Source organism: Thalassospira sp. ABL2_045 (assembly GCF_056161285.1).
The window spans coordinates 1-57,671 of record NZ_JBSWYV010000018.1; the positions used below are offsets into that span (position 1 = coordinate 1).

Consider the following 57,671-nt stretch of genomic DNA (forward strand, 5'->3'; position numbering starts at 1 on the left):
GCACCGTGAACGGGTGGTGGCCACCACCCGTTCAAACAAAAGAGGCAGAAGGATCATAACAAATCCTTCTGCCTCTCAATGTATAAGCCCGTCTAATTGACGGGCTCTGGATCAGTGCTGTTGCGTTGATGCCGGAATTCTGCGGGGACGATATTGTATTTCGTCAGCTTGTCGTAAAACGTTTTGCGCGGGACGCCGAGTGCCGAAACGGTGGCGGTGACATTGCCGCCATGTTCACGAAGGGCTTCGGTGATCAGGCTTCGCTCAAACGCCTCAACCTGTTGAGGCAGGGGGGCGCCATAGTTTTCGTCGCCGTCCTCGGTGCTTGCCAGTGGATCAAGCCCCAGGACACGCCGTTCGGCAGCATTGCGCAATTCACGAACATTGCCCGGCCAGTCATACGCATTAAAGCGTGCCATTTCGGCGGGCGTAATCGGCGCAACGGTGCGATCAAATCGCTTGGCGGCATCGCGGGTGAAGTATTCAAACAACAGCGCAATATCATCCTTGCGATCGCGCAGCGGTGGGATGTGCAGCTGCACGACGTTGAGGCGATAATAAAGGTCTTCGCGGAATTCGCCGCGGGCAGATGCAGCGCGCAGATCAATCTTGGTCGCGGCAACCACGCGCAGATCAATCGGCAGAACCCGGTTTGAGCCGAGGCGCTCAAGGGCGCGTTCCTGCAAGACGCGCAACAGCTTGATCTGCAGGGCAAGCGGCATGCTTTCGATTTCATCAAGGAAAAGTGTGCCCTTGTCGGCGAACTCGAACTTGCCGATGCGTTTGTGATCGGCCCCGGTAAAGGCGCCGGCTTCGTGACCAAACAGTTCGGATTCAATCAGGTGTTCGGGCATGCCGCCGCAATTCACTGCAACAAACGGCCCCGGACGGCCCGACATTTCATGCAGGTTGCGGGCAATGACTTCCTTGCCAGAACCTGTTTCGCCATTGATCAGGACATGGGCATTGGTGCTGGCGACATTGCCAATAAGCGTGCGGAGCTTTTCCATCGCCGGGTTGCGACCGATGAAGTCGGATGCGTTCTTCGAATGGCGGGCCAGTTCGATCTTGAGCGTGCGGTTTTCAAGAACGAGTGCGCGGTGGCTCATCGCGCGCCTTGTGATGTCGATGAACAGATCGGGGGCATAGGGCTTTTCGATGAAATCAAACGCGCCGTCATGCATTGCCTGCACGGCGGTGGCGACATCACCATGGCCGGTGACCAGAATGACCGGCATTTCGGTATCGATTTTTTTGACCTCGGACAGAAGCTGAAGGCCATCCATCTTTGGCATGCGGATGTCTGAAATCACCACACCCGGCCAGCCTTTTTTCAGGCGTTCAATCGCAGACGGCGCATCGGCGAACACTTCGACCGGGATATCGGCAAGCTCAAGCGTTTGCTGTGCGGCTTCACGCACATCTTCGTCATCGTCAACAAACAGAACGCATTCGGCACTGGTCGGCACTGGCTTATCCTTTGACCCGATGGATGGATCAGAGGACAGTTTTGCTGTCAGCCCTGATCGTGATGATCTGTAAGGTATGTGCGGGTTTCTGCCGGTGTTTTAGCAGTCGCGACGTCCGGCGTCGAGATGCTGTTTTGCGCAGCCATTTCACCCGGTCCTTCATAGCGGAGCTCGATAATGAAGGAGGCCCCACCTTGCGGGCGGTTTTCCGCACGGATGGTGCCGCCAAAGCTTCGGACAATGCCATAACAGATCGAAAGTCCCAGCCCCAGGCCATCGCCAAACGGCTTGGTGGTGAAAAACGGGTCAAAAAGTTTGGGCAGGTTGTCTGGCAGAATGCCATGCCCGTTGTCATTGACCTTCACAATCACGCGGTCATCGCCGCCGGTGATCGAGATTTCGATTTCAGGGTGTTCAACATTCTGGCAGGCGTCAGCGGCGTTATTGACCAGATTGGTAAAGACCTGGGTCAGTTGATTGGCCTCGGCAATGACGGGTTTGATATCGCCATGCTGTTGCAGGGTGATGTTTTCCGCGCCGGCCCGCCCGGTCTCAAGCGCAAGGTCGATGGCCATCTGCATCTGGGTCGGGACGTCGACCGGATGGTTGTCCTGCTCCGGACGGCGGGAAAACGCCTTGAGATTGCCGGTAATCCGGCCCATGCGATCGGTCAGTTCCGAAATGCGTTGCAGGTTGCGGTTCGCGGTTTCATCGTTGCCGCGCGCGATGAATTTCAAGGCGTTTTCCGCATAGTTTCGAATGGCGGTCAGCGGTTGATTGATTTCGTGTGCGATGCCTGCGGACATCTGGCCAAGGGCGGCCAACTTGCTGGTTTGAACCAGTTCGGCCTGAGCGGTGCGCAGCGCATCTTCGGTGCGCGACCGCTCAGTGATTTCTTCTGCCAGGCGCTGGTTGGTGTTCATCAGGTCGGTCGTGCGTAGGCGGACCTGACGTTCCAGTTCGCGCTGTGACCAGTCGCGAATTTCAAGCTGCTCCAGCATCGCACGCCGGCGCTGCAGAATGATGAAAATCAGACCGGTCAAAATGATATGCGCCGCACCGCCCATGACGCCAGCACTGATGACAGACCGGTCCAGAAGCGACTTGTCGGTCAGAAGAAACATCCGCCACCCCTGTTTGGGAAGCGTGCTTGCCGTGACCAGATAGGTGGTTTTGTCCGGCGGTGCCGGGCGGGTTTGCAGCGTGCCGGTTGTTTGTTCGCGGGCTTCTTTTGCGTTGCTGTCTTTCGCAGCCGGACCAAGGCTGAGCGTTGCCGGATTGTCATCCACGGGCCATTCGCCGTCGAGCAACGGCATGGGCTCAAGCGGATAGTTGCCGTATTTGCGCGATGCGATCAGACGCGGGCGGTCCTTGCGGTCCAGCCCGGCAAGATCGCGGAACCGCCAATCGAGATTGGATGAAATGATGACGATGCCGTTCTGATCGGTGACTAGAACGCTTTCGCTGCCGCGTGCCCAACGCTGCACAAGGGCCTCGAGATGGGTTTTGACCACCATGGCCCCGGCAAAGTTGGTTCCATCCGGTCGCACCGGGTGGGAGATATAATAACCCGGCACGTTGGACGTAATCCCGAAGGCAAAGTAATGCCCGGTCAGGCCGCTTTTGGCCTGCTGGAAATAGGGGCGGAAGGAAAAGTTCCGCCCGATAAAGGTTGCATCGCTGTTCCAGTTGCTCGCCGCCAGCGTCTCGCCATTGCGGTCCATGAAGTAAATGTCTGACGCACCGCTGTCTGCGGCCAGCTTTTCAAGATAGACATTCACCGCCGCCGCATTTTTCGGATCGGCCTGAAGGGCAAGATCAATGATGCGCTTGTCGGATGCCAGCGTGATCGGCAGGTATTCATGTTCCTTGATCGCGCCCTGCAGGTTGGAGCGATACAGCTCAAGCTTGTTGCGCCCGTCCTCTGTAATGTCGATCAGCTTTGCTTCCTGCCAGAATGTGGTCACCAGCCACACAGTGACTGGCAGCAGCACCAGCAGGGCGCACAGGACAATGCGGGATGTTGTTTTGACTGAAACCGAGGTGCTGAGCATTCTGTCTAAGTTGACCTTGTGCGTTAGGCTTTTGCTGTCCTACCCCTTGGGGTAGGTTTTGATCCCTTACAGGTGGGGCGCCGGGATTAGATTACAAAAAGATTTCAAAGCCCAGCGCAATTTTCTTCGGACTTCTGATGCTTGATAATCCGCTGATCAGGCTGTACCTATCAGAAAAGCATTCGCGGGATTTTCGCGTCACGATTTGCGTGATCGAAACACGCCCGAACCAACCTGTCAGGAAAGTTCCCTGCATGAGCGATCAAGACACACACCTGATCTGGGTTCTGACCGATGATCGTGCCGGGAATGTCAATCAGGCCGTCGGTGTGGCCGAGGCCTTGGCGCAGCCTTTCAAGCGGATTGATATCGGCTACACCAGTCTTGTCAAACTGCCGAATTTTATCCGTAACGCCAGTTTGATCGGCGTGGATGAAGCATCGCGTGCACGCCTGACGACGCCGTGGCCGGATCTTGTTATTGCTGCCGGGCGACGGACGGCCCCGGTTGCGCGCTGGATCAAAAAGCAAAGCCGTGGTCATACGCGCATTTGTCAGATCATGCGCCCCGATGGTGGGGACAGCAGCTTTGATCTGATTGCCGTGCCGGCCCATGACCGAATGGCTGTGCGCGAAAACATTGTCCAAATCCCCGGCGCACCGCACCGCGTGACCGAGACGAGGCTTCTGGTCGAAGCCGACAATTGGCGCACCTATTTCAAAGGGCTTCCATCGCCACGCTTCGCCGTGATCGTTGGTGGCAGCACCAAGAAAACAACCTTCACGCCTGCCATGGCAGAAGAACTGATTACGCTTGCCATTGATGCAGCCCGGTCGGTGGACGGGTCATTGCTTGTTACCACCAGCCGACGTACGGGACAGGAATGCGAAGATTTGATCGCAAAGCGGTTGGCCGATTCTGGCGTGAGCTATCACTTGCATGACTGGAAATCCAAGGACGAAAATCCCTATTTCGGGTATCTTGCCCTGGCGGATGTTCTGATTGTGACGAGTGATTCGGTTTCGATGTGCTGTGAGGCGGCTGCAGCCCCGGGCGGGGTATATATTTACGCCCCGGATGGTTTGGCAAATGAGCGTCATCAAAGGTTGCATCAAACCTTGTTTGACGGGGGCTATGCCCGCCCGCTTTTGCCCGATACCGAACTGGTACCGTTCAAGCACCCGTCCTTGCAGCCGGCACGCATGGTTGCGCAGCGTTGTCTGGAGCTGCTTGGTGCGCTTGCCCATCAGGATAGGTGATAACACCTTGTTTTATTGGGGGCTGTAAGGTCTATTCGTGGGCTGCCACCACCAAGGAAAATCGCCCCGATGTCCTCGCCCGTCTCAAACCCCGCTAGCACGCGTTCATCAGGCGCGCCGCAATTATTTCCGCACCATGTCGCGGTGATGATTTTGGCGGTTGTTGCCTGCTGCTTTGCGGGCAACCATGTGGCGGCACGTCTGGCGTTTGAAAATGGCACGGGGTTGCTGCTGGCGGTTTTGTGCCGCTCAGGCGTGGCACTATCGATCCTGATGGCGATCGTCTTTTTAAAGCGCCATTCAATCCGTTTGCCGCGCGGCCTTGGGCGGTGGCAACTGGTTCTGGGGCTGTTGATCGCGATCCAGAGCCTGTGTCTTTATTCCGCCGTCGCCCGCATGCCGGTGGCATTGGCCTTGCTGACGGGTAATACATTCCCGATCATTCTGGCCCTTTTGACCTGGGGGCTTGGCGGGCCACGGCCCACGCTGCGTGCGGCCGGTTTGATGTTGTTCATTCTGTCCGGGCTTGTGCTGGCGCTTGATTTGCCGGCCATTCTTGGGGGCGCGGCCGAAGTAACGTCAAGCTGGTGGCTTGGGATCGGCTTTGCCTTGATGGCGGCAACAGCCCTATCGATGGCGTTCTGGATCACCGATCACAAGTTGGCCGAGATCAACGGGCCGGTGCGGTCCATGTTCACCATGGTGGTTGTTTTCATTGCCATGATCATCGCCAATTGCGACGCCCGGGTGGATGGGGCTTGCAGCCCTGATGGTGCTGTATGGTGTCGCATTTTCGGTCCTGTTCATCACCGTCCCGCGCCTTGATATGGCGCGGAATGCATCGGTGATGAATATGGAGCCGATCGCAACATTGCTGTTTGGCTGGGTTGTGCTGGGGCAAATGATCAGCCCGATCCAGATGCTGGGCGGGTTGGTCGTGGTCAGCGGCATTGTCATTCTGACGCTGCGCAAAGGGGCCTGATCAAACAAAAAAAGGGAGCCGGATGGCTCCCTTTGTGCATTTGGATTACTGGGTCAAACCGCCTGTGAGTGACGCCCGTGTGCATGGTCAAGATACGTGTCAAACGCTGCACAAACCGCACGGACCAGAGGGCGGCCCATTTCGCTGAGCGCAATGTAAGTGCCGTTAACTTCGACAATGCCATCCTGGGTCATCGCCTTGATGCGTTCGATCTCGGGCGCGAAGCGGTCTGCGGAAATGCCATGGCTTGCGCAGACTTCATCAAGATCAACGGCAAGATTGCACATCAGTTCATTGATGATGTCGCGGCGCAATTTGTCGTCATCGGTCAGGGCAACGCCCTTTTCAATCGCGCATTTGCCATCTTCAACGGCGCGCTGCCAGCGGGCCAGTGCCGGATCGTTCTGGGCATAGCCCTGCGGCAGAGATGAAATGGCAGACGGGCCAAAGCCGATCAGGGCTTCGGCACGGTCCGTAGTGTAGCCCTGGAAGTTCCGGTGTAGTAGGCCATCCGATAGAGCACGCGCCATGCTGTCGGCCTGGTGGGCAAAGTGATCAAGCCCGATGGCAACAAAGCCGTGCTTGGCAAGGCGGTTCTGGATTTCCTCATACTGCGCCCAGCGTTCCTCGGTATTTGGCAGGGCCTCGGTCGGGATAAGCTGCTGGTGCTTCTTCATCCATGGGACATGGGCATAGCCAAAGACCGACAGACGATCCGGGCAAAGCTCGACGGTCTGATCGACCGTTTCACGCAGCGACTCAACCGTCTGGAAGGGCAGGCCATACATCAGATCGACATTGATGCCGGCAATCCCGTGCGAGCGCAGTTTTGCAATCACCTCGCGGACCAGCTGCATGCTTTGAACACGGTTGACCGCCGTCTGGACCTGCGGATTGAAGTCCTGAATGCCGATGCTGGCGCGGTTAAAGCCGCATTCGACCATGGCTTCCATGAAATCATCGGTCGCCGTGCGCGGATCCATTTCAATCGCGATTACGGCATCATCAAGGATCTGCAGGCGCCCGCGGATTGCCGCCATGATGGCGCGCAGATCTTCGGCCTTGAGGATTGTCGGGCTGCCGCCGCCAAAGTGAATGTGTGAAACTGTGAAGGTCTCGTCTGCGGGCAGTTTGCCAAGCGTGCCTTCGATCTCGGTCAGAAGGGCTGCGACATAACCATTTACCGGCTTGTAGTTCTTGGTGATCTTGGTGTTGCAGCCGCAAAACCAGCACATCTCCTCGCAATAGGGGACATGCAGATAAAGCGACAGCGGTTGGGCGGGATCAAGCTCGCCAAGCCAGCCTTCAAATACCTCGCCATTGACGCCGGCATGGAAATGCGGCGCGGTCGGATAGCTGGTGTAGCGCGGCAGGCGCAGGTCGTATTTTTCGTAAAGGGCTAGCTGCATGACGGACATCCCGAAAATTCGTTCTGTCCGTCTTTTGCATTATTCCAATCTGCTCTGCCTTGATATGCCTCAAGCAGTTTGTTTCAAGCGCTTAAAGATGCTTGAAGGCCGATACCAGATCAGCACGCAGGGCCGCCAGACGATCGCGGCCTTCTTCCTCTTCATAGGGTTCGGCGGTGCCCACACCCCAGACCGGGCCCGGCCATGCTGCGTCATCCTTGAAGCGGCCAATCACGTGACAATGAAGCTGCGGCACCATATTGCCCAGCATCGCGACATTGGTCTTGAATGCCTCAAAACGACGCTTGATGACACCGGAGACGGCAGCCACTTCATCGCCCAGAATTTTGCGGTCTTCTGCACTCAGGTCGTCATAGTCGACAAGGTCAGGGCGCTTCGGGACCAGAATAAGCCAAGGATAACGCGCATCATTCATCAGCAGAACATGTGAAAGCGGTCCGTCGGTCACCAGAGTGGTATCGGCGGCAAGCTGCGGATGAAGGGTGAATGCATTGTTCATCGATATCCTCGTTCCTTGAAAAGTCACGGGGACGTTATAGCGACAACGCCTTTGAATGTCTCGATATCCTTATGCGCTTTGGGCGTGTGATATTGCGTCGATTGCAGCACTGCTGGGTTCGTCGATGCAACCGAGTGCTGCCAAGCTGGTGCGCACGGCCATCATCAGATCTGTATGGGGTTCTTCACCAAGGACGGAGGTCAGTGCGTTATTCTCCATCTTGTAACCATGCTGCCAAAGATATCTGATCTCTGATGCTTCGCGGCAGAATGAAGATACCGGGCGCAACAGGTTTATAAGTGTCCAGGGAAGGCGACGTATTGGAACTTCTTGCCCGACACAGTTCTGAATGGCACGCATCATTTGCAGACCGTCATGATCCCAATGGCCTTCCATGTGAAAGCGCGCATATGGTTCGATTTCGGCTTCATGGTCAAGCAGTCTAACCATTGTTTCAGCGACGTCAGGCAAATATGCCCATTGGTGACCAATGCCTTTCTTGCCGGGATACATGATTGTGGAGACCTTTTTCCCGGGATTGACAAGGCATTGCGAAAACCAGTTGTTGCCCGCGTTTGCGCCGAAATAATCCCCGGCACGGACAATCAATACCTTTGCACCGTTTCTTGTGGCCATCTCAAGGCGTCTTTCCATTTCGGCCCGGATGGCGCCTTTGCGGGTTCTTGAACTCTGTGGGCTGTCTTCGGTGACGTTTTGCAATGTTTCCGGGGCAAAATTATAAACCGTGCCGGGAAGAACAATCCGTGCCTTGTTCACGGTGGCCGCCCGGATAGTGTTATCTAGCATTGGTAAAACCAGTTTTTGCCAGTTTCGATATCCCGGCGGATTTACGGCGTGAATAATGGCGTCAGCCCCGCGTGCGGCATTCAAAACGACCTTGGACTCCATCGCATCACCGATGTGCCACTCAATCTGGTTATGGCCAAGGTGAGCTGCGGGGGAGGGTGCGTTACGGACAAGTGCGCGTACTTTCCATCCACGGCGCAGCAGTGCAGCACCAGCTTCGCTTCCAATCCCACCATTGGCACCTATGACCAACGCGGTTCTGGTTTCATGTTTCGACATCGTGCATTCCTCCTGCATGTGTGTGGCAGAGGATAAAAGTCGATCTAGCAAAACAACATTCTATAAATATGTTTTCATGCTATACAAAAATGTATGGATAAGAATGAACCGGATTGGAACTTGTATCGAACCTTTATCGCGGTGATGGAGTGCGGCTCCTTGTCGGCGGCGGCGCGCGTGCTTGGTGTGACGCAGCCAACTGTCGGGCGGCATGTGGACGAGTTGCAGGAACACTTGGGTGTTGTGCTGTTTACCAGATCACAGTCCGGTCTGGTGCCGACTGATACGGCGATATCGTTATTGCCGCATGCAACCGCGGTTCAGTCAGCCGCGCGAGGACTACGACGCGCTGCCAGTGGGGATATCGGCTTTGTTCAGGGAACAGTTCGTGTGACTGCAGCCGAAATTGTTGGTGTTGAAATCTTGCCGCCAATCGTCACCAGGCTGCGTCGAGATCATCCAGACCTTGAGGTCGAACTTGTCCTGTCAAATCGGTTGGAAAACCTGTTGCGACGGGATGCCGATATCGCAGTGCGTATGGTTGCACCGGATCAGGATGCGCTGGTTGCCCAGCATATTGGCAATATCGATCTCGGTTTTCATGCAATGGCAGATTATCTCGCCCATGCAGGGTGGCAGGGAAAAGCAGAAGAAATCGGTTGGGATGAGCTGGGGCAACTCGATCTGATCGGCTTTGATACGGCCAGTGCCGATGTCAGGGCCATGGTCGAGCGCATGCCCGAAATTTCCAATGCTCGTTTTGCTTTGCGTGTTGATAGCAATGTTGCCCAGCTTGCCATGCTGCGTGCAGGTTTTGGGGTTGCGCTCTGTCAGTTGGGCTTGGCGCGTCGGACGTCAGGATGTGTGCGTCTCTTGCCTGATTTTACCTTGGGGCTGGATACTTGGGTTACCATGCATGAAGGACTTCGGGATCATTTGCGCTGCCGCGTGGTGTTTGACGCGCTCGTTGCGGGTATGCGGGCTTATCGGCTGGAGGGCCTGAATGTATGAATGCCGGGGGCTTCAAAGTGGGCGGGACGGTTTGATGCATCCCACCTCACATTTCACACGACATTGATGGCTTCATGCTTGGCGATCAGTTGAGCGACAAGCTCAACAACTTTTTCTTCGGCCTCTTTGATCGATGCCTGCGTTCGTTCGTCGGCAAACTCGTCATATTCAATCGCCGCACCAAACTGATCGGTGATGCCGATATATTGCAGCGGGGTGAACAACCCGCCCTCGACAAAGTTCATATGCGCGATACGCCCATCCCGCCCATAGCCATAGTCACCCCGCGCTGACAGGGCGACAATCGATTTATTGCCGCTCACCATTGGCCAGTAGGGAACATCGCCGCGCGTTCGATCAAACCCGAACGTCCGGCCAACTCGCACAATGTTATCAACCCATGCCTTCATCTGGGCAGGCATGCCAAAATTATACATCGGCACCCCGGCGACAATGATGTCGGCAGACAGTAGCTCGTCCACCAGCTGGTCGCTTTCGCACAGTGCCGCGTGCATTCAGGCTTCACGATCATTGGGATGGGTAAAGGCTGCATGGACCCAGTCACCGGTGGTTGGTTGCGGCGGGTTTGCCCCGACATCGCGATAGATGATCTCGGCGTCTGGACGTTTTGCCAGCCAGTTTTGCACAAACTGTGCGGTGAGGCGGCGCGTGTGTGAGCCATGCTGTTTCTGATCAGACCGCCCCGGGCGGGAGCTGCTGTCGATATGAAGAATTCTGGTCATCATACTCTCCATGTGATGAAGGTGGTTCATCTGTGTATGTCTGTGATGACCAAGCATTGACTGAATTTAAGGGGTGCGGCAAAATCGAATTCCTCAGCCAATAGATGAGCTCAGTTCATTCATATGTCGTTACCGCCACTTGCGACCCTGCGCGCCTTTGAAGCCGCAGCCCGCCATCAGAGTTTCAAGAATGCCGCATCCGAGCTTGGCGTCACGCCAACCGCGATCAGCCATCAGGTACGCCTGCTTGAAGAAACGCTGGCTGTTCAATTGTTTGATCGCAAGCCACGCCAGGTGGTCCTGACCGATGTCGGGCAGGAGCTTTATCCGGTTTTGCGCGATGGCTTTGCATCCTTTGCCAAGGCGATTGATCGGGTTCGGAACCGCCCCGCATCACGGAGTGTAACGGTTTCGGTCATTCCGTCCTTTACGGCAAAGTGGCTGTTGCCCCGCCTGCCAAGGTTTCAGACGGAATATCCCGACATCCATTTGCGCCTGCATACCTCGCCAGAGGCGGTTGACCTTGCCGGCGGTGTTGCGGATGCCGCCATTCGCTACGGCATCGGCCCCTATCCGGGATTGGCGGCAAGCCAGCTTTTTCGCGAACATTTCGTCCCGCTTTGCAGTCCTTCATTGGGGCTGGAAAAACCAGAAGACCTGCGCAAGGCGACGTTGCTGCATTTTGACTGGTTGCGGCCCGATGATGCGACCCCGACCTGGCAAAGATGGGGGCAGGTAGCTGGATGTCCGGAATTCCTGCCAAGTGCAGGCATCAGCTTTTCCGATGACAGCCACGCCATTCAGGCCGCGATCGCCGGGCAGGGGGTTGTTCTCGCCAGTCCGGCGATGGTGCGCGCAGAAATCGATGCCGGATTACTGGTGATGCCGTTTGGCCCTGAAATCAAAGGGCACGCATATCACTATGTGCATACCAGCCGCGGCGATAACCTGCGGGAGGTCGAAGCATTCGGCGATTGGATCAAACGTGAAGTGGCATCATCCGGGCTGCTTGCTGCGTAAGCGCGCGATTGAAGATTGACCTTGCGGGCTGCATCGGAAACCATGTGCCATCGTCAATCATTCTTATGGATCGATCATGCCCCGCTTTGCCGCCAACCTTTCGTTCCTGTTTGCCGAACTGCCGTTTGAAAAACGGTTTGCCGCGGCCGCGGATGCCGGCTTTGTCGGGGTGGAATATATCGGCGCCTATGACATGCCGCTTTCCACCGTCAAATCGCTGCTTGATGAAAATGGTCTGGAGCAGGTTTTGTTTAACCTGCCTGCCGGTGACTGGGAGGCAGGCGACCGTGGTCTGGCCTGTCGTCCGGGGCGCGAGGATGTCTTTCGCGACTCTGTCGTAAAGGCGCTTGATTACGCGGCGGCCACCGATTGCAAGATGCTTCATTGCATGGCCGGTGTGATGGGCAAGGGTGAGGATTCCGGCGAACTCGCCCGGCTTTATTGTGACAATCTGCTATATGCTGCGGATCTTGCCGATCAGGCCGGTGTCGATATCCTGATCGAGTCGATCAATCCGCTTGATATGCCGGGATATTTGCTTAATTCCATCGAACAGGCGGCCGTGATCCTTGAACAGCTTGATCACCCGCGTCTGAAATTGCAGTTCGATATCTATCACGCCCAGATCGTTGGCGGAAACATTGCCGCCCGGCTCGATCAACATATCGACAGCATCGCCCATGTACAGGTCGCAGGTGCCCCGGGCCGTCATGAACCGGACAGTGGGGAGCTTAACTATCCCTTTCTGTTCTATATGCTTGATCGCATCGGCTATGAAGGCTGGATTGGCTGCGAATACAAGCCGCACGGCAAGACCGAAGACGGACTTGGCTGGGTGCGCCCCTGGATGCCAAAGCCAGGCGCCTGATCGGTTTTTGCGTTAAAACCTATTCAATCAGAATGGCGCGGAAGTCGTTGACATTGGTCAGCGTCGGTCCCGTCACCAGCAGATCATCAATCTTGGCAAAGGCGCTATAGGCGTCATTGTTATTAAGATACTCCCACAGATCGATGCCGTTTTCCTGGGCTGTTTGCCAGCTTTTGGCATCAATGATGGCGCCGGCATTGTCCTCGCTGCCATCAATACCGTCGGTATCAATCGCAAGCGCGCTAAAGCCCGGTTGGTCGCGCAGCTGGAGCAGAAGGGATAGCAAGAATTCGCTGTTGCGGCCGCCACGGCCCCCCTTGCCACGCACCGTGACGGTGGTTTCACCACCCGAAAGCAACACGCACGGCTTTGCCGCCGGTTGGCCGTGATTGGCAACCTGATGGGCGATCCCGGCATGGACGATGGCGACTTCGCGGGCTTCGCCTTCTATCGCATCCCCAAGGATGACGGTATTGAGCCCCATGTCACGCGCGACAGATGCGGCGGCCTCAAGGCTGTCCTGCGGGCGGGCCAGCATGATGGTCTCATGGCCGTCAAAACAGGGATCGTCAGGTTTGATCGTCTCATCCTTCTCGCTGCGCAAAAGATCTTCGGCGGCTTTGGGGATGTCGATCTGATAATGGCGGAGGATATCAAGCGCGTCCTGACCAGTGGTTGGGTCTGATACCGTCGGGCCGGATGCAATGATCGCCGGATCATCGCCCGGCACGTCAGACACAAGATAGGTCACCATGCGCGCGGGCGCAGATGCCTTTGCAAGCCGGCCGCCCTTGATGGCAGAGAGGTGCTTGCGCACACAGTTCATTTCCGAAATGGTCGCGCCACTGCGTAATAGCGCCTTGCTGATCGCCTGCTTGTCTTCAAGTGTCAAACCCGGACCGGGCAGGGCGAGAAGGGCCGAACCGCCCCCGGAAATCATGCACACCACCAGATCATCCGGACCGGCAGCCGAAACGATCTCAAGGATCCGCTTGGCGGCCTGTTCCCCGGCGGCATCAGGCACCGGGTGGGAGGCCTCGACAATTTCGATCTGATCGCATTCGACCGCATGGCCATAGCGGGTCACGACCAGCCCCTCGACATCACCTGTCCAGGCCTTTTCAAAGGCGCGTGCCATATTGGCCGATGCCTTGCCTGCGCCAATGACGATGGTCTTGCCCTTGGGCGGTTCGGGCAGATTGCGCGGGATCTGAACGCCGGGGTCGGCGGCCTCTAGGGCCGCATCCATCAAAGCCAGAAGTTTTTCGCGCGAAGTGGTCATGTCGGGTTTCCCTGATTGGATTTTGGCCGGGTTTATCCCGGCATTGAATTTAGGTCGCCTGCTTGTCCGATGCGGTTTTGAAGAAATCGATCACGGCCTGCAAATGATCCGACATCGCCTTTTCCGCCGCGTCCGGGTCGTGGGCGGCGATGGCTTCGATGATGTCACGGTGATGTTCCTGCACCATCCGATCAAAGGTCGGGCCGGCCATGCCGTTGAAGCGGATTTCGGTAAGGGCCGCCTGCAGCACGTCATGCAGCATTTTCATCACGTGATAATAAATGATCGATCCAGTCGCCCGGCCAATCATCATATGCAGGCGGTGGTCATCATCGGCACGGTATTTTGCCGCCCGCCTTGGATCATGCGCCTGGCGATAGGCCATGCGTAAAAGCTTGATATCCTCGTCACTGGCATTGATGGCCGCCCGCCGTGCGGCCCATGTTTCAAGCGTGCAGCGGATTTCCTGCAGATCGCGCAGATTGCTGATCGAATCGCGCACTAGATCGGTCATGGCGGTATCCATGTCGATCCCGGTCGAAGACAGGATTTCCGTGCCGCCGCCCTGAACCGCGCGCAAATACCCACGGGTCTTGAGCTTTTGTAAGGCAGCTCGGACCGAAACACGGCTAACCGACATGCTTTCGGCAAGCTGGCGTTCGCCGGGCAGGCGGTCTCCGGGCAGGAAAATGCCATCTGAAATCTTTTCAAGGATCTGATCGGCCACCTGATCGGCAATCCGTTTCGGACGCTTGGCCTCCTGATCGTCTTGTGCCTGAACCGGCTTGGCAGACGGCATGTTGGGTTGTCTCCAATCGTGTTTTTCTGTGCCAGTGCAATGATATTATAGGTCCTGACCCTAAATGGTCATACCATTTTACGGGATGTTTGGGCGCTACGCAAAGTGTCGATATGCATCAAGCCTGCTTGTTGCAGCGCAATCTTGTCTCGGCAGTGATAAATTGATAGTTCAAGACATACCGGTTGGCGCATGCGCACCCTGTTCTTAAGCGCGTTGCTGCCCCGGCTGACCCGCCAATATCCGACGATCCAACGACCACCGAATTTCAGGAGAACACGCGTGCCGAACCAAGCCGGGACCCTTTTGGGCCATGATGATCCAGCCCCGTTTGAAATCTTGAACGCAAACGGCAAGGGCCATTCGCTTTTTGTCTGCGATCATGCGTCCCGCGAAGTCCCCAAAAGCCTTGGTACGCTGGGCCTGCCCGAGGAAGAACGCAAACGCCATATCGGCTGGGACATCGGCGCACGCAAGGTGACTGAAATTCTGGTTGATCGCTTTGATTGCCCGGCTGTTCTGGGCGGGTTTTCGCGCCTTGTGATCGACTGCAACCGGCAGCTTTGGGATCCGACCGGGATGCCCGAAATTTCTGATCAGACTGTGGTGCCGGGCAACAAAAACGTCTCGCCCAGCGAACATATGAAACGCATCCGCGAGATTTTCCTGCCCTATCACTGGGCGATCGAAGAACAGATTGCCACCTTCCACGCGCATAAAATCGCCCCGGCGCTGATCGCCATTCATAGCTTCACCCCGGTTTTTCAGGGTTTTGAACGCCCATGGGAAATCGGCGTTTTGTGGGATCAGGATGATCGCATTCCGGTGCCGCTGCTTGAAACCCTGCGCGCGCAGAACCCGGACCTGACGATTGGTGACAATGAACCGTATTCAGGCCAGCATCTGGCGGACTACACCATTGACCATCACGGCGAGGCGGCGGGTCTTCCGTGCGTGTCGATTGAAATTCGTCAGGATCTGATTGATACTGATGCGGGATGTGAAAAATGGGCGAAGATCCTTGGCGATGCCTTCGTCGACATCCTTGCGGATCCGAACCTATACAAGATCAGGAGAGACTGATTTGGCAGGGGCCAACGCACGCGAACCGGGATTTTCCATCGGCATTGAAGAAGAATTCTGGCTCGTGGATCGCGAAACCCGCGACCTTGCCAAGGACCCGCCTGCCGAATTTCACAAGGACGCCAAGGCAAAGCTTGGCGATCAGGTGTCTTCCGAATTCATGCGCTGTCAGGTTGAGACCGGAAGCCAAGTTTGCAACAGTGCACTTGAAGCGCGCGAGCAACTGATTGAAATGCGCAGCACGCTCTCCGATGTGGCGGCTAAATATGACATGGCGCTGCTTGCAGCCTCCACCCATCCCTTTGCCCAGTGGGACGATCAGAAACACACCGATGGCGAGCGTTACAACACCATCGCGCGCGATTTGCGCACGGTGGTGGATCGCTTGCTGATCTGTGGCATGCATGTCCATGTCGGGATCGAGGATGACGATCTGCGCATCGAGCTGATGGCGCAGGCGAGCTATTTCTTGCCGCATCTTCTGGCGCTTACCACCAGTTCACCCTTCTGGCGGGGCAAGGAAACCGGGCTTCAGACGTTCCGGCTGTCTGTGTTTGACAACCTGCCGCGCACGGGCCTTCCGGAAGTGTTTGGCTCCTGGGCGGAATATCGCCGTCATGTCGATATGCTGATCAATGCTGGCGTGATCGAGGACGGCACGAAGCTTTGGTGGGATTTGCGACCATCTGATCGCTGGCCGACCCTTGAAATGCGGATTGCCGATGTCTGCACCGATCTTGAGGATGCGGTTTGTGTCGCATCGATCACGCGATGCCTTATGCGCATGCTCTATCGTTTGCGGCGCAATAATCAACGCTGGCGGATTTATGCCAACATGCTGGTGCGCGAAAACCGCTGGCGGGCCTGCCGCTATGGCAGCGACCCGGGCGAGAAGGCCGGACTGATTGATTTTGGTCGCGGTGAAATCGTGCCCTATGCCGATCTGCTCGAAGAAATCCTCGAACTCATCCGGCCTGATGCCGAATTCTTTGGCTGTGTCGACGAAGTCGAACATGCGCGCACCATCGTCAAACGCGGCACAAGCGCACGCAGACAGCGCGAAATCTATGACGCGGCCATCGAACTCGGCGCCACGCCAAAGGAAGCGTTGGTCGCCGTTGCCGATGTCCTGATCGAGCGCACAGACCCGCACGCAAGATCGGATACCTAGAGTCTGCTCCGATTATCTTACATCGTTTTGCCGAGGACATTCTTCTGTCCGGCAAGGAATGGATCGCAGGGCGTAGCGGTGCTACGGTCCAGATCCGTGACGCTGCAGGGCGGATGAATGTCCCGGCCCGAAGGGTTCGGTTTGGCGATGTTTCGCTGCGTTACACCGCTTGAACGATGCTCCACATCGCCCTTCGTGCCGTGCCTTGCCAAACAGATTCGCCAAACACGAACAAAAGCGATGCAAGCTAATCGGAGCAGACTCTAACGGCTTGTCAGCGGGCAGTGCATTGAGTATCGTCGCGCCGAAACGGGTTTGGGCCCTTTGAAATTCCGCGCATCGGATATCCGCTGTGCAATCCATCATCGGAGAAGAATTGATGACCGAAGTCGGTGGTATCGCAGCCGATCAGCTTGCGAGTTATGTCGAGCGTATCGAACGCCTTGAAGAAGAAAAAGCCAACCTGATGGCTGATATCAAGGAAGTTTACGGTGAAGCCAAGGCGCTTGGCTATGACGTGAAAATCCTGCGCCAGATCATTCGTCTGCGCAAAATGGAAGATCACGAACGCACCGAACAGGAAGAAATCCTGGAAGTCTACAAACGTGCGCTGGGTATGAGCTGACAGCACCCTGTCAGCAGACCGGACGTGAACACCAAAAGCCCGCTTTGATGCGGGCTTTTGCTTTTGTAAGCTTGGCCGATGACAACCGCATCCCGCCCCGAAATCACAACTGAAGTCACCGAGGGTGTCTGTCGGCTTTTATATCACCATCAGATGGCCTGCCTGACGGAGCTGCGTCTGGGCAATGGCCGCCGGCTTGATGTGCTCGCCCTTGGCCCAAAGGGCGAGCTTTGGGCGGTGGAAGTCAAATCCTCGGTCGAGGATTTCCGGGTTGATCAGAAATGGCAAAGCTACCTTGAATATTGTGACCGGTTCTTTTTTTCCGTGCCGATGCACTTCCCCAAGGACCTGATTCCTGAAGATATCGGCTTGATCGTTGCCGACCGGTTTGAGGCCGCCATCATTCGACCAAGTCCCGAAATCAAGCTTTCTGCAGCGCGTCGAAAGAAGCTTCTGATTTCGTTTGGTCAAGCAGCCGCATCCCGCCTGCGCGGGGCAATCAACTCAACTTTTGGTGGGACTAGCTAATTGAACGAATGAGCGAAATACTTTGCTACGTGCGTATAGTCTATCGAATGCCAAGCGAAAGAAAAGTCTTTGATCGGTCGTATCTGCAGAAGTCAGGAAAACACGGTCAAGCAAGAAATCCTTTGCACTGTCGTTGGTGTAGCCTTTGCTAAAGAAGATTTTCTTCGCTTGTAGCGTTTTCAGGATTTCTACTTCTCTTGATGTGAAGCAAATATCGGGTTGACCATTTGTAAACGCAAAAAACGGAAGAGAGTTTGGGTGTTGCTCCAATTGCTTTTGGTTTACCTCATATTGTTCAACAAATTCCGAGGTGGTCAATGCAGTACTGTTCCAGTGCTCAAAAAGATGATTGCCCAAAACCACCAGGTGATTTTTTGCCCATTTTTTCACTGTATTAGAATTAGCAATTTGTCCTTGGTAATGAAGAGCAGCAGCGAAATCGATCTGATAGCTTTTCTCATATTTAGCCATTGCAGCTGGTGTGAGATGCAGGAATGCTGGGCTGTCAATTTTCTCTCTCTTAAGAAACTCTCCAAATTCAGGTTCATTCTCTTCTAGGTAAAATGCCAGCGCGGATAGCATTGGCCGGTCTTGTGATACTGTGCTCATATTCATGAACATCAAAGATGGAATCTCTTGCTCGACCAGAAACCTTATCCCGTTCTCAAATGCCCCAAGGAAACCATCATCGAATGTGATCATTGCTGCTCGATCTGGAAGTTCACTTTTATCCCGGTTTATCAAGTCTTCCGGGTGAACAATATTAAAGTTCTTCTGTATCCACAATACCTGCTTTTTGAAAGTCTCAACGGAAACCGAGAGTTCCAGATTCTTGGCAAAAGGTGCCGGCTTATCGCTGACCTCATGGTATAAAAAGACTGTTAGCTCACCGACAGTGTACCTTAGCAAGCCAGGTGCAATCTGATAGGTCGTATAAGTGAGGCGCTCAAGTATACTGCGGAGGGCTCGCTTAAACATTATCAGAGTCCCCCATTGTGAAATGCGGTCGCTGAACAGCATTTAAAGCATCCTTGACCTCGTTGTTATAGATGATCACTGGGATTTCGTGCCGATCTGCAAAGCCATATTGCACAAGTGTTTTGTAAAATGGCGAGCGTCGATCACACCATACACTTATGCCGCGGGTTTTTGTTCTAAACGCTGTATTGACCAGTTCAGACAATACCATGCGTAAAGCGTTGTCATGGCCGGAAAGAAATAGATAATCAGCTATGATTAATGAGTAACCAAGATCAGTAGGAACGTTTTTGTAAACAAGGTAGCCAACAAGTTTTCCTTTATGTCGGACCTGATCAAACAGATACTTGTCGGGGTGAAGGAAGTAACGCCACGTCATTTCATCCTTGGTCCTGCAAATAATAAAATCATGGCGTTGAGAGGCTTCTTCCCAGAATTCGTTCCAGTCATCAGGCAGGCTTTCTAGGCGTTCAGCTACATAGTCTTCAATGTTGTTTTTGTGTCGGTTGCGCAGCTTGTAAAAAAGACCGAGGGCGAGCCTGAAAGGTCCACCAAACAGCTCCATGCCTGTCCATCCGAATAAACTTAGAAGTTTATTGTCGGCAGATGTAGCCAAGGACATTGCTCTCACATTCAATGACGATTGAACTTCGAAATTGGCTTTCTTCTGCCATCCGGGTAACGCGGTAGCATTCGGGAGGCCATATATATACCGCATCCCGTCCGCTTCGGCTTGGTCCCGACTGGCATTTCCGACAATTGTGAACAGTCCGCGACGGAAAAATTTTGGAGCTGTGTAAGTATCTCCTATTTCGGCTGTGTCGATGACTTCATTGCAGCACTTTAGTCTTTTTCGTGTAATGGATGTGGTTGCAGCAACTTCACCATCAATTTCAACGAAATTCACAAAGCCATCACCTAGCGGGTTGGTTGCTGTTTTCCAGCTAAAAAGATCCACAGTGCCGTAACGGCCTTCACCTGTGAAATTCTCCTTAAAGAAATTGGATATTCGCAGCAGATCTTTTAGTGATGCTCTTTGGGCCTTGAAATTCATTGCTCTGTCTTTTCCATTTGTAATCGACAAAGGTATAGCCAATCAGGCGAAGGTGAAACAGGTAAAACTAGGTTGTTTGGGGACACAATTATAAAAGCCTTTGAAGCGTCCAGTGTGTTAACTCAAATGAGGACCTTGGTTTAGAAAAAAGGCTCCGGAAATTCCGAGACCTTTGCTGTTGGAGACGTGGCTGACTTACTCCGCCGCCTCGAGATGTTCGGGCGGATTGCGGAACTGTTCGAGCAGTTCGGCTTCGCGTGCCTTGGCCTTTTCGATGTGTTCTTCCTTGACGTGACCGTAGCCGCGAATGTGTTCGGGCAGGGCGAGCAATGCCTTAGCGATGCGGGCATTGTCGTGGGTGAGCCCGTCAATCACCTCGGTCACCAGTTTTCGTAATCGGTGATCAACTGGCGTTCGATCCGGCGTTCCGGGTTGCGGCCAAACGGATCAAGTTTCGTTCCGCGCAGGAACTTCATTTTTGCCAGCATGCGGAACGCCGCCATCATTCGTCCAAGTCCCGAAATCAAGCTTTCTGCAGCGCGCCGAAAGAAGCTTCTGATCTCCTTTGGGCAGACCGCAGCAGGGCGGTTGAATACGTTTTCTTCAAAGGAAAAAGTATTAGGGTAGCTGCTCAAACGAGTAGTTCATTCTCATTCTTACAGATCAAATCAGATCCTTAAGTAATTGATTCTATATGTATGATTCCAAATGCAACTTTGGCTATTCTGTTGCATAGCAGCAAAACGTATAAGTGTAACTGTGACGAAACGCACTGGCTCATAGGTTGTATTTGTGCGATGCAATATAAACATTGCGAGAACGCTTGGGCCAGTATGAGCGGTTTCGATCGAGAGTTTGATCTTCTTTCCGACTGGCCCGTGGTGGGCGTAATGCCCGGTTCCTTAGACGGGGGACGACGACATGGCGGAAAAGAAGCGTGCGATTGCGTTGGCTGGTGGTGGGCCGGCCGTTGGTTTGAGCCTCGGTGCCTTGAAAAGGTTACATGAAGAATCCGATCTCAAATTTGATGTCTGGTCGACGGCCTGTATCGGTGCCTGGCTTGCCGTTGCCTGGAATCAGTCAGACCCGGGACGCGAATATGAACAGACTGTCGAGTTCTTCAAACGCATCTGTCGACCGGAAAAGGTTTATGACCGTTTCCCGATTGCCGCGGCCTTTGCCCCGGACTTCTTCTCCCAGACCAGCAATACCATCGCCTATATGCTCGATCCCCGGAGTTATCAGGGATTGATCGTACCCGAAGCTATCATGGAGGCGGCATCCTATGTTCAAGAGTTTCTTGCCAAGCCGCAATACTGGACGCCGGGTAATATTAACTCATTGATCCTCAACGGTTTCATGGCGGCCAATCCGCTGTCGCGTTTCATGATGGGCGCGATGTACCAGTCTCGCAACCGGGGACTGTCACGCATTTACTATCCCGACAGTGCTTTTCTTGATTTGCTGGATTTTGACCGGCTTTATGAGGATGGCAAACCGGCCATCCTGCACAACGCCTACAACCTGACGCGGCAGCGGCTGGAGTTGTTCACCAACAAGCCGCTTTCCTATGGCTTGCCGGGCATGAACGCCCAGACATTGTGCGCCTGCTCGGCACTCCCCTATATCGAGGAGCCGGTGGTGATTGGTGCCGATACCTACTGCGAAGGGGCCACGGTCGATACCGTCAATTTCTATGATCTGCTGCGTTTGAACCCTGATCTTGATGAGGTTTGGGTCAGTCGCATCCTGGACGTCAAGCAGATACGACAGCCGGAAAACCTTTATGACGCGCTCAATAATCTGGTGATGCTGTTTGCGGCAACCACCAGCGAAGACGACGTCAAGCTGTTCAAATACAAAGTCGCCGAAAGTGGCCGTGATATCCGGGTCATCGAAATCCCGGTCGAAGCCAATATCAGCTACGACTGGACGTGGGAAAACCTCGATCGCAGCATCGAGGACGGTTATCGCGCGACCAACGGTGTTCTTTCTGCATATCGAAATACGACCGGTGACGTAACCGTTGCCAAACTTCAGGCGGCCAGTAACGACGCCGCCTGATGCCACCTGTGAATGTCAATTTTGGATATCCAAAGAATGAAGACTTTTGCGAATCTGAATATCGGGACCAAGCTTTCCATTTTGCCGGTTATCGCCGTTGTTGCGATCATCGCTGTCAGTCTGATAGGCGGGCGCGCCATCCTGTCACTTTCTGACGGTCTGGAATTCGCCGTCAGCAAGGCGTATCCGGAGGTCAAGGATATTAGCGAGATTGATCGTAATGTGACCAGGGTGCATCAGACCCTCTATCGTTTGCTTTCCTGGTCCGCAGCCGGTGTTGACGAAGACCGGATGAACGCCGTTTTGCAAGATCTTGAAACCCAGATCAGCGATGCGCGTCAGTCCTTTGTAACCCTGCTTGACAGCGACAGCCTTACGGAAACCGGTCGCCAGATGTCGGTTGACGCCCAAGAGCGCTTTGACGGTTATCTTGGCAAGGTCAATCAGGTTCTTGGCATGCTCGATATTGATTACACGGGTGCGCTCAGCTTCTCCTGGTCGGCACAGTCCGACTATGAAGCACTGATGGACATTCTTTCCAAGCTGCGCGGAACCGCAGAACTCAGAATGGACAGTGCAAGCGGTGCGGCCATGGCGGTCGGCAGCTCTGCACAGGATCAGACAATCATTGCGGCGGTTCTGGCATCGGTTGCCATGGCGGTGATCAGTTTTGTTATCGCATCCCTTATCGGCGCACCGGTCAAAAAGCTGACGCACGTCATGCGTGAGATTGCCGAAGGCAAAACCGATATTCTGGTGCCCTTTACCGGTCGCAAAGACGAAATGGGCAAAATGGCAGATGCGGTCGAAGTGTTCCGTCAGAATGCCGAAAGCCTCGAAGCCGCCGAAGAGCAACGTCAGGAGGACGAAGCCCGCGCGGTTGAGGAAAAACGCAGGATCATGCAGGAACTGGCCCATGATATCGAGACTTCGGTACAGGGCACGGCGACTGCGGTCAGTGCCGCGATTGAAGAGATCGGGGCTTCTGCATCGGCACTTCTGGGCAATGCCGAACGTACGGATCAGCAAAGCGAAAGCGCCTTTGATGCCTCGGGTAAATCCAGCCACAACATGGGCGAGATTTCCCAGGCAGCGTCCGGACTTGCATCTGCGATTTCCCATATCAGCGAGGAAATCCAGAAAAGTAGCCGTCAGGCACAAGAGGCCAGCGAACAGGCACTTGATGCGGACGAAAAAATCCGCCGCCTCGAAGATGCCAGCATTCGGATCGAAGATGTTGCTGCGTTGATTGGCAATATTGCCGAACAAACCAACCTTCTGGCGCTGAATGCAACGATTGAATCAGCCCGTGCTGGCGAGGCGGGCAAAGGATTTGCCGTGGTTGCCAATGAGGTCAAGAACCTTGCCAGCCAGACGGCAAAATCGACCGAAGAGATCGCATCGGAAATTGCCAATGTCCGGGCTGAAACCGGTCAGGCTGTTGATGCAATCCGGACGATTGTCGAGAGTGTTCAGAGCATCAACGAAATTCTGAAAATGACGGCAGAGTCCGTCATGGAACAAGGCAATGCTACTGGTCAGATCAGCAGTAGCATTTCCGAGGCAGCCGGTTATGCCGAAACCGTTTCGGGCGGCATTGGGGGCGTGCGTGAGATCGCTCGTGCCACCCGTGACTCCGCAGGCAGCGTTGGCGAAGCAACCAGCGAACTTAGCCGCGAAATGGCAGGTCTGAGCAGCTCTGTCGATGAACTCGTCGCGCGCCTGCGTGCAGTTTAATTCCTTCACCAACTCAACTTTCATCACTAAGGGGTATTCAGGATGAAAATCGTTTTGCGTTCTTTCGTTGCGGCGTGTGTGTCGTTTTTGATGGTGTTGAACGTGTCATCAGCCATGGCACAGGACAAGGAAGCAACGGCCAAGGATCTGGTCGACAAGGCAATCGCCCTTTATGACGAAGTCGGTCAGGAAAAGTCATTTGCGGTGTTTGATGACAAGTCCGGCGACTACGTATTTGACGAGTTTTACGTCATCGTTGCCGACGGGGAAAAAGGAACGTTTCTGACCCATGCGATCAACCCGAAGCTTGTGAACAACCCGGGTCTTTGGGATCTGCAGGATGTGAACAGCAAGTTCATCATTCGTGACATGGTCGAAACCGGCAAGACAAGCCCGGATGGTGGCTGGTCAAACTACACATGGACTCATCCGCAAACCAAAAAGCTTGCTGAAAAGAAAACTTGGGTGAAAGCCCACGATGGCAAGATTTTCATGGTTGGTTATTACCAATAATAAATAATAAAATCCGAATCCAAAAGCCGCCATTGTGCGGCTTTTGTGATTCATGGGATTAAGTAAATATAATTTGATAGTTTTGTTTCAAAATTTATCAGAATCATTTTGCAGTTTAATTAAAAATATAAAAGTAAACCGTTCAAAAGTGAAATTTAGTATAGATACTCGGTTTTTACATATATAGATGTATATAAATTTTTGTGTTCCTTCACATCACTATTGAACATTTGTCTCAAATGATTTGGCTTAAAATCATTATAATAATCACTGTATCTACAAGTCTGCAAAGACGGACTGGTATCTCCTGGGGGTGAACGATGGTGCACGCAGCGGCATCCGTGGCGTTTGCACCAAGTTGTTCAAGTCGACCCGTTCGGCTTTCAACAAGGAGACTGGGACGTGGACAAAATCAAACGAGCCATCTTTCTTTCAGGCGGCGGGCCTGCTGTAGGATTGAGCATCGGCGTGCTCAAACGCTTGCAGCAGGAACCAGATATCAAATTTGATATTTGGTCTTCAGCCTGTATCGGCGCTTGGCTTTCGGTTGCCTGGAACCAGGCAGACGAGGGCCAGGAACTTGACCAGACCATCGCCTTCTTTCGTAAAATTTTCCGACCGGCAAGTGTTTATGAACGGTTCCCGATCGCATCGGCATTTGCCCCGGACTTCTTTTCTGATTTCGCCAACAAACTGAATTACTTCTTTAACCCCAACAGCTATCAGGGGCTGCTTGTGCCCGACGCCATCGGTCAGGCGGTCGAACATGTGCAGCACTTCATGGGCAATCCAAAATACTGGACGCCCCACAATTTCAACGATGTCTTGCTAAACGGTTTTCTGGCGGCAAATCCGTTGTCGCGTTTTCTGGTCGGGTCGATGTACCAGACCCAGACCAAGGGGCTGGCAAAGATCTATTCACCAGACAGCATGTTTCTCGACCGGCTGAAATTTGATCGTCTCTATCAGCCTGACAAGCCGGCGATGTTCCATAACGCCTATAATCTTTCCAAACAGCGGCTTGAACTCTTTACCAACAAACCCGACCACTATGACTTGCCGCAGATGAATGCCCAGACGCTATGTGCCTGTTCGGCCTTGCCCTTTATCGAGGAGCCGGTTGAAATAAATGGCGATACCTATTGCGAAGGGGCAACGGTCGACACCGTCAATTTCTTTGATTTTCTGCGCCTGCACCCGGATGTCGACGAAGTATGGGTCAGTCGTATTCTTGATCTCAAACAGGTGCGTCAGCCCGAAAACCTGTATGACGCGCTCAACAATCTGGTGATGCTGTTTGCCGCATCCGCCAGCGAGGACGCGGTCACGGCGTTTAAGCGTGAAGTCGCTGAAAGTGGCCGTAAAATCGATATCGTCGAAATCCCGGTTTCCCCGCATATCAATTATGACTGGACCTGGGAAAACCTTGATCGCGGGATCGAGGACGGCTTTGAATCAACCGATCACATGATTGCCGACTATCGCAAACGTAAGCGCCATGAAAAGTCGGTCCGTGATTTGCGCGAAGGAGCCGCCCGGTTTTTGCCGGATTTCCGACGCCGCACTGCACGTTTCGTCTGAACCACAAAAGGGCCGCTTGATGCGGCCCTTTTGATTTTCGGCTTACTCCGCTGCCTTGAGGTGTTCGGGCGGGTTACGGAACTGTTCGAGCAGTTCGGCTTCGCGGGCTTTGGCCTTTTCGATGTGCTCTTCCTTGACGTGGCCGTAGCCGCGAATGTGTTCGGGCAGGGCGAGCAATGCCTTGGCGATGCGGGCATTGTCGTGGGTGAGTCCGTCGATGACCTCGGTCACCAGTTTTTCGTAATCCGTGATCAACTGGCGTTCGATCTGGCGTTCCGGGTTGCGACCAAACGGATCAAGCTTGGTGCCGCGCAGGAACTTCATTTTTGCCAGCATGCGGAAGGCCGTCATCATCCACGGACCATAGACCGATTTCTGCGGCTTTCCGGTTTCCGGATCGGCATTGGCCAGTGATGGCGGCGCCAGATGGAAGTTGATCTTGTAATCGCCCGTAAAGGTCTGGGTGACCTTTTTTAGGAACGCCGGATCGGTATAAAGACGGGCCACTTCATACTCGTCTTTATAGGCCAGCAACTTGAAGTAATATTTGGCAACTGTCCGGGCGAGATCGTCTTCATCGCCAAGGCGTTTTTCGGCGGCGGCAACCTTATCGACAAGGGCGGTGAAACGATCCGCATAGGCCGCGTTCTGATAATCGGTCAGGAACGCGCGGCGTTTGGCGATGATGTCGGAAAGCTCGGTCGCAATCGGGTGGGCTTCGGATTCGTTCGGGCCGACGACATCAATCACGCGCTTGCGGTCATGGGCATAAAGGCGGCCCCAATGGAAGGACTGCTTGTTCATGTCAATCGACACGCCATTAAGCTCAATCGCCTGCATCAGCGCTTCTTCACTGATCGGGATAAGACCGCGCTGCCAGGCAACACCCAGCATGAACAGGTTGGTCGCAATCGAATTGCCCATCAGGCGGGTGGCAATGTCACTGCCTTCCACGAAATGAACGGCATCTGCCCCGCAGGTGTCATTGATGACCTTCATGTGCTCGTTGGTTTTAAGCTCGAAGTCCGGATTGTGGGTAAAGGCGCCGGTGACGGTTTCATGGGTGTTGATCACCGCCTGGGTAAAGTTGCGGCGCATCTTGGCAAGCCCTTCAAAGCTTGCCGCGACCAGAAGATCACAGCCCAGCACCACGTTGGCTTCACCGGCCGGAATGCGGGCGGCGTGGAGCTTTTGCTGATCATTGGCAAAACGGATATGGCTGACAACCGCCCCGCCTTTCTGCGCAAGACCTGCCATGTCAAGACCGACAATGCCTTTGCCCTCAATATGGGCGGCCATACCAAGCAACGCCCCGATGGTGACAACGCCCGTGCCACCCACACCCGTGATCAGAACCGACCACGGATCATCAATATCGGGCAGGGTCGGGCGCGGCAAGCTGGCAAAGACGGCGTCCGTGCCGGTATCGCCCTTGGCTGCTGCATCGGGTTTGCGAAGCTCGCCTCCTTCGATGGTGACAAAGCTCGGGCAGAAACCCTTAAGGCAGGAGAAATCCTTGTTGCATGCCGATTGGTCAATGGCGCGCTTGCGGCCAAATTCGGTTTTGACCGGCACGACCGCCAAGCAGTTGGACTGCTCACCACAATCGCCACAGCCGTCACAAACCAGATCGTTGATAAAGACGCGCTTGGGCGGATCGACCATCAGCTTGCGCTTGCGACGGCGGCGTTTTTCGGCTGCACAGGTCTGATCAAAGATCAGGATCGAAACGCCTTCGATCTCACGCAGTTCCTTTTGGGTGTCTTCAAGTGTGTCGCGATGACGGACATCAACACCCGGCGCAAACTCGGCACCCATCGGATACTTATCCGGCTCGTCCGACAAAACAATGATGCGTTTGGCGCCTTCGTCAAACATCTGGCGCGTGATTTGCGGCACGGTCAGGGGGCCATCAACCGGCTGTCCGCCAGTCATGGCAACGGCATCGTTAAACAGGATTTTATAGGTAATGTTGACACCCGATGCGACCGCCGCCCGCACGGCAAGCGACCCTGAATGGTAATAGGTGCCATCGCCCAAGTTCTGGAAGACGTGCTTTTCATTGGTGAACGGCGCCTGACCAATCCAGGTCGCGCCTTCGCCGCCCATATGGGTGAAGGTCTCGGTCGATCGATCCATCCAGTTGACCATGTAATGGCAGCCAATACCGGCCATCGCGCGGCTGCCGTCAGGCACCTTGGTCGAACTGTTATGCGGGCAACCGGGGCAGAACCACGGAATACGTGCCACATCCGGGCGCGGTTCGGCGATTTCGCGTTCCTTTTCCGCCAGCCAGTCGATGCGTTCATGAATGGCCGGGCTGTCATAGAACCGCTTGATGCGTTCGGCCAGCACCACGGCGACGCGCGCCGGTGTCAGTTCATCCATCGATGGCAGGATCCATTCGCCGGTTTCATCGAACTTGCCGATCACGGTCGGTCGGACATCTTCGCGCCAGTTATAAAGCTGCTCCTTGACCTGGTTTTCCATCACCGCGCGCTTTTCCTCGACGACGATGATTTCTTCCAGCCCCATGGCGAATTCGCGCACGTCATCACGATTGAGCGGCCAGCTCATCCCGACCTTGAGCACGCGAATGCCGATCTTGGCAGCGTCTTCTTCGGAAATGCCAAGGTCATCGAATGCCTGCATGACATCGAGATACGCCTTGCCCGTCGTGATGATGCCAAGCCGCGCATTCGGGCTGTCGATCACGGTTTTATTGAGCTTGTTCGCCCGCGCATATGCCAGTGCGGCATATAGCTTGTATTTCATCAGGCGATGTTCCTGCTCCTTGGGCGTATCGGGCCAACGGATATGCAGGCCGCCCTCGGGCATGTCAAAATCAGTCGGGATGACGGGCATGATCCGATCGGGCGCGACATCGGCGGCCGCCGAACTTTCCACCGTCTCGGCAATGGTTTTCATCGCCACCCAGCAGCCGGAGTAACGGCTCATCGCCCAGCCATGCAGACCGTAATCAAGAATGTCCTGCACGCCCGACGGGTTCAGGACCGGGATCTGCGCATCGATAAAGGCATATTCGGTCTGATGGGGCAGGGTGGATGATTTGCAGGAATGGTCATCCCCGGCCAGAACCAGAACCCCACCGTGTTTGGATGTACCGGCATAGTTGGCGTGTTTGAAAACGTCCCCGGACCGGTCAACACCCGGGCCCTTGCCATACCACATGCCAAAGACGCCATCATATTTGGCATCCTTGTACATATTGACCTGCTGGCTGCCCCAGACGACGGTGGCGGCAAGATCTTCGTTGACCCCGGCCTGAAATTCGATCTGTTGTTTGGTCAGGAATTTCTTGGCCCGCCAAAGCTGCTGATCAAGCCCACCCAGCGGCGATCCGCGGTAGCCTGAAATGCAGCCGGCGGTATTAAGGCCTGCGCGCGCATCAAGCTGGCGCTGCATCAGGGGCAGGCGAACCAGCGCCTGAATACCTGTTAGGTAAACCCGGCCTTCCTCAAGCGTATATTTATCGTCGAGTTGAACTGCCGCCAATTGTTGTGCCATGACCGGTCTCCCTCGGATCTCTCTGATATGCGGGGTCATTTCGGGCCCTATGCACTGCTTTTCTTGATATGGGTGTTGGTGCAGTGTTTCGGTATGACCTGTAAATTATGTTTCAGGGTCGGTTTGCGGGACCGTAGCCTGATCCTGAAATGGTAATAAATACTGACCTTTTTTCAAAACGAACTCGCATCGCAACGAGCAAAACGCCCGATTGCATCTGTTGACGTAAGGTCAACTTATTATTTACTTATTCCGGTACCGATTTACGCGCAATAAAATTGCGCCTCTGCTGCGATGCGAAATTGCAAGATGGGCCGAGTCCAGGCTCGGCGGGGATAACACCCTGTGGTAACCTCGCGCGGGTTTCGGGTGCGCACAGCAAGGAGCATATAATGGATCAACGTGTTTCGCTGATTACGCTGGGCGTTGCCGATCTGGATCGGGCGCGTCGCTTTTATGAAGGCGGGCTGGGCTGGCAAATGACCGAGATGGTCGAAGGGCAGGTGGTGTTTTACCAGCTGTCCAATGGTCTTGCCCTTGGACTTTTCGGGCGCAACGCGCTTAAGGAAGACGGCAAGTTCGATGATGATACGGGCGCAAGCTTTGCCGGATTGACGCTGGCCTATAACGCGCGCAGTGAAGAAGAAGTCGATCAGGTCATGGCGGAGGCGCAAAAGGCGGGCGCCAAAATCCAGAAACCGGCCGAAAAGGTGTTCTGGGGTGGCTATTCCGGCTATTTCCGCGACCCAGATGGCCATGCCTGGGAAGTGGCGTTCAACCCGTTCTGGGAAATTGACGAGACCGGCAATCTGCACATCCCGCCGTCGAAAACCGAGTAGGGGCACTTGGCACATCAACACGCACGGGCAGCACATCGCTGTCCGTTTTTGTATGGTGGTCGACTGATCGTGTAACGTGGTTGGAGGGCACGGGCGGCGTGCGTTTTCGGAAATATTCCAAAGTACAGTTGCATCCGGGATAATTTCCTTTTACATCGAATGTGATGTAGATTTAAGCAATGCTTTCAAGGGGGATAAGGTTTTGAGTTGGATCGACCAGTTTCCGGGTCTGTCACGTTTGCCTGAGGGCATCCGATCCTTCCTTGTCGATGAAAGCAAGATCGTTACCGTTCCCGCCAATACCATCATTTTCGGGCCGGGCAAGTCGCCGGAAAACCTGTTGCTGTTGCTGGATGGCACGGTGCGTGTGCAACAGACGTCCGACACAGGCCGTGAGATTGTGCTTTATCGCGTGCATGCCGGGGAAAGCTGCGTTCTGACCACGGCCTGCCTTCTGGCCTATGAGGATTACTCTGCCGAAGGCATTGCCGAAACTGAAACCCGTGCGGTGGCAATCCCGCGTGCTGTGTTTGACAAGCTTGTCTCGGACTCGATCGAGTTCCGCCAGTTTGTCTTTACCGCCTATTCCAAACGCATCACCGACCTGTTCATGGTGATCGAGGAAATCGCCTTCCAGAAGCTTGATATCCGCTTGGCCCACAAGCTGATCGAACTGGCGGGCGAGGAGGATATGGTGTCGGCCACCCATCAGAAACTGGCTGTTGAGCTGGGCACTGCCCGTGAAGTCATTTCGCGCCAGCTGCAGGAATTCCAGCGCCGCGGCTGGATCGAACAATCGCGCGGCACCATCCGCCTGATCGAACGCACCCCGCTGGAAAAGCTGGCGCAAAGCTAGAAAACCGCTGCTGCTTGGGCGGTTCTACGACTTTAGAATTATTAAGTGTTGATATTGCGATGTTTGGTGACTTCGTCACTGAAGCGCAAATCGCGAATTCCTAAAATAAAGATCATAGCCAGATGTTTTGTCCGCAAACCTGTGGACAAAGGCCATCGCAAACCTATCCGATGCAGGCCGCTCACAAGGCTGCACGGAGGCAGTTGTTTAGGAGGAATCCATGTCTGCATACCCGGTAAACATGTCCGTAAAACCCGAAGTTACGGCCTTTTTTGACGAAGATACCAACACGATCAGCTATGTGGTCAAGGACCCCGAAAGCAGCGCCTGCGCGATTGTCGATTCCGTGATGGATATCGATTATGCGGCGGGTCGGATTACGTTCGATCATGCCGATAACATCATCGCATTCGTGAAGGAAAAGGGCCTTAAGCTGGAATGGATCATCGAGACCCATGTCCATGCCGACCACCTGTCTGCGGCCCCCTATATCCAGCAGGAACTGGGTGGCAAGCTTGGCATCGGAAGCAAGATCACCGTCGTTCAGGACACCTTTGGCAAGGTGTTTAACGAGGGCACCGAATTCCAGCGCGATGGCAGCCAGTTTGATCGCCTTTTTGAAGATGGCGATACCTATCAGGTCGGCTCCATGACCTGCTTTGCCATCTATACCCCGGGCCACACCCCGGCCTGCATGGTGCATGTCATGGGCAATGCCGCCTTTGTCGGCGATACCCTGTTCATGCCCGATGGCGGTTCGGCCCGTGCCGACTTCCCGGGCGGTGATGCCGGGACCCTTTATGACAGCATCCAGAAGCTGCTCGCCCTGCCTGACGATATGCGTCTGTTCATGTGCCACGACTACGGCCCCAATGGCCGTGACATCAAGTGGGAAACCACGGTTGGCGAAGAGAAGCAGCACAACATCCATGTCGGCCAGGGCAAAACCCGCGAAGACTTCATCAAGTTCCGCACCGAACGTGATGCCCAGCTTGATATGCCGCGTCTGATTATCCCGTCGCTTCAGGTCAATATGCGCGCCGGTCAGGTGCCGACCGATGGCAGCGGCAAGAAAATGCTGAAAGTCCCGGTGAACGGGCTTTGATCAACACTCAGGTGAGGAAAAGCCATGGAAACCAAAAAAATAAGTGACGGGTTCTCCGTCAGTCCGCAAATCGTTGCAGACGATGTCAAGGAAATCGCCAAGCTCGGCTTCCGGTCCATCGTCTGTAACCGGCCGGACGGCGAGGGTTCCGACCAACCGACCTACGAGGAAATTTCAAACGCGGCCAAGGAAGCCGGGCTTGAAGTCCGCTATCAGCCGATTGTTTCGGGCAAGGTCAGTGATGACGATGCCAGTGACTTCGGTCGTCTGTTTGATGAATTGCCCAAGCCGATCTTTGCCTATTGCCGGACGGGGACCCGTTCGACAACGCTATGGTCGCTGAGCCAGGCCGGAAAACTCGATACCAGCGAAATCCTTCGCGCCACCAAGGCCGCCGGGTATGACATGGGCGGTGTTGTCCGCCGCATTGTCAATGGCGGCAAAACGCCCACCGATCAGGGCGATGCGAAATATGACGTCGTGATCATCGGCGGCGGTGCCGCCGGTATTTCGGTGGCGTCCAGCCTGCAGGCCCGACGTTCGGGTCTTGAGATCGCGGTGATTGATCCGGCCGATATCCACTATTACCAGCCGGGCTGGACCATGGTTGGTGGTGGCGTGTTTGAAGCCAGCACCACGGCACAGACCATGGGGTCACTGATTCCCAAGGGCGTGCATTGGATCAAGGCCGCCGTGGCTGCGTTCGAACCGCAAGACGATGCTGTCATCCTTGATGGTTGCCGGGTGGTCAAATATGACCGTCTGATCGTCTGTCCGGGGCTCAAGCTTGACTGGAACCGGGTTGATGGTCTTGTCGAAACGCTGGGCCGCAATGGTGTCACGTCAAACTATCGTTATGACCTTGCACCCTATACCTGGGAACTGGTTTCCTCGATGCGCGAAGGCAAGGCGGTCTTTACCCAGCCACCAATGCCGATCAAATGCGCCGGTGCCCCGCAAAAGGCGATGTATCTTTCGGCCGATCACTGGAACCGCAAGGGTGTTCTCAAGAACATCGATATTGATTTCTGCAATGCCGGTGGCGTGCTGTTCGGCGTAAAGGACTATGTCCCGGCGCTTGAAAGCTATGTGAAGAAATACGACGCACATCTCAATTTCTTCCATAATCTGGTGGCGATTGATGGTCATGCGAAAAAGGCCTGGTTCGATGTTGCCAAACCCGACACCAAGGTCGAACGCATCGAGAAGTCCTTTGACATGATCCATGTCTGTCCGCCGCAGGTGGCACCGGACTTTATTCGTGTCTCCCCGCTCGCAGATGCTGCTGGCTGGGTCGATGTCGATCAGGCAACGCTGCGTCACAAATCGTTTAGCAACATCTGGTCTCTGGGTGATGTGATGAACGCGCCCAACGCCAAAACGGCTGCTGCGGCCCGTAAACAGGCGCCGGTGGTTGCCGAAAACGTTGTGGCCGATATCGATGGCAAATCCCCGGTCGCACAGTATGACGGCTATGGATCCTGCCCGCTTACGGTGGAGCGCGGTCGCATTGTTCTGGCCGAATTCGGTTATGGCGGCACGCTTTTGCCGTCCTTCCCGAAATGGATGATCGATGGCACCAAGCCGTCCCACCTTGCCTGGTTGCTTAAGGAAAAGCTGCTGCCGCCGATCTATTGGAAGGCGATGCTGCGTGGCAAGGAATGGCTGGCCAAGCCTGAAAAAGTCACGACCAACTAAAATACCCTTCGTCCAAGGCAGCGTGCGCGTTGCCTTGGACCAACCTTGATCTAAGAGATCGACGAATGCGCCTCAATATGCTCCGGAAATATGTCCCGATCTTTGACTGGGGACAGACCTATGACAGGACGGCCTTTGGCAATGACATGATTGCAGCCGTGATCGTGACGATCATGCTGATCCCGCAATCGCTTGCCTATGCGCTGCTGGCGGGTCTGCCGCCCGAGGCTGGGCTATATGCCTCCATCGCGCCGATCATTCTTTATGCCATCTTTGGCACCAGCCGCGCACTTGCGGTCGGGCCGGTGGCGGTTGTGTCCCTGATGACGGCGGCCGCCGTTGGCAATATTGCCGAAACCAGCAACATGGGCTATGCGCTGGCTGCCCTGACGCTTGCGGCCCTCTCCGGGGCGATCCTGCTTGCGATGGGTGTGTTCAAGCTGGGCTTTCTCGCCAACTTCCTGTCACATCCAGTGATTGCCGGTTTCATTACCGCATCAGGCATGATCATTGCCGCCAGTCAGCTCAAACACATCCTTGGTGTTGATGCCAGCGGGCATAACCTTTGGGAAATCGTTTCCTCGCTGATTGCGCATATTCCCGAAACCAATCAGACGACCCTGATCATTGGCATTTGTGCCACGGGCTTTCTGTTCTGGGTGCGTAAGGGGCTTAAGCCTGCCTTGCGCAAACTGGGTCTTGGTGCACGCGCGGCCGACGTCCTGACCAAGGCCGGGCCGGTCTTTGCTGTTTTCGCCACCACGGCGGCAACCTGGTATCTCGGTCTGGCAGATCGCGGTGTGAAAATTGTTGGCGATGTCCCGCAAAGCCTGCCGCCACTGACCATGCCGGACTTCAGTCCGGGGTTGGTGACTGATCTTCTGGTACCGGCCATCCTGATTTCCGTGATCGGCTTTGTTGAATCAATCTCGGTCGCGCAAACCCTTGCGGCCAAACGCCGTCAGCGCATCAACCCGGATCAGGAACTGATTGGTCTGGGGGCTGCCAATATCGGTGCGGCCTTTACGGGCGGTTATCCGGTGACGGGTGGTTTTGCCCGTTCGGTCGTGAACTTTGATGCCGGGGCACAAACGCCGGCTGCTGGCGCCTTTACCGCCGTTGGTCTGGCTATTGCGGCGGTGGCGTTAACCCCGCTTGTTTATTTCCTGCCCAAAGCGACCCTTGCGGCGACCATTATCGTTGCGGTGTTGTCGCTGGTGGATTTCTCGATCCTGAAAACCAGCTGGCAATATTCCAAGGCCGATTTCATCGCGGTTCTGGCCACCATCCTTCTGACCCTTGGTCTTGGGGTTGAGGTCGGTGTGACGGCCGGTGTGGTTCTGTCGATCGGGTTGTTCCTCTATAAAACCTCACGCCCGCATATTGCCGAGGTCGGGCTTGTCCCCGATACCCAGCATTTCCGCAACGTGCTGCGTCATAAGGTGATCACCCATCCGTCGGTTCTGACCATCCGGATTGACGAAAGCCTTTATTTCGCCAATGCGCGATATCTTGAGGATTACCTCTATGATCGGGTGGTGGCGTGCGAGAACCTCAAACATGTGGTTCTGATGTGCTCGGCTGTGAACGAGATTGACCTCAGCGCCCTTGAATCGCTTGAGGCGATAAATCACCGGCTTGAGGAAATGGGCATTGCCCTTCACCTGTCCGAGGTCAAAGGCCCGGTTATGGACCGTCTGAAGAAAACCCACTTCCTTGACGAGCTGACCGGTGACGTCTTCCTGTCACAGTTTGACGCCATCTCGACCCTGACAGACGCAAAGGTGGAAACACCGCCCAGCCCTGAACCAAAGGTCAAACTGGTTTAGGATCGAAGAACAAAAATCGGGCTGAAACTTCAGTCCGATTTTTTTCTGCCATTGCGCAAATGGGTCAGGAAGTAAATCAGCCCCCCGGCAAGCAGCCCCCAAAAGGCACCGGAAATCCCATAAAAGGTCAGGCCCGCGGCTGTGACGATGAATGTCACGGCGGCTGCTTCGCGACCGTCTTCTTCCTTGAACGCCGCAACTGCCGATCCGGCAAAGGCGCCAATCAGGGCAAGACCGGCAACCGCTTCAATCAGGATGCCCGGCGCCAGACTGATGAAGGCGGTCACCAATCCGGCCAAAAGCCCGAATACGATATAGAACACACCGCCTGAAAAAGCGGCCCAATACCGTTTCGACGGATCGGGATGGGCGTCCTTGCCCGCACAAAGCGCAGCCGTGATCGCCGCCAGGTTAACTGCATGTCCGCCAAACGGGGCGGACAGCAATGAAAAGATCCCGGTCACGGTAAAAAGAGGACCCGGCGGAGTGTCATAATCGTTGGCGCGTAGCACTGCGGTGCCCGGAATGTTTTGTGATGCCATGGTCACAATGAAAAGCGGCAAGGCAATGCCAACCAACCCGGTCAGGGTAAATTCCGGCATGACGAATTCGACCGGTGGCGCAATCGCACTGCCCAGATCGGCAATCGCATTTTCCGGGAACTCGACCCCGAATACCATCACCGCGACGAAGGCCAACAAGGCGGCGGGGATGGCAAGCAAGCGGTTGAAACGGCCCATGACAATCCAGGCAATGACAATCGGCAGACCCAGCAATGGATCAAAGGCAACCGCCTTGACCGGGGCCAGGCACAGGCCAAGCAACACACCGGCCAGCATCGCATTGGCGATCGGCGCCGGAATGCCCGCAACTGCACGGCCCAACGGTTTCCAAACACCACTGATAATGATCAGCACGGCGCAAACGATAAAGGCACCAACGGCAACCGCAAAGCCGCCCTCAATCGCACCGGATGTCGCCAAAAGTGCAGCACCGGGTGTGGACCAGGCAATGCTGATTGGAAGACGGGTTTTAAGCGATAAGACAATCGCGCAAAGGCCCATCGAAATCGACAGCGCCATCAGGCCCGATGCCGCCTGTTCGGGGCTGGCGCCAACGCCGGTCAGTCCCTGCAGGACGACGGCAAATGAACTTGCCGATCCGACAAATCCGGCCAAAAGGCCCATGAAAATACTTTGGGGCGAAATATCACGCAGCATGGTGGCTCCGCTGAAATGCAAATAATTGAAAAGTTGGTCGCAAGCGCCTCGACCCTAACCACAACCCGGAAGTCAGGCCAGCAAAAATCACCACTCACGAGATGACCCTGACGGCATTAATTTCTGAAAATGGAGTGGGCAGGACAGGGGCAGGGACGGATTTACCCGCGTGGAATCACAGCGCTGATTTCACACATCTTTTTCCGTAAAAAATCGACCTTTCATTGACATATATCATCGTATAATTTCTGAAAATTAAATAATTATAATGTACTTAAACGGAGCGGACGATATTTCCTGACTTAGGAGCCCCAGAATGACTGTATCTCCCCAGATTCGTGTCGGTTTGCCGCGTATCAATGAACCGGCCCCGGACTTCACTGCGCCCACCACCGATGGCGTCAAATCCCTGTCTGACTATCGTGGCAAATGGCTTGTACTGTTTTCCCACCCGGCCGATTTTACCCCGGTCTGCACGACCGAGTTTATCGCCTTTGCCAAACATGCCGATGAATTCTCCAAACGCAATTGCGAGTTGCTGGGCCTGTCGATTGACAGCACCCATTCGCACATCGCCTGGATGCGCAACATTCAGCAGAACTTTGGCGTGGAAATCCCGTTCCCGATCATCGCCGATCTTAAAATGGAAGTTGCCCAGGCCTATGGCATGATCCATCCAAGTGCTGACGACACGTCGGCTGTGCGCGCGACCTTTATCATTGATCCCGAAGGCATGCTGCGCGCCATGGTCTACTACCCGATGAGCAACGGGCGTTCGATTCCGGAATTCCTGCGCATGCTCGATGCCATGCAGACCAGCGACAAGAACGGTGTTGCCACGCCAGAAGGCTGGCAACCGGGTGACAAGGTTATCGTCCCGCCGGCCCATACCGCCAAGGCCGCAGCCGAGCGCGTCAACAATCCCGCCTATGATTACGTGGACTTCTATTTCTGCACCAAGTCCCTCTGATCAAAACCCCGATGTGCGGTCCCGGGGGCAAGGGACCGTACAAAGGCAAAACCCCGCCAGAGCAATCTGGCGGGGTTTTGTTTGTCGTGATTTTGGCTTTGATGCGCCTTAGCGTTCGGTAATTTTGAACTCGATGCGGCGGTTGCGGCGATAGGCGATTTCGTCATCGCGGTTATCAAGCGGCTGATATTCGCCAAAGCCGGCAGCAACCAGACGGTTGGGTGGAACGCCTTGATCAATCAGGAACTTGACCACCGAAATTGCACGTGCCGCTGAAAGCTCCCAGTTCGACGCGAACTGAAGGTTTCTGATCGGCACCTTGTCGGTGTGACCATCCACACGCATCACCCAGTCAATATCATCGGGGATATCGGCGGCAATCGCGGTCAGGGTTTCGCCCAGTTTGGCAAGCTGTTCCTGACCTTCTTCACCAAGATCAGCCGAGCCGGATCCAAACAGGACTTCCGACTGGAAGACGAAGCGATCGCCGACAACGCGGATATCCTGACGATCGCCCAGAACTTCACGCAGGCGGCCAAAGAATTCCGAACGATAGCGCTGCAATTCGGCCACCTTGGTGGCAAGGGCTGCGTTCAGGCGATTGCCAAGATTAACGATCTGGGCGTCTTTTTCCTCGTTCTCGCGCTCGGACGCTTCAAGCGCGGATTCAATCCGGGCAAGTTGCTGACGGAGGGCGAGCATCTGCTGATTCAGCGCTGCTACCTGTGCCTGTGCTTCTTCGCTGAGGTTCTTTTGCTCTTCGAGTTCGGCTGCACGCGACGCCAGAAGGGCAGAAAGCTCGTCAATGCGGGTTTCCTGATCCGAGATCGTCTCGCCCGTGGTTTCGCGAAGCTCGGTCAGCTCGGATTCCTTGTCTTCAAGCGATGCCAGGGCAGCAAGAAGCTTTTGCTCGATCTCGTCAGCGGAAAGTTCGGCTGCGGCCAACTGATCGGCAAGGGTAGCTGCGCGCGCCCGCAGATCATCGCGTTGATCGGCTGTATTGGAAAGCTCGGTCGTCAGCTGGGTGAGCTCAAGCTCCATGCGCTGATTGTTGCCACGTTCAAGCGACAGCAGGTTGGTCAATTCATTGACCTGGGCTGTCAGATCGCTCAGCGCTTCATCACGGCCCGAAAGAGCCGCACCCAGATAGACCTGCGCAATGACAAAGATCATCAGAAGAAAGATGATCACCATCAAAAGCGTCGCCAGCGCATCAACAAAGCCAGGCCAGGTATTTACATCGCGGTTACGACGGCGCGAAAGCCCGATCATGCGATCAGCCCTCCTCGGCGATGGCGGCGATGGTGCGGGCCAGAAGTTTGATTTCGCTTCTGATTTCCTGTGTGGATTGCTGGCGACCCATGGTGAGTTCCTCACCAATGCGGTTCAGCTGGTTATCAAGCGAACGGATGTGCGCACGGGTATTATCATCGATCCCAAAGCTGCCCATCTTCATCGAATCAGCCAGTTGATCGAGAACCGGTTTGAGGTGCATCTGGTTTTCCGCCAGCTTGACCATCAATTGCTGCTCGGCCTTCATCTGATCAGTCAGGGTCGAAAGCTTGTCGGCCAGATCGATCAGCGTGTTATGCGATTTGATCTGCGAACTTTCCGAGCGCTGGATAGAGTTCTGCAACCCTTCCATATTATCCGCCATCTGCTCGATCAGGGCCGAAAGATAAGCCGGAACAGACTGTTCGCCATCGGAAATACCGCCACCCGAGCCGAGGCGGGTAAAGCTTGAAAGCCATTCTTCAAGATCGTTGAAGAAGCGGTTTTGTGCCTGACCGGCCTGCATGTCCAGAAGGCCCAGCGCCAGCGACCCGGCAAGACCAAACAGCGAGGACGAAAACGCGGTACCCATGCCGCTTAGCGGTTCGGACAGACCGTCTTTCAGTTCAGAGAACCAAAGATCCATGTTCGACCCGCTGCCGACATTGACGTTGCTGATCACGCCAGCAACCGAGTTCACCGTCTGAAGCAGGCCCCAGAAGGTGCCCAGCAGACCAAGGAACACCAGAAGACCCACGATATAGCGCGACAGCTCGCGGCTTTCATCCAGACGCGAACGGATCGAATCAAGTATGGTCCGAGTCGAAGTCGTCGACAGCTGCGGACGGTCGCGGCGCTGTTCGGCCATCATGCTGGCCATCGGGGCCAGAAGTTTCGGCGGGACCTGCGATGTCAGTCCCGGGCGCGACCGACGGAAATCTTCGATCCAGGTAACTTCGGGTGAAAGGCTTGCGGCCATGCGGAAGGTGTAAATCACACCAACAACAAACACACCAAGGATCAGGCCATTAAGAACAGCATTGGCCATAAAGGCATCAGACAGGGCCGGGAACAGCAGGGCACCAACCCCGGCAATGATGGCAACAAAGATTGCCATACGTGTCAGATAACTTCCGGGTTTGGTAATGGGCGGGAGCGATCCCGTGCCATTTGCCGTATTGCTGCTCATAACGGATTAATCCTAGCGTTGAACGGTTTTGATATCGACGCGATCGGCGGGGCCGGACGGAACATTCGCACCAAGGGCACGAACATCAATGCGCGTGGAGCGCACACCCCGGTCAATAAGATAGGAACGAACCTGAAGCGCGCGCGACAGCGACAGACGACGCGCCTTTGACGCGTTTGATCCATCCCCCTGGGCATAGGCCTGCAACTGAATGCGCAGGTTTTCGTCCTGACCCATGCTTGCAATCACGCTATCAAGCTGGCTTTTGGCGGTGTCGCTCAGCTCAAAGCTTTCTGCGGCAAAGCCAAGGCTGTATTCATCCGTACCCTTGGCAGGCATCGGTTCCGGTTCGGTTTCCCGTGGAAGGGCGGCTTCCTCTGCTGCCGGGGCTTCCGGGGCAGTCTGTTCTGTTATCGGCTCGGCCGTGGCCGCCATTTCGGTCGCAGACTGGGTAGTATCAGGTGCCGGTGCCGCCGGGGCTTCCGGTGTATCTGCAATCGGTGCAACCTCCGGTGCGGTCGGGGCAGGCGGTGCTGGTGCGGCTTCTGCAACACTCGGGGTCGGTGCCGGTGCCGGTTTGGTCAGCGGGGTCGGCACGTTTGAGCTGCTGCTTTCGCTAACCGCCGGTGCGGCCGGTTTGCTGCGCGATGCAGCGGTCGGTTCCGGCTGGTTCAGCGCGATGGTCTGGTTTGCGCCGTCATCCATCATGGTCGGTGTTGAAGCCGGGGAAGGGGACGTTGTGGCAACGCCAGGCACGCCGTAAAATTCTGATTGGGTTGGGAAGGCATTGCCGCCGCCACTTGATCCATCGATTACAACTGTTTCGAAGCCGCCGTCATAGCCATCCGAACCGCTGGCGCTGGCAAACTGTTCTGCGGCCAGGAAGGTCGATTTCGGTTTGGTTTCCGGGAAAATCAGATCTCCGCCGGGCATGACGATGTGATCGCGTGAAACAGTCGGGGAAAGATATTGTGGCACGGTCGGCTGACCGCCATAGCCATCTGCAACGTCCCAGTTTACCTGAACGCTGCTGTCATTCGAAACCGGGGAGTATTGTTGTGCGGATGCGTTAGCGCCAAAGAACACGGTTGTGCCCAGTGCAGCCGTCATCGCAAGCACCGAAATCTTGGAATACCCCATCATCAAATCGCAGGCCCCTTAATACCCTGTGTTTGAAATCGTTTGGTAACGTTGTTCTATTTCACACAGTTTTGTGTCGATCATTAGGCACCCGCAAATCTTTTGGAATGCCCCCCTGTTGTCCGCAGGCCCGCAATCGGGCCACACAGTCCCATGCACCATAGCTTAGAGACAGGTGATGGACAACCGCTTTGACCGATAATGCAAAAGGGGCGTTTCGGCAAATTGCGAAGCGCCCCTTTCAAAAAACAGTAACAAAAGCGGTGTGTTAGCCCGCAATCGCCTTTTTCAGCGTTTTGGCCAGCACCGGCTGGATATAGTCGTTGGCTGCAACCACGCTGCCGGTACCAAGCATGTTGGTGCCGCCTTTTTCGTCGCGGATATAACCGCCAGCTTCCGAGATCAGGATAATACCCGCTGCGATATCCCACGCATTCAGGTGAGATTCCCAATAGCCGTCATAACGACCGGCCGCGACATAAGCCATATCAAGGGCAGCAGCCCCCATACGACGCACACCCGCGCAACGATCCATGACCGAATGCAGCTGCTTTTCAAATGCTGCATGATCGCCGTGACCCAGATGCGGCACACCGCAGGCCAGAACGCATTCGTTCAGGCGACGACGGCCAGAAACGCGCAGGCGACGGTTATCAAGGAACGCACCAACGCCCTTTTCCGCCCAGAAGCACTCATCCTTGGCAACGTCATAGATCATGCCGGCAATGATTTCGTTACCCTTTTGCAGGGCAACCGAAATGGCAAAATGCGGGATGCCATGCAGGAAGTTGGTGGTGCCATCAAGCGGATCAATGATCCAGCGATGCTCAGGGTCGGAACCCTTGATCTCACCACCTTCTTCCATCAGGAAGCCGTAACCGGGGCGCGCACGCTCCAGCTCTTCACGCAGGCGTTTTTCGGCACGGTGATCAGCTGCAGATACGAAATCTGCCGGGCCTTTCATCGACACCTGAAGGTTTTCGACTTCACCGAAGTCGCGTTTCAGTCCATAGGCTGCCTTTTCGACAGCCTTGTACATCACGTTGATATTTGCAGAACGACGGGCGGCGCCTCGCACGGCATATCTCCCGGAAATTTGAATTAAAAGAAGGTCCGCTTTCCGAACCGGCGGGTAGGGAGGCCCTTAGTCCTTGGCACGCTCGACATAGGTGCCTTCGACGGTGTTCACGACAATGCGCGTACCCGATTCAATATGCGGGGGCACCATCACACGAACACCGTTCTCAAGAACAGCCGGCTTGAAGGAAGAAGACTGGGTCTGACCTTTGACGACCGCATCGGCTTCGACGATTTCGAAGACGACATGCTCGGGCAGCTGAACGCCAAGCGGCTCACCTTCGAAGGATTCGATGGTCACAACCATCCCGTCCTGAAGATAGACAGCAGCTTCGCCAATAAGGTCGGAATTTACTGTGATCTGGTCGTAGGTTTCGCTGTCCATGAAGGTGATCATGTCACCATCAGCAAACAGGTAGGTGTATTCTTTCTGCTCAAGACGAACCTTTTCGACGGTTTCCGACGCACGGAAACGTTCGTTCAGCTTGGTGCCGGTACGAATGTCTTTGAGTTCAACCTGGTTAAAAGCACCGCCTTTACCCGGCTTCACAGCCTGGCATTTTACTGCACGCCACAGGGCACCTTTATGTTCGATAAGGTTACCCGGACGGATTTCGTTGCCGTTGATTTTCATGGCACAAACCGTTCTTTCAGATCACAGATTCACAATGCAATAAGGGGCAAGCGCCCCATTTCAGGGGCTCTACCTACCAGTTCGGCTGTTTTGCTGCAAGCAGATTGATCCGGGTTTACGCGCATAACACCCCGTCATTCGCGCATGGCTTGGGCAAGCAGTTGCGTCCCAAGCAATTTCCGGTCGCCCGGCAACCAGATCAGATATCAGTGGCCGCAATCGCCGCCTTGATCGCCTTTGCCCCGGCTTCCGGCCCGTCCGGATGGTTCCAGACACCCCCGGTGACCGCAATGAAATCGGCGCCTGCCAGAACAAGCGGGGCGACGTTTTCGGCCGTGATACCGCCAATCGCAACACAGGGTACCGTGGTAAAGGTCGTCCAGATTTCTAGGATTTCCGACGTGACGCTGGTTTTGGCTTCCTTGGTTTGGGTCGGATAGAACGCGCCAAATGCGACGTAATCCGCACCTTTTTCCCCAAGGATCATCGCCTTGTGGCGGCTGTCATAGCAGGACACACCAACAATATGTTCCTCGCCCATGATGGCGCGCGCTTCGTCATAGCTGGCATCGTCTTCGCCAACATGCACACCATCGCAGCCCGATTTCTTGGCAATGTCAGGACGGTCATTAAGGATCAGCGGAATGTCGCGCTCGACACACATTGGCAGGATGGTATCAATCGCTGCGCGGATTTCATCGTCGCTGACATCCTTCAGGCGCAATTGCAGGCAATCAACCGCACCGGTATCAAGCACGGATTTCAGCTTCTCGCCAAAGGGTGCAAGGTCGATTTTCGGCGGGGTCAGAAGATAAAGACCGGCAAGTTCGTCTGAATTCACGATGATAATTCCTGATGTTTTCCTGCGTGTTATGTAACCTTTGACGTAAGGTTTGGCAATTGCCTAGCGTGTGGACGTTTCAAGGTATCTGCGCAACCGTTTGTCGAGTTCCGGGTCTGGCAGCACGTCATCACCCATCTGATAGACTGCCTCAGTCGGCGGCAAGGCGGTCATGACCAAACACTTGGTCTGACGCGCCATGTCCCGAAGGTTCTTAAGCTGGTCATCGGGCAGGGGATCGACAATCACGCCATCAAGCCCAAGCTCAATCGCGGCCAGTGCGCCAGACACCCGTCCACGACAATCAAGGATTGCCTTGAAGTCCGCTGTTGGAAATTCTTCACGAACCAGCGTGATCAGATCGGCAAACCACTGCGCCCCGTGCGATTGCGCTGCGTGATCGGGAGAGAGTAACCCAAAGCCTTGATGACCCATCACCCGGCAAACAGACCGGGCGCCATTCATGCCATGAATGCGGATAATCAGGTCGGGCAGGGCGGTCATGATGGTTGCTTAGGCCTTGGTGCGCGCGACATAGACCGTGTTGATGTCTTCACGGTCAATCAGCGGATGCTTGAAGGTAATGACCTCCGATCTGATGGTCTCAAACGCGGATTTCAGGTTTTCTTCAAACCATGGTTCGGGCAGCTCCGTCGACCACAGGGCAAAAATCCCGCCGGGCACTAGATGGCTGGCAAGCTTCGCCAAGCCATCCTTGGTGTAAAGGCGCTTGTGGTCTTCATGCAGGACATTGCCCGGCGAATGATCAACATCGAGCAGGATCGCATCATGCAGTTTCTCGGGTGCATCCGGGGTCATGCCGGGCGTATCGGAAAGTGACGCGGCAAAGAAATCCCCATGCACCAGCGCACAGCGCGGGTCATTTGAAAGCTGCGCGCCCAATGGCAGCAATTCCTGCTGATGCCATTCGATGACCTCGGGCAGGGTATCAAGCACGGTCAGCTTGCCAGTCTTGGGATTATCAAGCGCGGCTTTGGCGGTATAACCAAGCCCAAGCCCGCCGACGACCACATCAAGGTTGTCGCGATCCAGTTCGGCCAGGCCAAGGTCGGCCAGCGCGATCTCGGCATCGGTAAACAGGCTCGACATCAGATATTCTTCATCAAGCTTGATCTCATAGACATCGATATCAAGGCTGAGCTCACGTCGGCGGCGCAGGCTTAAAACCCCCATCGGTGTCGGGCGATAATCAAGTTCCTTGAAAAGAAGGCTCACGGGCCGGGCTCCTGTTTGTCTTGATCGGCGTGTCACCGCAACAGTGACGGAAAGAGGCGCAAAAGAAAAGTGCCCGAAGCAGAACTTCGGGCACTTTGCATAGTCTGGTCTAAGCGATGCTTAGAGGAACTTCGCCATGGCGACAGCGGTGTCGCTCATACGGTTGGAGAAGCCCCACTCGTTGTCATACCAGGACAGGATACGAACGAAGTTGCCATCCATGACCTGGGTCTGGGTCGCATCAAAGGTCGAGCTGTTCGGGTTGTGGTTGAAGTCAACCGAAACCAGCGGTGCTTCGCAAACGCCAAGAACGCCTTTCAGCGGGCCGTTTGCAGCTTCCTTGATCGCCGCGTTGATTTCATCAACGGTGGTGTCACGACCGGCAACGAAGGTTAGGTCGACCATTGAAACGTTCGGGGTCGGGACGCGGATCGCGGTACCGTCAAGCTTGCCTTTGAGTTCCGGAAGAACAAGGCCAACAGCCTTGGCTGCACCGGTCGAGGTCGGGATCATCGAAAGCGATGCCGAACGGGCACGACGCAGATCTTTATGCAGGCTGTCCACGGTGTTCTGGTCGCCGGTGAAGGCGTGAACGGTGGTCATGAAGCCCTTGGTTATGCCAACGGTTTTGTTGAGAACATCTGCAACCGGTGCCAGGCAATTGGTGGTGCAGGATGCGTTCGAAACGATGACGTCATCCGCAGTCAGGCTGTCGGAGTTAACACCGTAAACAACGGTCTTGATGTCGCCCTTTGCCGGGGCAGAAATCAGAACGCGCTTGGCACCTGCGGTCAGGTGTTTGCCTGCACCTGCTTCGTCAAGGAAGATACCGGTGCACTCGAATGCGATGTCGACTTTAAGGTCGGCCCACGGCAGGTTCGCCGGGTCACGTTCGGAGCAAACCTTGATCGCCTTGCCGTCAATGACGAGATCGTCGCCTTCGGCTTTGACGTCATTGGCCAGAACGCCATGAACGGAATCATATTTCAGAAGATGTGCGTTGGTGTTGACGTCACCCAGGTCGTTGATGGCAACAACTTCAACGTCGGCGCGACCGCTTTCAACGATAGAACGCAGAACCAGACGGCCGATACGGCCAAAACCATTAATCGCTACGCGAATAGCCATTCATCCCTCCAAAATTATAATGATTGGTACCTGGGGAGTATCAATCACGGCTTAGGGTCAAGAACCCATAGAAAAAAGGCCGGATCGGCATGTTACCGATCCGGCCCTGTAAATTAAACCAGTTCCTTGGCCGCTTTGACCAGCGCGTCGGCGGTGATGCCGAAATGCTCGTAAAGGACCGGGGCCGGTGCCGAGGCACCAAATCCGTGCATGCCGACAACCTTGCCGTTGTCGCCAACATATTTTTCCCAGCCAAAGACCGAAAGCGCTTCGATGGCAACGCGCGGTGCGCTGCCCAGAACGTCCTTGCGGTATTCCGGCGACTGGGCGTCAAACAGCTCCCAGCTCGGCAGCGAAACAACAGCAGCATTGATGCCGTCTGCTTTCAGCTTGGCCTGTGCATCAACCGCGATCTCGACTTCCGAACCGGTCGCGATCAGGGTGACCTGGCGGTCGCCATCGCAATCGGAAATCACGTAACCGCCACGTGCGACAAGGTTGTCTTCACGATACTCGGTACGCAGAACCGGCAGACCCTGACGGGTAAGCGCCAGAACAGTCGGGCCGCTTTCGTTGGTGATCGACATTGCCCATGCTTCGGCGGTTTCAACCGCATCGGCCGGGCGGATCACGGTCACGTTCGGCATGGCACGCAGCGACGCGACATGTTCGACCGGCTGGTGGGTCGGGCCGTCTTCGCCAAGACCGATGGAATCGTGGGTCATGACGTAAACAACGCGCTGGTTCATCAGCGCCGAAAGACGGATTGCCGGGCGGCAATAGTCAGTGAAGACCAGGAAGGTCCCGCCATAGGGCAGAACGCCACCATGCAGCGCCAGACCGTTCATGGCTGCTGCCATACCGTGTTCACGGATACCGTAATAGATATACGCACCTTCATAGCCGCCATCAGCGGTGATCGGTGCCTGAACACTGGTCTTGGTGTTGTTCGAACCGGTCAGGTCGGCAGAGCCGCCGATCATTTCCGGGATCGCCTTGGTCAGCACTTCGAGAACATTCTCGGATGCCTTACGGGTGGCGACCTTCGGCTTGTCTTCGGTGATCTGCTTTTTGTAGTCGTTGAACGCTTCGATCCAGTTTTCCGGAAGCTTGCCTTCAATACGACGTTCGAACTCGTCCTTAAGGGCTGCTTCGAGACCATCGAAACGTGCACCCCAAGCGTTAAAGTCCTCAGTACCACGTGCGCCAGCTGCAAGCCATGCGTCACGGATGTCGGCCGGGATATCGAACGGCTCGTAACCCCAATCCAGTTTCTCGCGCATGCCGGCAAGTTCTTCGGCGCCAAGGGCGGCACCGTGGGTTGCCGAGGTACCCGCTTTGGTCGGTGCGCCGAACCCGATCTGGGTTTTACACGCAATCATCGACGGGGTGTTGGTGGTTTTGGCTTTGGCAATGGCGGCTTTGATCGCGGCCGGATCGTGGCCGTCAATCTGCTGAACATCCCAGCCAGCGGCTTCAAAGCGCTTCTTGTGATCTTCCGAGGTCGAAAGCGAGGTCGGGCCATCAATCGAAATGCCGTTGTCATCGAACAGAACGATGAGTTTCGACAGTTTCATGTGACCAGCCATCGAAATGGCTTCCTGCGAAATACCTTCCATCAGGCAACCGTCACCGGCAATCACATAGGTGAAGTGATCAACAACGCTGTCGCCGAAACGGGCATTCATGATGCGCTCGCCAAGGGCGAAGCCGACAGAGGTTGCAATACCCTGACCCAGCGGGCCAGTGGTGGTTTCGATGCCTTCGCCGTGGCCGTATTCCGGGTGACCCGCGGTGCGGTAGCCCATCTGACGGAAATTCTTGATCTGATCAAGATCGAAGTCTTCGTACCCGGTCAGGTGCAGAAGCGAATAAAGAAGCATCGAACCGTGACCTGCGGACAGGATGAAACGGTCGCGGTCCGGCCAGTTCGGGTGCTTCGGATCGAATTTCAAGAATTTGGTATAAAGAACAGTCGCAACGTCTGCCATGCCCATCGGCATGCCCGGGTGACCGGATTTGGCTTTCTCAACAGCGTCTGCCGAGAGGAAGCGGATGGCATTGGCCATGCGGTTGTGTTCTGCTTGCGTCGTCATGTGATGCGGTTCCTGGGGGTTTCGCGGTCGGGCGATGAAAACACTTTTCCATTTATTAACGGAATTCGCGCGGAAGATGCCCTTACAGGGGGCATACGTCAACCGCTTCTATCGAAAAACTGCCAAGTTATCCGGATTCAGATTAACCATATCGGCAATTGCCGTGTCCAGTTGTGGGTTTTGCCGATCCGTTGGCGATATCCTCTCCAGGTTTTGACGGGGTTCTTCGTTTTATCACCCGCTCACTTTTAATTGTGATCGGGCAAAACGGTTGTTGATCGGAATCTGTGATGTTAAATCAGCCATGATCATGACATCTTCGACGGGTCTGATCGCCATCAGATGAGTCGCAGCAGACACTTCATGTCTGTGATATTTGGGTAAACAGCAAACATTCGGGTAGGATCATGTCGCGGTTGCAACAGGCAAGTGATCGGCTGAAAGCAGCATTGGAACGTCTTGAAATGGTTGCGGAGTCGGCAATCGAGGCCAAAAGCCAGGATGCCAATGCAGACACCGCAGAGGTCGAAGCCCTGCGCGGACAGCTCTCAGAGCTTCGCGAAGATTACGACCGGCTGAGCCGCACCACCGAGACGGTTTCAAACCGCCTTGACGGGGCTGTTGATCAACTCAAACTCGTCCTTGATGAAGAACCCGCAAAGAAACAGGCATAACCATGGCACAGGTTTCCATTCGCATTAACGGTCGCAGCTACGACATCGCATGTGACGACGGTCAGGAAGATCGCATTCACGCGCTTGCCGGATATGTTGACGAACGGGTCAAGGAAATCTCGGACGCGGTTGGTCAAATCGGTGAACAGCGCCTTCTGGTCATGACCAGTCTTCTGATTGCCGATGAACTGGGCATGGCCCACGAAAAACTCGATAAACCTGCCAGCCTGGCTTCCGAGCCTGAACCTGGCAGCCTCACAGCCGCAGAAGGTGACGCGCTGGCCGATAATATCGAAAACATGGCCGAGCGGGTCGAAGCGCTTGCTGATCGCCTGAACAAGGACTGACAAGACGGTCATTCACCTGTTGCATGGCTGCTTTCACCTTGTAGTGAATTCACGCAATCTACTTGAAATTCAGATGGTCGAAGACTAAGTTCCGGTCGCTGACAGTTTGCGATGCGCCGTTCGCGGCGATCAAGAACACAGCATCAAGGGGGCTGCCCTGTTCGTCAGGTTCGCTAATTCCCGGGGCCGATGCTCATTTCTCTAGGGAGCTGTCCCTTGCCAGGCCGTGGTCTGGTTATACGGCGCCCACCTGCACCTGCAGGTCACGAGGAATTACCAAATGGCCAACGGCAGCGGTGGCTCCCGATTATATTCCCTTTTCCATTTCGCGATGCCGGTCATGCGTCCCGGGGCAGGGTGCATAAAACGAAACATGTCTGCCTGCTGGCTGACGCAATACAGGAAACACAATGCGTTTACTTCATCTTGGCGACGTTCTGGGGCAAACCGGACGTAAGGCAGCGCTCGAAGCGCTCCCCATGTTACGCGACCGTTTGTTGGTTGATATCGCGGTGGTGAATGTCGAAAACGCAGCCCATGGCTTTGGCGTGACGGCAAAGATCTGCAAGGAATTCTATGCCGCTGGTGCGGATGTCCTGACCACTGGCAACCATGTCTGGGATCAGCGCGAAATCATCGCCTATATCGACGAAGATGAAAAACTGCTGCGTCCCTGGAACTTCCCCGATGGCACGCCGGGCAATGGCGATTACGTTTTTAAAACCAAGTCGGGCAAGAAGGTCTGCGTCATTAACATGATGGGCCGCCTGTTCATGGATCCGCTGTCCTGCCCGTTCCAGGGCGCGGACAAGCTGTTTTCCAAGCACAAGCTTGGCAAGAATGTCGATGCCGTGATCCTTGATTTCCATGCAGAAACCACGTCCGAAAAAATGGCGTTTGGCCATCATTGTGATGGGCGGGCGTCGCTTGTGCTGGGAACCCACACCCATGTGCCGACCGCTGATGCCCAGATCCTGCCACGTGGCACGGCCTATCAGACCGATGTTGGCATGTGCGGTGACTTTGATTCTGTCATCGGCATGAAAAAGGAAAATTCGGTCCGCAAATTTATCACCAAGATGCCATCCGGCCGGTTTGAACCCGCAGATGGCCCGGCAACGGTGTGCGGTGTTTTTGTCGAAACCGATGACAAGACCGGCCTTGCCAAACGGATCGAGCCGGTGCGTATCGGTGGACGCCTTAAAGGCAGCTGGCCCAGCGCCTAGATGTGGAACCTCAATAGGTTGTCTCGGTTTACCACCCAGCCCATAGACAAAGGCCCGCCAGATGGCGGGCCTTTGTCATTTCAGATGTAGCGTTCTGATCAGGCGGCGCGATCGCGGGCCTGCTGGCGCAGATCATCAAGAATGCTGGAAATGCGGGTGCGCATTTCGCTGACTTTCTCCGATGCCGACCGCGAGGTGGTCAGAACTTCACCAGACAACTGGCCGGTACGGCCGGTTTCATTGGCAACCTCGGCAATCGATGCGGATACGGCGCGTGTTCGGTCCGCCGCACCACGCACGTTGCGCGTGATCTCGTCGGTGGCAGCACCTTGTTCCTCAACCGCAGCCGAGATGGTCGTGGCAATCTCATTGAGGCTATCAATGATCGAGCCGATCTCGCCAATCGCACTGACGGATTCACCGGTGGCTTTCTGAATGCCGGTGATCTGTCCCGAGATTTCCTCGGTCGCTTTTTCGGTCTGGTTGGCAAGGTTTTTGACCTCGGCGGCCACAACCGCAAAGCCCTTGCCGGCATCACCAGCACGCGCGGCCTCGATGGTCGCGTTAAGGGCCAGCAGGTTGGTCTGCTCGGCAATGTCGGTGATGAGTGCGATCACTTCGCCAATACGGCCAGCCGACTGCGACAGGCTATGGACCAGTTCGTTGGTGTGTTGAGCCCGTTGGGCAGCTTCGTTCGAAATGCGGGTGGTTTCCGCCATTTGACGGTTAATTTCCGCGTTTGAGCTTGAAAGCTGTTCGGTTGCTGATGCAACGGTTTCAACATTGCCGGTTGCTTCTTCGGCCGAGTTTGAAACATCTTCGCTCTGATTGGAGACCAGTTCCGCACTTTGGCTCATCTGACCTGAAACGCCTTGAAGCTGCTCGCCAAGGGCGGCAATTTCATTGACGGCGGTTTCCACTTCGTCCTGCAGCGTGTCTGCAAGGTTCAGAAGTTCATCGCGCAAAGCTTCGTTACGTTCACGGTTAAGGCGCTCTTCCTCGGCCTGCATATCACGGACCTTGATAGCATTTTCCTTAAAGACCTCAACCGCACGACCCATTGCGGTGATTTCGTCATTGCCCTGGGAAGGAACAGCAACATCAAGATCACCATCGGCCAATGATACCATAGTTTTTTGCAAACCAGCCAAACGACGCAGCAGGCTGCCACGCACATAAAGAACAAAGATCAGAAGCGGCAGAAAAATGGCTGCAACTCCAACGGCGTACATCGCATATGTACTTTGGGCGTTCAGTACTTTTGCCGTCGCCGCTGAACGGTCAACACCGTTTTGCAGCGATCCGACCAGGGCATTCACACCGCTTTCCATGGCGGTCGCATATTCAGCACTTTGTAAAACGATATCGGACTGTTCCTTGGCAAGTTGCAATTCCGCAATGCGCAAGGAAGGAATGCTGTCAGAGCCAACCGCCAGCGGTTTGATATCTTTCAGCAAGTCCGCATAGAAACTTTGAATCCGCGCATTCTCAAGGCTGCCGATCAGAGTTTCGATCGTGTCGATTGTTCCGCGGATTTGCACGCCAAGTATTTTCAGACGTGTCTGGTCGCTGTTTGATGCAGCCCCCAGAACGATGTTTGCCAGATCACTACCAAGTTTCGACAGCTCAATCACAGGCTCACGCGAGGCGATCGCATCATCAAGCTTAATCGCAAGATCGGTACCAAGTGTTTTCTGGTCATCTGTTAGAAAATCGGCATTTTTGCGGATATCATCAAGCTGAGCACCAATGCCGTTGATCTGACTTTGCGACATTCCCAGCAACGGTTTGAGCATGGAATTGTATTTGTTATTCAGCGCCTGAAACGCGTTGATGCTCTCTGCCAACTTGCCAGCCATATCAAAACGGCGCAGGGTTGCGTCGTGCAATGTGTCGAGGTTGTCGGCAAGATTCTGTCCGTCTTCCTCGATAATCGACAAGGATGCTCGGGGCAGTCCGGAATTTGCCAGTTGATCAAGTTTTTCGCGCAGGTTGTCTAGTAGCATATCGAGTTCAATTTTGACGACTTGTTCCTCGTTGGGCGAAGATGCCGCAACGATGCGCGGGGCAGATGCGACAACTTTTACACTGTCTGTTGCCAGTTGCTGGGCAATGAACATTGGGGGCAACTGGGTGTTGGTGATTTCATCAAGCTGAACACCAAACTTATTGAATGAGAAGACCGATACAGAGGCAGCAAGAATGGCAATCAGGCCGACGAGGAAGAATGCACCGGCAAGCTTTCCGCGCACTCCAAGTCCTGCTTTTCCGATTTTGCGTGATGGCGACGGTCGGGGGCTGCGTTTAAAGTTAAATCCCATAATTTCTGGTGTCCCATAGACAAATTAGTCCAGTGCCGACACAGATCTGTGCCGACGCTCGTATCGCGGTTTTCTCGGATATTGCTTCCCCGGATGGGCCTCTTTAAGGGAGGACGGTCTGCCAGATCGTGGGGCGGCAGGACCGCAGATAAAGCGGCTGTTATATAATTGTTGCGACGGATATAGCATGGCTGATGCAAACAGGGCAGGCGTTTTCGCCCTAAACAGATGTATAGATTGTGGTATTGCAGGGCTTTGCCGGGTATTTTGAAGCGACTATGATCGGCCAATTCACGCCTCATATCATGGCAAGGGTAAAAACGCGTCAATCCGGTCCGTCATACGAAAAGGGCCCGCCAAATGGCAGGCCCTTCTCATCAGGAACTTTTCAGTTCGGTCTTCAAATCGCCGCGCGGTCATGTGCCTGTTTGCGCAGATCATCCAGAATACCGTTGATCCGCGAACGCAGGTTTTCAACCTTTTCGGAGGCATCCTGTGCGGTGGCCAGAACCTGGCCGGACAATTCGCCGGTTTTGCTGGTTTCATTTGCCACTTCGTTGATCGAAGCCGAAACCGAACGGGTCCGGTCCGCGGCCCCGCGCACGTTGCGCGTGATCTCGTCAGTGGCAGCCCCCTGTTCCTCGACCGCAGCCGAGATGGTGGTGGCAATTTCATTGATGTTTTCAATGATGCGACCGATATCACCGATGGCATTGACCGATTCACCGGTGGCTTTCTGAATGCCGGAAATCTGGCCGGAAATTTCCTCGGTTGCCTTTTCGGTCTGGTTGGCAAGGTTTTTGACCTCGGCTGCCACAACCGCAAAGCCTTTGCCGGCATCGCCCGCACGGGCGGCCTCGATGGTTGCGTTAAGGGCCAGAAGGTTGGTCTGCTCGGCAATGTCGGTGATCAGTGCGATGACTTCACCGATGCGGTCGGCAGACTGCGACAGGCTATGAACCAGTTCGTTGGTTTCCTGTGCCCGGCTGGATGCCTCGTTGGAAATGCGGGTTGATTCCGCCATCTGACGATTGATTTCAGAATTTGACGCCGACAGTTGTTCGGTCGCAGCTGCAACCGTTTCAACATTGCCGGTGGCTTCGTCAGCAGATTTCGACACTTCGTCACTCTGCCCGGAAACCAGTTCGGCACTGTCGGTCATCTGACCGGAAACGCCTTGCAGCTGTTCAGCAAGGGTCGCGATCTCGTTCACCGCACTTTCGACCTCACCCTGAAGGGTATCGGCAAGTGACAGCAACTCATCACGCAGCGCTTCGTTGCGTTCGCGGTTCAGACGCTCTTCCTCGGCCTGCATGTCGCGGACCTTGATGGCGTTTGCCTTGAACACATCAACCGCCCGGCCCATGGCAGAAATCTCGTCACTGCCAGCGGACGGAACCGATGCGTCAAGGTCACCGTCTGCCAGCGAGATCATCGATTTCTGCAGACCAGCCAGACGACGCAACAGGTTGCCCCGCACATAGATCAGATAGATCAAAAGCGGGATCACAATCGCCGCCGCACCAACCCCGTACATCACGACTGAGCTCTGCTGGGTCAGAGTGCTTGCAGCGTCAGCCGATTTGTCCACGCCCGACTGAAGGTCGCCAACGAGCGCGTTCACGCCGTCTTCCATGGCAGCGGCAAATTCGGCGCTGTCTTCAACAATGTCGATCTGTTCGTCAGCAAGTTTCAGTTCCTTGCTGCGCAATGACGAGATGCTTTTGCGTCCCATCGACAGTTTCTTGATATCGCCAAGAAGGCCTTCGTAGAACTTCTTGAGTTTCTCGTTCTCAAGCTCGGCAATCGTGTTGGCAACAACACCAACCGCACCACGCACCTGAACCCCCATGACGCGAAGCTGCATGCGGTCATTCGACGAGGCCGCCGAAAGAACCGTGTTACTGATTTCCGCGCCATTGTTGGCCAGTCGCGTGATCGGCGCCTGGGCCGCCATCAGTTCATCAAGTTTGAATAGCAAACCCTTGATCGAGTTTTCCTGTTCCTGGGTCATAAACGCACCTGACTGACGCAGGTCATGCACTTGGCTGGTCACAGCGGTGATATTGGTCTGGGATGCCGACAGGATTGGCTGGATCATCGAATTGAATTTACCGGTCAACTGCTGGAACTTTGAAATCGAGTCCGACAGCTCGCCCGCGACTTCAAAACGTTCGATCGTGGTGTCATGAAGTTCCTGCAGGGCTTCGGCAAGGCTATGACCATTGTCTTCAATCACGGCAAGTGTTTGTTCCGGAAGGCCGGAATCGGCAAGCACCGCAAGATTGCTTTCCAAATTCGTCAGCATCACGTCCAGATCGGCCTTGACCGCTTGTTCTTCTTCAACGGTCGATGCGGCGACGATCCGCGGTGCAGAAGCGACAATTTTTGCGCTGGTGGTGGCGAGCTGCTGAGCCGCAAACATCGGCGGAAGTTGCTCATAGGCGATCTTGTCAAGCTGGTTGCCGAATTTCGTAAAAGAGAAGACCGATACGGCCGCAGCCAGGATTGCAATCAGACCGACAAGAAAGAAGGCGCCTGCCAACTTTTCACGCACGCCCAGTCCAGCTTTGTTCGTCTTTTTTGTTTTCTTCTTTTTTGGCGAAGACGGCTTGGCGCCGCGCTTGATACTTAAAGCCATATTCAACTTACCCCATAGACCAAAGAGACAAGCGCCAACACAGCCTCGTGCCGACGCATGTATGTACGTCGTTTGAACGTTTGTTCCCTTCCAAGCCACATTTTGGGGATACCGCTTCCTGCCCCGCACAGGATTACGGGAAAACTGGGGCCTGATTTATTATTATTAGCGTCAGCTATAACATAGTAACCACGCCGCGATCATTGGTTTTCGAGGGAACCTGTGCGCCTGTATAGATTTGGGTATTGAATCGTGGTCATTGTTTTGCTGCTTGGACAATGCTTCAGGCCGAAAAAGGGGCATTTTCAATGCCGCTCGCCAACAAAAAGGCCCACCAATTGGCGGGCCTTTTGAGGTTATGTGGTGAATGGGCTCAGGAAGCCGCGCGGTCATGCGCCTGTTTACGCAGATCATCGAGAATGCCGTTGATCCGTGAACGAAGGCTTTCGACCTTCTCGGAGGCATCCTGTGCCGTTGCCAGAACCTGACCGGAAAGTTCGCCGGTCTTACTGGTTTCATTGGCAACTTCCGTGATCGAGGACGAAACAGAACGGGTACGGTCTGCCGCACCACGGACGTTGCGCGTGATTTCGTCGGTGGCAGCACCCTGTTCTTCAACCGCAGCGGAGATGGTGGTCGCGATTTCATTGATGTTTTCAATGATGCGGCCAATATCGCCGATGGCGGTAACAGACGCACCGGTGGCTTTCTGAATGCCAGAAATCTGGCCCGAAATTTCCTCGGTGGCTTTTTCTGTCTGGTTGGCAAGGTTTTTGACCTCGGCCGCGACAACCGCAAAGCCCTTGCCTGCATCGCCGGCACGGGCCGCCTCGATGGTGGCGTTAAGCGCAAGCAGGTTGGTCTGCTCTGCAATGTCGGTGATCAAGGCGATCACTTCACCAATGCGGTCTGCAGATTGCGACAGGCTGTTGACCAGTTCGTTGGTTTCCTCGGCACGGTTGGCTGCCTCGTTCGAGATACGGGTCGATTCCGCCATCTGACGGTTGATTTCCGCATTCGACGCCGACAGCTGTTCGGTCGCGGCCGCAACCGTTTCAACATTGCCGGTTGCTTCCTGGGCAGAACTGGCAACGTCTTCGGTCTGGCCGGAAACCAGTTCCGCACTCGAGGTCATCTGACCCGAAACACCCTGAAGCTGGTCTCCAAGGGCTGCGATTTCATTCACAGCACTTTCAACTTCGTTCTGAAGCGTATCAGCAAGTGCGAGAAGCTCGTCACGAAGCGCTTCGTTGCGTTCGTGATTAAGGCGCTCTTCCTCGGCCTGCATTTCCTGCACTTTAAGGGCGTTCTTTTTGAACACCTCGACCGCACGACCCATGGCACTGATTTCATCATTGCCTTTGGCCGGGACCGCGACCTCAAGATTACCATCGGCAAGCTGGACCATGGTTTTCTGCAAAAGACCAAGGCGACGCAGGACGTTGCCACGAACATACAGAACATAAATCAGAAGCGAAATCACAACACCAATCGCTGCTACAGCAGTCAGCACGGTCAGGCTCTGTTCTTCAACAACCGATGCCTGTGTGGCCGCCTGATCAACTTCGGCACTCAGACCGGCAACCAGTTCGGCAACGCTGTTACGCATCGCATTTGCATATTCGCCACTCTGCACAACAAGCGCCTGGCTTTTCTCGGTTGCTTCAAGTTCACGCTTGCGAAGATCAGGCAGGCTGCCATCGCCAACCGACAGCTTCTGCATCTTGTCGATCAGATCGACATAGAAAGCCTTGAGGCGATCGTTATCAAGTTCGTCAAGTTTGCTCAGCGCATCGGTATACGTCCCGCGAATACGCACCGGAATGATCGACAGGCGTACGGCCTGGGTTTCCGTCGTGCTGGCGATGATCATGTTTGATGCGTTCGCACCTGCACGTTCGATATCTAGGACCGGGCTGCGGGTTTCAATCGCGCTTGCGAATTTCTGGAAGGACTCAAGGATCTCAT

The 57,671-nt window shown here is 55.0% G+C and carries 50 protein-coding genes, 1 other RNA gene and 1 pseudogene (1 of these 52 running past the window's edge); 25 read left to right on the forward strand and 27 right to left on the reverse strand.

Annotation, left to right across the window (positions count from 1 at the left end):
- Positions 1 to 92: 92 nt before the first annotated feature.
- A complete protein-coding gene (locus ACXAIA_RS18955; protein WP_475350727.1) occupies positions 93 to 1,469 on the reverse strand; it encodes a sigma-54-dependent transcriptional regulator in 1,377 nt (458 codons plus the stop codon).
- A 47-nt stretch (positions 1,470 to 1,516) separates the two neighbouring features.
- Positions 1,517 to 3,523 carry a sensor histidine kinase gene (locus ACXAIA_RS18960; protein WP_475350728.1) on the reverse strand — a complete coding sequence of 669 codons (2,007 nt, stop codon included), beginning with the start codon at positions 3,521 to 3,523 and terminating at the stop codon, positions 1,517 to 1,519.
- Positions 3,524 to 3,777: 254 nt separating this feature from the next.
- On the opposite strand from ACXAIA_RS18960, the gene ACXAIA_RS18965 reads away from it, so the two are divergent.
- The 3 genes from ACXAIA_RS18965 to ACXAIA_RS18975 all read left to right on the forward strand — a co-directional run bounded on the left by ACXAIA_RS18965 (position 3,778) and on the right by ACXAIA_RS18975 (position 5,764).
- Positions 3,778 to 4,782, forward strand: a complete 1,005-nt coding sequence (locus tag ACXAIA_RS18965) for a mitochondrial fission ELM1 family protein (RefSeq protein ID WP_475350729.1) — start codon at positions 3,778 to 3,780, stop codon at positions 4,780 to 4,782.
- A gap of 69 nt (positions 4,783 to 4,851) precedes the next feature.
- Positions 4,852 to 5,607 (forward strand): DMT family transporter, encoded by a 756-nt coding sequence (locus tag ACXAIA_RS18970; protein ID WP_475350730.1) that lies wholly within the window; start codon positions 4,852 to 4,854, stop codon positions 5,605 to 5,607.
- Positions 5,552 to 5,764 carry an EamA family transporter gene (locus tag ACXAIA_RS18975; protein ID WP_475350731.1) on the forward strand — a complete coding sequence of 71 codons (213 nt, stop codon included), beginning with the start codon at positions 5,552 to 5,554 and terminating at the stop codon, positions 5,762 to 5,764. Before ACXAIA_RS18970 ends, ACXAIA_RS18975 begins: the two co-directional genes overlap by 56 nt.
- A 53-nt stretch (positions 5,765 to 5,817) precedes the next feature.
- Here ACXAIA_RS18975 and hemN read toward each other — a convergent pair whose 3' ends face one another.
- From hemN to ACXAIA_RS18990, 3 genes are all read right to left on the reverse strand, one after another.
- On the reverse strand, positions 5,818 to 7,173 hold the full coding sequence (hemN, locus tag ACXAIA_RS18980) for an oxygen-independent coproporphyrinogen III oxidase (protein WP_475350732.1): 1,356 nt from the start codon (positions 7,171 to 7,173) through the stop codon (positions 5,818 to 5,820).
- 91 nt (positions 7,174 to 7,264) lie between these two features.
- Positions 7,265 to 7,693: an HIT domain-containing protein gene (locus tag ACXAIA_RS18985; RefSeq protein ID WP_475350733.1), complete on the reverse strand. Its 429-nt coding sequence runs from the start codon at positions 7,691 to 7,693 to the stop codon at positions 7,265 to 7,267.
- Positions 7,694 to 7,762: 69 nt separating this feature from the next.
- On the reverse strand, positions 7,763 to 8,797 hold the full coding sequence (locus ACXAIA_RS18990) for an NAD(P)H-binding protein (RefSeq protein WP_475350794.1): 1,035 nt from the start codon (positions 8,795 to 8,797) through the stop codon (positions 7,763 to 7,765).
- Between the two features lie 75 nt (positions 8,798 to 8,872).
- Between ACXAIA_RS18990 and ACXAIA_RS18995 the strand changes: the two genes are divergently transcribed.
- The gene (locus ACXAIA_RS18995) at positions 8,873 to 9,790 is read left to right on the forward strand and encodes a LysR family transcriptional regulator (protein WP_475350734.1); all 918 of its coding nucleotides are present in this window, start codon (positions 8,873 to 8,875) and stop codon (positions 9,788 to 9,790) included.
- Between the two features lie 53 nt (positions 9,791 to 9,843).
- Here ACXAIA_RS18995 and ACXAIA_RS19000 read toward each other — a convergent pair whose 3' ends face one another.
- A complete protein-coding gene (locus ACXAIA_RS19000) occupies positions 9,844 to 10,305 on the reverse strand; it encodes an FMN-dependent NADH-azoreductase (protein WP_475350735.1) in 462 nt (153 codons plus the stop codon).
- Complete coding sequence (locus ACXAIA_RS19005) at positions 10,306 to 10,533, reverse strand: hypothetical protein (protein ID WP_475350736.1); 228 nt, start codon at positions 10,531 to 10,533, stop codon at positions 10,306 to 10,308.
- Positions 10,534 to 10,656: 123 nt separating this feature from the next.
- Here ACXAIA_RS19005 and gcvA point away from each other — a divergent pair, with 123 nt between their 5' ends.
- Both gcvA and otnI read left to right on the forward strand, forming a co-directional pair.
- On the forward strand, positions 10,657 to 11,553 hold the full coding sequence (gene gcvA, locus ACXAIA_RS19010) for a transcriptional regulator GcvA (RefSeq protein ID WP_475350737.1): 897 nt from the start codon (positions 10,657 to 10,659) through the stop codon (positions 11,551 to 11,553).
- 76 nt (positions 11,554 to 11,629) lie between these two features.
- Complete coding sequence (otnI, locus tag ACXAIA_RS19015) at positions 11,630 to 12,421, forward strand: 2-oxo-tetronate isomerase (protein ID WP_475350738.1); 792 nt, start codon at positions 11,630 to 11,632, stop codon at positions 12,419 to 12,421.
- Between the two features lie 19 nt (positions 12,422 to 12,440).
- Here the strand turns inward: otnI and ACXAIA_RS19020 are convergent, their stop codons facing one another.
- Both ACXAIA_RS19020 and ACXAIA_RS19025 read right to left on the reverse strand, forming a co-directional pair.
- Positions 12,441 to 13,703, reverse strand: coding sequence for a glycerate kinase type-2 family protein (locus ACXAIA_RS19020; protein WP_475350739.1), 1,263 nt, complete (start codon positions 13,701 to 13,703; stop codon positions 12,441 to 12,443).
- Positions 13,704 to 13,752: 49 nt separating this feature from the next.
- Positions 13,753 to 14,502, reverse strand: a complete 750-nt coding sequence (locus ACXAIA_RS19025) for a FadR/GntR family transcriptional regulator (RefSeq protein ID WP_475350740.1) — start codon at positions 14,500 to 14,502, stop codon at positions 13,753 to 13,755.
- 282 nt (positions 14,503 to 14,784) lie between these two features.
- On the opposite strand from ACXAIA_RS19025, the gene ACXAIA_RS19030 reads away from it, so the two are divergent.
- The 4 genes from ACXAIA_RS19030 (at position 14,785) to ACXAIA_RS19045 (ending at position 17,909) form a co-directional block, all read left to right on the forward strand.
- Positions 14,785 to 15,585, forward strand: coding sequence for an N-formylglutamate amidohydrolase (locus ACXAIA_RS19030; RefSeq protein WP_475350741.1), 801 nt, complete (start codon positions 14,785 to 14,787; stop codon positions 15,583 to 15,585).
- Position 15,586: 1 nt separating this feature from the next.
- Complete coding sequence (locus ACXAIA_RS19035) at positions 15,587 to 16,756, forward strand: carboxylate-amine ligase (RefSeq protein WP_475350742.1); 1,170 nt, start codon at positions 15,587 to 15,589, stop codon at positions 16,754 to 16,756.
- A gap of 379 nt (positions 16,757 to 17,135) precedes the next feature.
- On the forward strand, positions 17,136 to 17,381 hold the full coding sequence (locus ACXAIA_RS19040; protein WP_007090950.1) for a DUF2312 domain-containing protein: 246 nt from the start codon (positions 17,136 to 17,138) through the stop codon (positions 17,379 to 17,381).
- A 78-nt stretch (positions 17,382 to 17,459) separates the two neighbouring features.
- On the forward strand, positions 17,460 to 17,909 hold the full coding sequence (locus ACXAIA_RS19045) for an MmcB family DNA repair protein (protein ID WP_475350743.1): 450 nt from the start codon (positions 17,460 to 17,462) through the stop codon (positions 17,907 to 17,909).
- Here the strand turns inward: ACXAIA_RS19045 and ACXAIA_RS19050 are convergent.
- From ACXAIA_RS19050 to ACXAIA_RS19060, 3 genes and pseudogenes are all read right to left on the reverse strand, one after another.
- Entirely contained in the window at positions 17,886 to 18,929 is a 1,044-nt protein-coding gene (locus ACXAIA_RS19050; protein ID WP_475350744.1) for a polysaccharide deacetylase family protein, read from the reverse strand. The genes ACXAIA_RS19045 and ACXAIA_RS19050 overlap by 24 nt on opposite strands.
- Positions 18,880 to 19,941, reverse strand: coding sequence for a hypothetical protein (locus tag ACXAIA_RS19055; protein ID WP_475350745.1), 1,062 nt, complete (start codon positions 19,939 to 19,941; stop codon positions 18,880 to 18,882). The genes ACXAIA_RS19050 and ACXAIA_RS19055 overlap by 50 nt, the downstream gene beginning before the upstream one ends.
- A gap of 195 nt (positions 19,942 to 20,136) precedes the next feature.
- Positions 20,137 to 20,447, reverse strand: a pseudogene (locus tag ACXAIA_RS19060) (DUF6537 domain-containing protein).
- Between ACXAIA_RS19060 and ACXAIA_RS19065 the strand changes: the two are divergent.
- The 5 genes from ACXAIA_RS19065 (at position 20,428) to ACXAIA_RS19085 (ending at position 25,836) form a co-directional block, all read left to right on the forward strand.
- On the forward strand, positions 20,428 to 20,568 hold the full coding sequence (locus ACXAIA_RS19065; protein WP_475350746.1) for an MmcB family DNA repair protein: 141 nt from the start codon (positions 20,428 to 20,430) through the stop codon (positions 20,566 to 20,568). The pseudogene ACXAIA_RS19060 and the gene ACXAIA_RS19065 sit on opposite strands and share 20 nt — an antisense overlap.
- Before the next feature lie 294 nt (positions 20,569 to 20,862).
- On the forward strand, positions 20,863 to 22,005 hold the full coding sequence (locus ACXAIA_RS19070; RefSeq protein ID WP_475350747.1) for a patatin-like phospholipase family protein: 1,143 nt from the start codon (positions 20,863 to 20,865) through the stop codon (positions 22,003 to 22,005).
- A 36-nt stretch (positions 22,006 to 22,041) separates the two neighbouring features.
- On the forward strand, positions 22,042 to 23,742 hold the full coding sequence (locus ACXAIA_RS19075) for a methyl-accepting chemotaxis protein (protein ID WP_475350748.1): 1,701 nt from the start codon (positions 22,042 to 22,044) through the stop codon (positions 23,740 to 23,742).
- A 42-nt stretch (positions 23,743 to 23,784) separates the two neighbouring features.
- Complete coding sequence (locus ACXAIA_RS19080) at positions 23,785 to 24,255, forward strand: cache domain-containing protein (RefSeq protein WP_475350749.1); 471 nt, start codon at positions 23,785 to 23,787, stop codon at positions 24,253 to 24,255.
- A 402-nt stretch (positions 24,256 to 24,657) separates the two neighbouring features.
- On the forward strand, positions 24,658 to 25,836 hold the full coding sequence (locus ACXAIA_RS19085; protein WP_475350750.1) for a patatin-like phospholipase family protein: 1,179 nt from the start codon (positions 24,658 to 24,660) through the stop codon (positions 25,834 to 25,836).
- A gap of 42 nt (positions 25,837 to 25,878) precedes the next feature.
- Here ACXAIA_RS19085 and ACXAIA_RS19090 read toward each other — a convergent pair whose 3' ends face one another.
- Positions 25,879 to 29,364: an indolepyruvate ferredoxin oxidoreductase family protein gene (locus ACXAIA_RS19090; RefSeq protein ID WP_475350751.1), complete on the reverse strand. Its 3,486-nt coding sequence runs from the start codon at positions 29,362 to 29,364 to the stop codon at positions 25,879 to 25,881.
- Positions 29,365 to 29,756: 392 nt separating this feature from the next.
- Between ACXAIA_RS19090 and ACXAIA_RS19095 the strand changes: the two genes are divergently transcribed.
- The 5 genes from ACXAIA_RS19095 to ACXAIA_RS19115 all read left to right on the forward strand — a co-directional run bounded on the left by ACXAIA_RS19095 (position 29,757) and on the right by ACXAIA_RS19115 (position 35,691).
- Positions 29,757 to 30,203, forward strand: coding sequence for a VOC family protein (locus tag ACXAIA_RS19095; protein ID WP_475350752.1), 447 nt, complete (start codon positions 29,757 to 29,759; stop codon positions 30,201 to 30,203).
- Positions 30,204 to 30,405: 202 nt separating this feature from the next.
- A complete protein-coding gene (locus tag ACXAIA_RS19100) occupies positions 30,406 to 31,059 on the forward strand; it encodes a Crp/Fnr family transcriptional regulator (protein WP_475350753.1) in 654 nt (217 codons plus the stop codon).
- 220 nt (positions 31,060 to 31,279) lie between these two features.
- Entirely contained in the window at positions 31,280 to 32,164 is an 885-nt protein-coding gene (locus ACXAIA_RS19105; RefSeq protein WP_475350754.1) for an MBL fold metallo-hydrolase, read from the forward strand.
- A gap of 24 nt (positions 32,165 to 32,188) precedes the next feature.
- Positions 32,189 to 33,862 (forward strand): bifunctional protein tyrosine phosphatase family protein/NAD(P)/FAD-dependent oxidoreductase, encoded by a 1,674-nt coding sequence (locus ACXAIA_RS19110; RefSeq protein WP_475350755.1) that lies wholly within the window; start codon positions 32,189 to 32,191, stop codon positions 33,860 to 33,862.
- A 65-nt stretch (positions 33,863 to 33,927) separates the two neighbouring features.
- The gene (locus ACXAIA_RS19115; protein WP_475350756.1) at positions 33,928 to 35,691 is read left to right on the forward strand and encodes a SulP family inorganic anion transporter; all 1,764 of its coding nucleotides are present in this window, start codon (positions 33,928 to 33,930) and stop codon (positions 35,689 to 35,691) included.
- Positions 35,692 to 35,720: 29 nt separating this feature from the next.
- On the opposite strand, the gene ACXAIA_RS19120 is transcribed toward ACXAIA_RS19115, so the two are convergent.
- On the reverse strand, positions 35,721 to 36,911 hold the full coding sequence (locus ACXAIA_RS19120) for a benzoate/H(+) symporter BenE family transporter (RefSeq protein ID WP_475350757.1): 1,191 nt from the start codon (positions 36,909 to 36,911) through the stop codon (positions 35,721 to 35,723).
- 316 nt (positions 36,912 to 37,227) lie between these two features.
- On the opposite strand from ACXAIA_RS19120, the gene ACXAIA_RS19125 reads away from it, so the two are divergent.
- Positions 37,228 to 37,881, forward strand: a complete 654-nt coding sequence (locus ACXAIA_RS19125) for a peroxiredoxin (RefSeq protein WP_475350758.1) — start codon at positions 37,228 to 37,230, stop codon at positions 37,879 to 37,881.
- A gap of 108 nt (positions 37,882 to 37,989) precedes the next feature.
- On the opposite strand, the gene ACXAIA_RS19130 is transcribed toward ACXAIA_RS19125, so the two are convergent.
- The 10 genes from ACXAIA_RS19130 to tkt all read right to left on the reverse strand — a co-directional run bounded on the left by ACXAIA_RS19130 (position 37,990) and on the right by tkt (position 48,494).
- Positions 37,990 to 39,153 (reverse strand): peptidoglycan -binding protein, encoded by a 1,164-nt coding sequence (locus ACXAIA_RS19130; RefSeq protein WP_475350759.1) that lies wholly within the window; start codon positions 39,151 to 39,153, stop codon positions 37,990 to 37,992.
- Between the two features lie 4 nt (positions 39,154 to 39,157).
- The gene (locus ACXAIA_RS19135) at positions 39,158 to 40,342 is read right to left on the reverse strand and encodes a flagellar motor protein MotA (RefSeq protein WP_475350760.1); all 1,185 of its coding nucleotides are present in this window, start codon (positions 40,340 to 40,342) and stop codon (positions 39,158 to 39,160) included.
- A 12-nt stretch (positions 40,343 to 40,354) separates the two neighbouring features.
- A complete protein-coding gene (locus tag ACXAIA_RS19140; protein ID WP_475350761.1) occupies positions 40,355 to 41,485 on the reverse strand; it encodes an OmpA family protein in 1,131 nt (376 codons plus the stop codon).
- A gap of 265 nt (positions 41,486 to 41,750) precedes the next feature.
- Positions 41,751 to 42,560, reverse strand: coding sequence for an inositol monophosphatase family protein (locus ACXAIA_RS19145; RefSeq protein ID WP_475350762.1), 810 nt, complete (start codon positions 42,558 to 42,560; stop codon positions 41,751 to 41,753).
- 66 nt (positions 42,561 to 42,626) lie between these two features.
- On the reverse strand, positions 42,627 to 43,193 hold the full coding sequence (gene efp, locus ACXAIA_RS19150; protein ID WP_475346343.1) for an elongation factor P: 567 nt from the start codon (positions 43,191 to 43,193) through the stop codon (positions 42,627 to 42,629).
- A 199-nt stretch (positions 43,194 to 43,392) separates the two neighbouring features.
- Positions 43,393 to 44,034 (reverse strand): thiamine phosphate synthase, encoded by a 642-nt coding sequence (thiE, locus tag ACXAIA_RS19155; protein ID WP_475350763.1) that lies wholly within the window; start codon positions 44,032 to 44,034, stop codon positions 43,393 to 43,395.
- Positions 44,035 to 44,097: 63 nt separating this feature from the next.
- Positions 44,098 to 44,538 carry a hypothetical protein gene (locus ACXAIA_RS19160; RefSeq protein ID WP_475350764.1) on the reverse strand — a complete coding sequence of 147 codons (441 nt, stop codon included), beginning with the start codon at positions 44,536 to 44,538 and terminating at the stop codon, positions 44,098 to 44,100.
- 9 nt (positions 44,539 to 44,547) lie between these two features.
- Entirely contained in the window at positions 44,548 to 45,270 is a 723-nt protein-coding gene (locus tag ACXAIA_RS19165) for a polyamine aminopropyltransferase (protein WP_475350765.1), read from the reverse strand.
- Positions 45,271 to 45,390: 120 nt separating this feature from the next.
- Entirely contained in the window at positions 45,391 to 46,398 is a 1,008-nt protein-coding gene (gene gap, locus ACXAIA_RS19170; RefSeq protein ID WP_475350766.1) for a type I glyceraldehyde-3-phosphate dehydrogenase, read from the reverse strand.
- A 113-nt stretch (positions 46,399 to 46,511) separates the two neighbouring features.
- Positions 46,512 to 48,494: a transketolase gene (tkt, locus tag ACXAIA_RS19175; RefSeq protein ID WP_475350767.1), complete on the reverse strand. Its 1,983-nt coding sequence runs from the start codon at positions 48,492 to 48,494 to the stop codon at positions 46,512 to 46,514.
- A 407-nt stretch (positions 48,495 to 48,901) separates the two neighbouring features.
- Between tkt and ACXAIA_RS19180 the strand changes: the two genes are divergently transcribed.
- From ACXAIA_RS19180 to ACXAIA_RS19195, 4 genes are all read left to right on the forward strand, one after another.
- Entirely contained in the window at positions 48,902 to 49,168 is a 267-nt protein-coding gene (locus ACXAIA_RS19180; RefSeq protein WP_475350768.1) for a hypothetical protein, read from the forward strand.
- A 2-nt stretch (positions 49,169 to 49,170) separates the two neighbouring features.
- Positions 49,171 to 49,515, forward strand: a complete 345-nt coding sequence (locus ACXAIA_RS19185) for a cell division protein ZapA (RefSeq protein WP_475350769.1) — start codon at positions 49,171 to 49,173, stop codon at positions 49,513 to 49,515.
- A 146-nt stretch (positions 49,516 to 49,661) separates the two neighbouring features.
- A non-coding RNA gene (gene ssrS, locus ACXAIA_RS19190) (6S RNA) lies at positions 49,662 to 49,822 on the forward strand.
- 103 nt (positions 49,823 to 49,925) lie between these two features.
- Positions 49,926 to 50,741: a TIGR00282 family metallophosphoesterase gene (locus ACXAIA_RS19195; RefSeq protein WP_475350770.1), complete on the forward strand. Its 816-nt coding sequence runs from the start codon at positions 49,926 to 49,928 to the stop codon at positions 50,739 to 50,741.
- A gap of 98 nt (positions 50,742 to 50,839) precedes the next feature.
- On the opposite strand, the gene ACXAIA_RS19200 is transcribed toward ACXAIA_RS19195, so the two are convergent.
- The 3 genes from ACXAIA_RS19200 to ACXAIA_RS19210 all read right to left on the reverse strand — a co-directional run.
- Complete coding sequence (locus ACXAIA_RS19200) at positions 50,840 to 52,993, reverse strand: methyl-accepting chemotaxis protein (RefSeq protein ID WP_475350771.1); 2,154 nt, start codon at positions 52,991 to 52,993, stop codon at positions 50,840 to 50,842.
- 469 nt (positions 52,994 to 53,462) lie between these two features.
- A complete protein-coding gene (locus tag ACXAIA_RS19205) occupies positions 53,463 to 55,619 on the reverse strand; it encodes a methyl-accepting chemotaxis protein (RefSeq protein ID WP_475350772.1) in 2,157 nt (718 codons plus the stop codon).
- A 457-nt stretch (positions 55,620 to 56,076) separates the two neighbouring features.
- Positions 56,077 to 57,671, reverse strand: partial view of a methyl-accepting chemotaxis protein gene (locus ACXAIA_RS19210; RefSeq protein WP_475350773.1) — the 3' portion only. Its footprint extends 580 nt past the window's final position; the window shows 1,595 of its 2,175 coding nt (coding positions 581-2,175); the start codon falls outside the window, past its right edge; the stop codon is at positions 56,077 to 56,079.

Bases quoted from the DNA above. Each gene is read 5' to 3' on its own strand.
- ACXAIA_RS19020 (WP_475350739.1), bottom strand. From the start codon at position 13,703: ATGACCACTTCGCGCGAAAAACTTCTGGCTTTGATGGATGCGGCCCTA.
- ACXAIA_RS19065 (WP_475350746.1), top strand. From the start codon at position 20,428: ATGCGGAACGCCGCCATCATTCGTCCAAGTCCCGAAATCAAGCTTTCT.
- ACXAIA_RS18960 (WP_475350728.1), bottom strand. From the start codon at position 3,523: ATGCTCAGCACCTCGGTTTCAGTCAAAACAACATCCCGCATTGTCCTG.
- ACXAIA_RS19040 (WP_007090950.1), top strand. From the start codon at position 17,136: ATGACCGAAGTCGGTGGTATCGCAGCCGATCAGCTTGCGAGTTATGTC.
- ACXAIA_RS18985 (WP_475350733.1), bottom strand. From the start codon at position 7,693: ATGAACAATGCATTCACCCTTCATCCGCAGCTTGCCGCCGATACCACT.
- ACXAIA_RS19135 (WP_475350760.1), bottom strand. From the start codon at position 40,342: ATGAGCAGCAATACGGCAAATGGCACGGGATCGCTCCCGCCCATTACC.
- gap (WP_475350766.1), bottom strand. From the start codon at position 46,398: ATGGCTATTCGCGTAGCGATTAATGGTTTTGGCCGTATCGGCCGTCTG.
- efp (WP_475346343.1), bottom strand. From the start codon at position 43,193: ATGAAAATCAACGGCAACGAAATCCGTCCGGGTAACCTTATCGAACAT.
- ACXAIA_RS19140 (WP_475350761.1), bottom strand. From the start codon at position 41,485: ATGATGGGGTATTCCAAGATTTCGGTGCTTGCGATGACGGCTGCACTG.
- ACXAIA_RS19050 (WP_475350744.1), bottom strand. From the start codon at position 18,929: ATGCTGTTCAGCGACCGCATTTCACAATGGGGGACTCTGATAATGTTT.
- ACXAIA_RS19180 (WP_475350768.1), top strand. From the start codon at position 48,902: ATGTCGCGGTTGCAACAGGCAAGTGATCGGCTGAAAGCAGCATTGGAA.
- hemN (WP_475350732.1), bottom strand. From the start codon at position 7,173: ATGCAGCTAGCCCTTTACGAAAAATACGACCTGCGCCTGCCGCGCTAC.
- ACXAIA_RS19110 (WP_475350755.1), top strand. From the start codon at position 32,189: ATGGAAACCAAAAAAATAAGTGACGGGTTCTCCGTCAGTCCGCAAATC.
- ACXAIA_RS19195 (WP_475350770.1), top strand. From the start codon at position 49,926: ATGCGTTTACTTCATCTTGGCGACGTTCTGGGGCAAACCGGACGTAAG.
- ACXAIA_RS18995 (WP_475350734.1), top strand. From the start codon at position 8,873: ATGGATAAGAATGAACCGGATTGGAACTTGTATCGAACCTTTATCGCG.
- ACXAIA_RS19120 (WP_475350757.1), bottom strand. From the start codon at position 36,911: ATGCTGCGTGATATTTCGCCCCAAAGTATTTTCATGGGCCTTTTGGCC.
- tkt (WP_475350767.1), bottom strand. From the start codon at position 48,494: ATGACGACGCAAGCAGAACACAACCGCATGGCCAATGCCATCCGCTTC.
- ACXAIA_RS18990 (WP_475350794.1), bottom strand. From the start codon at position 8,797: ATGCAGGAGGAATGCACGATGTCGAAACATGAAACCAGAACCGCGTTG.
- ACXAIA_RS19025 (WP_475350740.1), bottom strand. From the start codon at position 14,502: ATGCCGTCTGCCAAGCCGGTTCAGGCACAAGACGATCAGGAGGCCAAG.
- ACXAIA_RS19105 (WP_475350754.1), top strand. From the start codon at position 31,280: ATGTCTGCATACCCGGTAAACATGTCCGTAAAACCCGAAGTTACGGCC.
- gcvA (WP_475350737.1), top strand. From the start codon at position 10,657: ATGTCGTTACCGCCACTTGCGACCCTGCGCGCCTTTGAAGCCGCAGCC.
- ACXAIA_RS19080 (WP_475350749.1), top strand. From the start codon at position 23,785: ATGAAAATCGTTTTGCGTTCTTTCGTTGCGGCGTGTGTGTCGTTTTTG.
- ACXAIA_RS18965 (WP_475350729.1), top strand. From the start codon at position 3,778: ATGAGCGATCAAGACACACACCTGATCTGGGTTCTGACCGATGATCGT.
- otnI (WP_475350738.1), top strand. From the start codon at position 11,630: ATGCCCCGCTTTGCCGCCAACCTTTCGTTCCTGTTTGCCGAACTGCCG.
- ACXAIA_RS19160 (WP_475350764.1), bottom strand. From the start codon at position 44,538: ATGACCGCCCTGCCCGACCTGATTATCCGCATTCATGGCATGAATGGC.
- ACXAIA_RS19095 (WP_475350752.1), top strand. From the start codon at position 29,757: ATGGATCAACGTGTTTCGCTGATTACGCTGGGCGTTGCCGATCTGGAT.
- ACXAIA_RS19115 (WP_475350756.1), top strand. From the start codon at position 33,928: ATGCGCCTCAATATGCTCCGGAAATATGTCCCGATCTTTGACTGGGGA.
- ACXAIA_RS18970 (WP_475350730.1), top strand. From the start codon at position 4,852: ATGTCCTCGCCCGTCTCAAACCCCGCTAGCACGCGTTCATCAGGCGCG.
- ACXAIA_RS19045 (WP_475350743.1), top strand. From the start codon at position 17,460: ATGACAACCGCATCCCGCCCCGAAATCACAACTGAAGTCACCGAGGGT.
- ACXAIA_RS19000 (WP_475350735.1), bottom strand. From the start codon at position 10,305: ATGCACGCGGCACTGTGCGAAAGCGACCAGCTGGTGGACGAGCTACTG.
- ACXAIA_RS19055 (WP_475350745.1), bottom strand. From the start codon at position 19,941: ATGAATTTCAAGGCCCAAAGAGCATCACTAAAAGATCTGCTGCGAATA.
- ACXAIA_RS19090 (WP_475350751.1), bottom strand. From the start codon at position 29,364: ATGGCACAACAATTGGCGGCAGTTCAACTCGACGATAAATATACGCTT.
- ACXAIA_RS19130 (WP_475350759.1), bottom strand. From the start codon at position 39,153: ATGATCGGGCTTTCGCGCCGTCGTAACCGCGATGTAAATACCTGGCCT.
- ACXAIA_RS19005 (WP_475350736.1), bottom strand. From the start codon at position 10,533: ATGACCAGAATTCTTCATATCGACAGCAGCTCCCGCCCGGGGCGGTCT.
- ACXAIA_RS19075 (WP_475350748.1), top strand. From the start codon at position 22,042: ATGAAGACTTTTGCGAATCTGAATATCGGGACCAAGCTTTCCATTTTG.
- ACXAIA_RS19070 (WP_475350747.1), top strand. From the start codon at position 20,863: ATGGCGGAAAAGAAGCGTGCGATTGCGTTGGCTGGTGGTGGGCCGGCC.
- ACXAIA_RS19125 (WP_475350758.1), top strand. From the start codon at position 37,228: ATGACTGTATCTCCCCAGATTCGTGTCGGTTTGCCGCGTATCAATGAA.
- ACXAIA_RS19185 (WP_475350769.1), top strand. From the start codon at position 49,171: ATGGCACAGGTTTCCATTCGCATTAACGGTCGCAGCTACGACATCGCA.
- ACXAIA_RS18975 (WP_475350731.1), top strand. From the start codon at position 5,552: ATGGTGCTGTATGGTGTCGCATTTTCGGTCCTGTTCATCACCGTCCCG.